This is a genomic window from Streptomyces mabaensis (assembly GCF_053763515.1).
The window spans coordinates 1-57671 of the sequence record NZ_JBSOPZ010000038.1 but is presented as its reverse complement, the minus strand read 5'-3'; the positions used below and the strand labels follow the sequence as shown (position 1 = coordinate 57671).

Genomic DNA, 57671 nt, shown 5'->3' with positions numbered 1-57671 from the left:
CATGTGGAAGATCGCGCTCAACGTGGTCATCTTCCTGGGCGTCCCGCTGTTGGCCGGCTTCCTCACCCGCCGCATCGGCGAGAGGAAGCTGGGGCGCCAGTCGTACGACACCGGCTTCCTGCCCCGCATCGGCCCCTGGGCGCTGTACGGGCTTCTGTTCACGATCGTCATCCTCTTCGCCCTCCAGGGGAAGACGATCACCTCGCAGCCGCTGGACGTGGTCCGCATCGCGCTGCCGCTGCTGGTCTACTTCGCCGTCATGTGGTTCGGGACGTTCGCCCTCGGCAAGGCCATCGGCCTGGCATACGACCGGACGGCGACCCTCGCGTTCACCGCGGCCGGCAACAACTTCGAGCTCGCCATCGCGGTCGCCATCGCCACCTTCGGCGTCACCTCCGGCCAGGCGCTGTCGGGTGTCGTCGGCCCGCTGATCGAGGTGCCGGTGCTGGTCGGGCTCGTGTACGTCTCCCTGGTCTGGCGCAGGAAGTTCACCGCGCGGTAGACCATCGGCAGGCCACGGGTTCACGACAGGGTCGGGATGACCTCACGGACCTTGGCGGCGATGCCGGCGGGCAGCGGGGCGTAGTGGATCTCGGGCAGGGCCTGCTGGCCCTCCTCGCCGGCGGTGTAGCTGAGGAAGGATTTCAGGGCCGGCAGGGTCTCGGGGTTGTTCCCGCGGTTGCAGACGATTTCGTACGTGACCATGACGATCGGGTAGGCCCCCTCGGCCTTCGTCGCGTAGTCGAGCTTCAGGGTCAGGTCCCCGTCGGTGCCGACGATCTCGGCCGAGCCGATACCGGCCGACGCGGTCTGCACGGTCGCGGCCACCGGTTCGGCCGCGCCCGTGTCGATCCGGACCGTACTGATGTCGCGCGCGGCGGCGAAGGACAGCTCGAAGTAGCCGATGGCGCCGTCGTTGCCCTCCACTTCGGACGCCACTCCGTCCGAACCGCTCGCCGCCTGGCCGCCCTTGCCCTGCCAGGTCTTCTCCTTCGGATACGGCCACTGCTCCGGCGCCGCACCCGCCAGATAGGCGTTGAGGTTCTGGGTGGTCCCGGAGTCGTCCGACCGGTGCACGGCCTGGATGGGCAGGGCGGGCAGCTCGGCGTCCGGGTTGAGCTGCCGGATCGCCGGGTCGTCCCATCGGGTGATCTCCGAGTCGAAGATCCTGGCGAGCGTCGGGGCGTCGAGGACCAGGCCGTCCACACCGGAGAGGTGGTAGCCGATCGCGATGGTGCCTCCGAGCATGGGCAGGTCGATGGCGCGGCCGCCCGGGCAGACCCGCTTGGACTGGTCGGCCTGGCCCGGCTTCAGCGCGCTGTCGGAACCGCCGAACGCCGTTTCACCCAGCAGGAACTGGGCCACGCCCGCCCCGGAGCCCTCGCCCCAGTACGCGACTTGGACGCCCTTGCATGCCTGCTGATAGTTCTTGATCCACTGCTTCATCGCGTTCTGCTGGGCGGTGGAACCCGTACCGAGGACCTTGCCCTGGGTGGCGCAGTCGATGGTGGAGGCGGCGGGCTGCCGGCCGGACGCCTCGTCCGCCGCCGGTCCTTCGCCGTCGGACAGCCCGCACGAGGTGAGGAGCAGCATCCCCGCCGTCGCGATCACACCCGGCACACCCGGGACCGGCACGCGGGATCTGTTACTGCGTCGAAGCTGCACCGTCGAGTCTTCCTTCTGAGCTGAGCACATGCGGAATCCGGCCGGGTGGCAACACCACCCGGCCTGGGTCTAGGTCCTGTCTGGATCTGGACCTAGATACTTGCGGATGTCCGGCGCGGACTCGGCAAACTGCAGGCGAACAACAGGCGTCGCCCTGGTCCGTCTGGGCCCACGGTCCTCCGCGGCCCGCCACCCCGCGAACGGGGGCGGCGGGCCGCGGACTTGCTCAGTGGGCCGCGGCTGCGCTCAGCGGCCGTACCGGATCAGGGCACGGACCATCGCACAGGTGAGGTCGGACGGCGGGTGGATCCCGATCCGGGCCGCCGTGCTGCGGATCTTGCGGTTCGGGGCCATGTCCGGGTGGTAGACGCCGGTGTCGAGCAGGGCTATCGCGAGCCGCATGGCCTTCAGACGGCGGTTGTGGTTCACGTACCACTCGCGCGGCCGGCCGGCCGGCAGTGGCTTCTTCCGCAGGTGGTTCGGGGCGTCGGTGCCGTACGGGGGCTGGTGCTGGGGTTTCGTCGCGAGTGCGGCAGTGGCCATCGGCAGCCTCCTGGGAGCGGCGTCGGACTCTGTCGAACTGCCTCAATTCTACTGCCGGGCACTGACAAAAGCCGCTGGCCAGGGGGTACTTCAGCACCTGTTGAGCGGCCCTCGGGCGGTACCGTGCGGTCATGGAGATCTGGATCAATCCCGCGTGTTCCAAGTGCCGCAGCGCGGTTCAGCTGCTCGACGCGGAGGGGGCCGAGTACACCGTCCGCCGCTACCTCGAGGACGTACCGTCCGAGGACGAGATCCGTGCGGTGCTCGACCGGCTCGGGCTCGAACCCTGGGACATCACCCGCACCCAGGAGCCGGCCGCGAAGGAGCTCGGGCTCAAGGACTGGCCGCGCGAGGAGGACGCGCGCGACCGCTGGATCGCGGCACTCTCGGCGCACCCGAAGCTGATCCAGCGTCCGATCATCACGGCGGACGACGGCAGCGCGGTGGTGGGCCGTACGGAGGACGCGGTGAGGGACGCGCTCAACCGCGGCCAGTGATAACGAAGTTATTTCAGTGACGGTTGAGACGAACGGGATTCCTACTCGTACGTAACGGCACACGGATCGAAGCCGGCCGCGGTTCATCGGGCCGGGGACAGGGAGTCACGCGTGTCGCGCAAGAAGACCCTCAGCCGCAAGAAGAAGACCGTCCTGCTGATCAGCGCCATGGCGCTGGCCGGCGGTACTGCGATTGTCATGACCGGGACAAGCCAGGCCTCGGTGGCCTGCGACGGACTGGTCACGGCGCTCGGCAACAACGAGAAGTTCATCGCCGGACAGCGAGCCAACCCCGACGCCTTGTCGGACGCGAGGATCGCCAACCGTCAGGCCGTGATCGAGGAGATCAAGCGCAAGCAGGCCGCTTCCGGCTGTGAGGTCGGCGAGGGCGCGGAGGGCGCCGAAGGCGCCGCGGGCGGCGGGCAGGCGGCACCGGAGCAGCCCCCGGCTCAGCAGCAGCCCGAGCAGCCGGGCGGCGAGGCACCCCCGGCCGAGGAGCCGCCTGCCGAGGAGGCCCCGGGCGAGGAGGCGGGCGAGGCCGCGCCGCCCGTCGGTGGGAACGAGGGCGGAGCGGCCGGCGAGGTCGTCTGCGCGGGATCGACCGTCACGCTCTCCGGCGAGGGCGGTGCGCCGGCCGCGTCCAGCAACCAGTTCCCCCTGGGCACCCAGCTGAAGGTCACCAACCTGGACAACAACAAGTCCACCACGGTGGAGGTCGCTTCGGTCTCCGGAAGCTGCGCGCTGCTGAACAACGCGGCGTTCGAGCAGGTCCGCGAGCCGGGCAAGTTCCTGATCCGCAACGCTCGGATCGAGAAGGTCGGCTAAGGCCTGAAGGGGCCGGAGAGGAAACCTGACGGCCGGTCACGAGCAGTCGAAGCGGTACGCGCTCGGCGCCCCGGGACAGTGCGGGCACACGAATATGTAGATCCCGCCCATGTCCCCGAGCATCAGGCCGGGCGCGCACTGCACGCTCATCCGCTCCTCGTACGGAAGGTCGAGGACCGTCCCGGACGCGGGCCGGTCCTCCTCCGGCAGCCAGGTCCGCCAGCCCGCCCCGTCGAACTCGACGCTGCCCACGGTCAGCAGATGGTCCGTGCGCCGCCCGCACTCCGCGCAGTCCGGCCAGTCCGGTCCCTGGGTCCAGCTCGGATAGCCACCCGCCTTGATGCCGTCGGCCACGGCGAGATGGGAGTGGTACTCCAGCCCCGTCTGCCGCTCCAGCTCGTCGAAGCGCTCGCGCAGCGCCTCGCACAGGGTCTGTGGCAGGTCCCAGCTCGGATACTCCGCGATCCGCTCGGGGTGCAGCACGCACGGGTCGGGCACATGGTCGTCGGGCGCCCCGGCGGGCCGGGGCGGATCGGCCAGCACCGGCCCGTCGTACGACGAGTGGCGCCAGTGCAGCCGGGGTTCGGGCGCGTAGTGCGGCTCGTGCTCGAAGGGGCACCACAGGAGTTGCAGCACGTCACTGCCCGGCGGGTACGGCAGGTCCGGTATGTCCGCCGCATACACCTGCAGTACCGGAACCAGCGGTACGGGGCCGTCCGCCGGGACGTCGAAGGCGACCGGCAGATGCTCCGACGCGCAGTACGGCCAGGGCTCCGCGGCCGGCCACAGCAGCGGTCCGCCCACCGAACTGTCCCGCACGCCCGGCGAACCGGCCCTCGGATGAAGCCGTATCGCCTCGCGGCGGTACGGAACAACCTCGGGAAAGAGCGCTTCCACGTCGACCGGACGTGGTGGTGTGGTGCGCGTCATCAAGGGCCTCCGGCGGGTCTTGCTGCTGTGATCGAAGAGTAACGGCGGCCGCTGACAACGCTCCTGGCCCGGCCGCCCCTCTCCCGCCGGTCCTAGGTCCCCGGCTGCGCCTCCACCTGCGCCTCCGCCCGTGCCAGGATCTCCGTGACCCGCCGTCCGAAGCGCAGGTCACAGGCGTGCGGCACGCCGGTGCGGGCGGATTCCAGCAGGGCGTCGACGGCCCGGCCGAAGGCGCCGGGGACGTCCCTCCACTCCGGGAGCACCGCCACGCCCCGTTCGCCGCGCAACTCGATCCCGACCCCCGCCGCCTCCGCCGGCGCGCTCAGCCCCAGCGTCGCGGTGCTGGACGCCCCCGAGGCGTGCCGCAGGACGAGGTGGGTGGTGTCGGCGGGCCCGCCCATGGCCGTCATGCCCGTCACGTCGCCGAGTACCGGCAGCAGTACGGACAGCACGTGCGGGCCGACATCCCACAGGCCGCCCTTCTCCCGGCGCCAGGGCGAATCAGCGTACGGGCTGCGCGTGCTGCCCGTACTGCCCGTGCTACTCGTACCCGGCCGGAAGAGCGCGCCCAGCCACTGTGCCCGGGCCGTGAACCAGCCGTCCAGCGCCGCCTGTTCGGTGACCCAGGCGGCCGTGGGCAGGGCGAAGCGCAACGTGAAGAAGACGACGGAGGCCACGCCGGCCCGCTCCGCCGCCTCGGCAGCCTCGCGGGCCCCCGCCACCGTGGTCGCGACCGGCTTGTCCAGCAGCAGATGGCATCCCGCGGCGGCCGCCGGTACGGCCAGCGCCGCCTGCACGTCCGGCGGCAGCGCGAAGGCCACGGCGTCGCAGTCGGCGAAGAGCGCGCCGGTCGTTTCGTACGCCTTCACGCCGTACGAACGGGCCAGCGCGCCCGCCGCCTCGGGCCGGCGGCCCCAGACGCCCGCGAAGTCGACGCCCGGGTGCGCGGCGAGGGCCGGGGCGTGGGTGCGGGCGGCCCAGGGCCCGGTGCCGAGGAGCCCGATACGCGGGCGGTTTCTACCGTACGAAGTCATCACGCACCCCAGTCTGCCTCGCCCGAACCGCCTCGCCCGAACCTCGGTAACACGGGGTTCACATCCGGGCAACGGTCGGGAAATCGCATGTTGGCACGCTGCATGGCATCACCGCAGCACCCGCAATGACTGCGCCGTAGCGACGCACAAAGGATGAAGCCCGTGACCTTCAAGGCTGAGTACATCTGGATCGACGGCACCGAGCCGACGGCGAAGCTTCGCTCGAAGACGAAGATTCTTGCCGATGGCGCCGAGCTGCCCATCTGGGGCTTCGACGGGTCCAGCACGAACCAGGCCGAGGGCCACGCTTCCGACCGCGTGCTGAAGCCGGTCTTCTCCTGTCCGGACCCGATCCGCGGCGGTGACGACGTCCTCGTGCTGTGCGAGGTCCTGAACATCGACATGACGCCGCACGAGTCCAACACGCGTGCCCTGCTGCGTCCGGTCGCCGAGCAGTTCGCGGCCCAGGAGCCGATCTTCGGCATCGAGCAGGAGTACACCTTCTTCGACGGCGCCCGTCCGCTGGGCTTCCCGGTGAACGGCTTCCCCGCCGCCCAGGGCGGCTACTACTGCGGTGTCGGCTCCGACGAGATCTTCGGCCGCGACATCGTCGAGAAGCACCTCGACCACTGCCTCGCCGCGGGCCTGGGCATCTCCGGCATCAACGCCGAGGTCATGCCGGGCCAGTGGGAGTTCCAGGTCGGCCCGCTGGCGCCGCTGGAGGTCGCGGACCAGCTGTGGATCGCGCGCTGGCTGCTCTACCGCACCGCCGAGGACTTCAACGTGTCGGCGACGCTGGACCCGAAGCCGGCGAAGGGCGACTGGAACGGCGCGGGCGCGCACACCAACTTCTCCACCAAGGCGATGCGCGAGGGTTACGACGCGATCATCACCGCGTGCGAGTCGCTGGGCGAGGGCTCGAAGCCGATGGACCACGTCAAGAACTACGGCGCGGGCATCGACGACCGGCTGACGGGTCTGCACGAGACCGCCCCGTGGAACGAGTACAGCTACGGCGTCTCGGACCGCGGCGCCTCGGTCCGTATCCCGTGGCAGGTCGAGCAGGACGGCAAGGGCTACATCGAGGACCGTCGCCCGAACGCCAACGTCGACCCGTACGTGGTGACGCGGCTGATCGTCGACACCTGCTGCACCAGCCTGGAGAAGGCCGGCCAGGTCTGACCCGCACACATCCAAGCAGCTCGGGCGGGCGCCCACCGACCACCGGTGGGCGCCCGCCCCGTTGTTGTCGTATGCCACCGCAACCGCCCTCCGCAACCGCCCTCCGTATCGGTACGTGAAAGGGCTCTGCTGCGGCAGCGTGACATCTGCTTCAATGGGGCCATGGCCAGCCACCAGCACACCGCGACGGGTCGCAGCGACCTCGAACCGTTCTGGCCGTCCCGTCAGCATCACGACTTCGACCGGGTGTGTTGCCGCGCGACGAGCGCGCCGGCCCTCTGACACCTCACCGGTCTTCGGCCGCGCGCGCACGACGTACGTCTCCTGTCGACGACTCTCCGCGTGAAAGAGCTGACCTCTCATGGCGAACACCCGTTCCTTCCCTGCTGCGACCGCCCCTGCCCCTGCCGTCGCCACTCCCCTGCCGGCCCTCCCCCACCGCCACCGGCTGCGGGCCGTCGACCGCGACGAGGTGGTTCATGTCGCGGACTTCCTGCCGCCCGGCGCCACCTGGCTGCCCGCGCCCCAGCACTCCCTGCCCAGCCTCCCGGGCCGGCCGCCGATGATCGGGTACCTGGTGCTCGTACCGGCCGATCAGCAGCCGGCTCCGGCCGCCGAGCCGGTGCCGGAAGCCGGGGACGAGCGGGTACGGATCGACTCCGGCCGGCGCACCGCCGAGGTGGACGGGCGGCCGCTGGACCTGACATACCTGGAGTTCGAGCTGCTCGCCCATCTGGTCGCGCACCCTCACCGGGTGCACACCCGCGACCAGTTGGTGACCACCGTGTGGGGTTACGGGCACGTGGGCGACGGGCGCACCGTCGACGTCCATGTCGCCCGGCTGCGCCGCAAGCTGGGCGCCGAGCACCGGGACACGATCCAGACGGTGCGGCGAGTCGGCTACAAGTACACGCCGTGACCAGGCCGCCGCTCAGCGAACCTGGGCGGCGGCGGTCGTCATGAAGGCGCTGATCGCGTCCAGGCACCGGGTTTCGTGCGCTCTCAGTTCCGGCCTGTCCGCCGCATTCCGGATCGCACCGGCGGTGGCGAACGCCGCGTCCGCGAGCACGCAGAGGTCGGGGGCCTCCGCGACCAACTGCACCCGGAAGCGGGCGTGTTCCGCTGCCGCACCCAGGCGGTCGCATTCGGCCAGGGCCGTCGCGTACGCGGTGCCGTGGGGGTCTTCCCGGCGGCGGAGCCACAGGGTGACCAGCCCTCGCTTGAGCTCCGTGACGGCCCCGGCGTACGCGCTGTAGGCCGCCAGGCGCTCCTGGCGCAGCCTCTCCTCGCGTGCGAACCCCTCGGCGCGCTGTGCACTGCGGCGCTGGAACACAAAGGTGCTGACCGAACCCAGCAGGGTTCCGGTGACGGCGATCAGACTCGCGAGCAGACCTTCCACACGGCGGATCCCACCACGTTTCGCGTCGCTCGGCCATGGGCCCCCGGGACGGAGTTCGCGCGGAGTTCGCGTCCCGGGGGCCCGTAGCCGTCACCGCGGTCCAGCGGACCAGCGGTCAGGCGGTCAGGCCGCCTCGCTGCCGGTGCGGTCGGCGCGGCCGCGGGTGGCCAGGCCCAGCAGCACGTCCAGGACCAGGAAGGCCAGCAGGCTGATCCCGAGCAGCGGGATGAACCAGCCGGTCAGCGCGGTCGCCGCGACCAGTGGCAGCAGGACCGGCAGCGGGACCCGGCGCCAGGCGCCGCGCGGCATCGGCCGGCCCACGCTCAGCCTGCGCTCCTTCGTCGGCCGGCGCAGCCACCACATCCGGTAGCCCCAGACGATGAGCATGATCAGCGCGATCATGAGGACGGCCAGCGCGAGCTGGTTGGCCATGCCCAGGAAGACGCCCATATGGGCGTCGATCCCGAAGCGGGTCAGCTTGGCCAGCACGGGGTAGTCACCGAAGCGCAGTTCGTCCATGACCGTCCCGTCGGCCGGGTGGACCGCCACCGAGTCCAGTTGGACCGGGAACTGCTTGTCCGTCTCCTTGACGACGTATCCGTTGCCCTCGCTCGGCAGGATCACCGAGATCTCGCGGCTCTCGATACCGCTCGCGCGGGCCGCTTCGACGGCCTTGTCGACGCCGATGTCCTTGCCCTGGTGGCCGCCGGTCCCCGAGCCGCTACCGCCGCCGTGGCCCTCGTGGCCACCGCCTCCGGCGCCGGTGCCGTCGAGCGCCGCGGAGACCACCGGGCTGGCGCCGCCGAGCTGGTCCTGGACCTTGCCGATGTTCTCGCCGGCGTACCGGGACCAGGTCAGACCGGTGGCGGAGAGCAGCACGAGCCCGATGACCGCCCACAGGCCGACCGAGCCGTGCCAGGACAGCGTCCTGCGCCGGCCGGTGGCCCCTCGCTCGGGCACGATCAGCGCGCGCCGGCCGGCCCGCTTGCGGCCGATCCACAGCAGCAGCCCGCCGAGGGCGACCACCCACAGCCAGCTGGCGGCCAGTTCGCTGTAGTAGCGGCCGGTCTCACCGAGCCGCAGATCGCGGTGCAGCTCGTCGAGCCAGGTGCGCAGCGGGAGGGCACCCGAGCTGCCGAAGCTGGGCAGTTCGCCCCGTACCTCGGCGGTGTACGGATTGACGAAGACGGCGAGGGACTTGTCCTCCTCGACCTCGGGGGTGGTCATCAGTACGCGGGTGGTCGCGCCCTCCTCGGCGGGCGGCCACACGGCGGTGACCGTGCCCTCGGGGTGGGCGGCGCGGGCGGCCGCGACCTGGGCGTCGAGCGGCTTGGCCGCGTCGCCGACGGGCACCTCCAGCTCGTGGCTGTAGATGATCTTCTCCGCCTGGAAGGAGAGGGCGTACAGCAGCCCGCTCACGGCGGCGACGAGGAGCAGCGGAGCGATGAGGAGCCCCGCGTAGAAATGGATCCGCAGCACGAGGGGGCGCAGGGCGCTCCACGTCGACGGGGCCGACGGACGCGCGCCCGCCGGGACCGCGGACTCGGCGGTTTCTTCTGTCCCCTTGATGGGGTCGTCAATGGCCATGGGTGTCCTAGGAGTTGGCGTTGACATGGGGAAATCGGCCCCAGGTCACGCCGCGTCGCTAGCCGATGGCGACGGCGGTACGGCCGGGGGCCGTGGCGCGGGTGAGCACCCGGGCCGGCGGACCGCGGCGGGAGAGCGCGTGCGCGAGCAGTACGCCGTGGATACGGCGCGGTGTCCGGGCCTGGGCGCGTACGGGGCGTGGCGCCGCCGGTACGCGGGTCCGCAGCCGGGCGTACGAGAACAGGAGCCGCAGCGGGGCGAACGCGAGCGCGCCGAGGGTACGGGCCAGCCGGAACGCGGCGGCCTCGCCGCGGGCGAGCCACAGCGCGCAGACGAGGGCGGCCAGGAGGTGGGCGCCGAGCATACCGGCGGTGGTGTGGCCGGTGGCGCCCGTGCTGAGCGTCTCGGCGGCCGTACCGGCGTGGTGGTGCGGCATCGCCTGCGTCGTGGCATGCGTGGCGGGGTGGGGCTGTGCGGTGCCGAAGATCAGGTGCAGCGCGCCTTGGACCGCGAGCAGTCCGGCACCGATGGAGGGGGCGCCGCGGCGCCGCCCTCCGCCGAGCCAGGCGACGGCGCCGGTCACGGCGAATGCGGCCAGAAGCGCACTGACCGGTACGTCGTGCGCGGACATGTACGAATGCCCCGCGGCGGCCAGAGCGACGCAGACCGCCGCGAATACCGCGGCCCGCGTGGCGCGCATCGGCGACCGGGCATCCGTCATGGTGCGCACATGGTGCCATCCCCGCAGGGGCGGTGGGGAGTGGGGGGCAGGCATTTCCTGGTCCACCGGTACGCGGTACATACGCCCGGTTTGCGGATGGAGATTGATACGAACTCCGAATTCCCTTGAACAGGTGGTGACTCGGGTCCGTATGGAACGTCGCGCTTCTCCCCTGCCGGGCGTCCCCCTACCCCGGCACCGAAGCAGAGGAGTTCCATGGGACACGCATCGCGCAAACGATCAAAATTGGCAAACCGGGCGATAGCCGCCTCAGCTGCATTGGTACTGGGCGGAGGTGGGCTGGTCGCGGCCAATGTCTATGCCTCCGCAGGAGAGGGCAGGTGGGGCGCCGGCAACCGCACCCTCCAGGGCGAGAACGCGGGGCAGCAGGTTTCCACCATCGACTGTCCGGAGGTTGCGAATGGGCTGCCTGACGTGCCGCAACAGGCTCGTGGTGACGTCGACCGCGAACTGGCGGCGATCGACACTCAGATCACTGACGCCTACAAGCGGTTCGCGGACCAGAAGGAGGCGATCGAAAGGGATCCGAATTTCGGGAAGAACGCCATTCTCGATCCTCTGGAGGACAAGCGTCGCGCCTCCATCGATCGCATAGCCGGCTGGATCAGCCAGGCCGGTCAGCAGCCGGGCAATATCGAAGGGATGGCCCCCTGCACCCTGCTCGCCGATGACAACCAGGACCAGGGCAATGGCCAGGACCAGGGCGACGGCCAGGACAACAACAACGACGGCCAGGACAACGGAGACGGTCAGGACCAGGGCCAGGACAACGGTCAGGACCAGGGCCAGGACGGCGGAGACAACGGCAACGGCGATGGTAACGACGGTCAGGGTGATGGCCAGGACCAGGAAGGCAACGGACCGAGCCCGGACGACTTTGTCGACATCACGACCGTCGAGCCCAATGTCAAGGCCCCCCGCAAGCAGCGCAACGCCTCCAGGGGCACCTTCACCACTGATTGCGGGGTAAACGAGAACGGCAAGTTCAACCCGGACAACGTCATCGTCGCCCCCGGCGTGAGCAATGGCGCGCACCACATGCACGACTACGTCGGCAACCAGGCCAATGACGCTTTCGCGAGCGACGACGACCTGGCCCAGGGTGACACCACCTGCCGGAACCAGGGCGACAAGTCCACGTACTACTGGCCCGTCCTCCGGCTTCAGAACGGCCAGGACGAGTTCGACGTCAACGACGACGGTGGCGGCAACGACCAGAACATCGGCGAAATCCAGACGCCGGACCAGGTCACTTTGAAGTTCGTCGGCAGCCCGGCCTCGAAGGTCGTCGCCATGCCGCGCTTTCTCCGGATCATCACCGGGGATGCCAAGGCATTCACCAACGGTGACGCGAACGCGAATGCGTCGTGGAGTTGTACCGGGTTCGAGGACCGGCAGCTGAAGGACAAGTATCCGATCTGCCCCGAAGGCAGCAAGGTGGTGCGGACCTTCAACTTCCAGAGCTGCTGGGACGGCCAGAACACCGACAGCGCCAATCACCGTACGCACGTGGCATTCGCGGACGGAAACGGCCGGTGCCAGAACGGCTTCCAGGCGATTCCGCAGCTTCAGCAGCGCATCGTCTACGACGTACCGCCCGGCCCGGGATTCGCGGTCGACTCCTTCCCGGAGCAGCTGCACAAGCCCGCCACCGACCACGGTGACTTCATCAACGTCTTCGACGAGAACCTGATGAACCAGGTGGTCGCCTGCATCAACGGCGGCCGCAAGTGCACCTGAGCCCCTGACCGGCGGAGGGCGGCGGTGGTCGCCGCCCTCCGCCTTCGGCCTGCGCGGTCAGCTCCCGTGGTGACCGGAGTGCCCGGACTCGTTCCCCCCACTGCCACTGCTCCCCGAGTGGTCGGAGCCGGACTCCAGCGTCCCGCCGAGCCGGCCGCGCAGCGTCTTGACCACCTCCGGGTCGCCGACCGCGACCCACTTGCGCCCGACCAGGTACGCACCGCCGTAGTCCTTGGCGGAGTTCAGCCACTCCCGCTGACCCCGGTCCGTACTGAACGTGGCGAGCACCCAACTGCCGCTCTTGGTCTTGCAGTTGGCCTGCCGCAGTTCCGCCGCATCCGTCTGGATGTTCGGCTTGCAGTCCGTCTTCGCCGCCAGCTGCTCCAGGCTGCCCGTGGCGGTCTTCGGAGCTTCCTTCTTGCTGTCGCCGCCGCTCTTGCCGTCCGACGTGCCGTCCGAGCTGCAGCCCGTCACCACCGTGAGGGCCAGCACTGCCGCGGCAGCTGCTATGTGGGGGTACTTGCGCATCTGGCCATCGTGCCTCCTGCGCCTCACCCGTGGGGCGCGAATTGAAGGATCGCGCGCCCCTGGGACACCGGCCTGGGATGCTGGCCGGGATACCCGCCTGGGATACCCCGCCTCCGAGGTGACCATCCGACGATTCGCTCGTTGTGATGACCGTGCCCCCACAGGATGCCGTCAGCCGCACCGCGCCCGCCCCCATCGACGTCGAGCAGGCCGAGGCCGCACTCGTCGAGCACTATCCGCGGCTGGTACGGCTCGCCTATCTGGTGCTGCCTCCCACCCTCGGCCGCAACCGGCGGGTCCTGACCGCGCACTCCGTCGCCCAGCGGGCGCTGCCCCGCAACCGCTCGGCGGGCGGCGCGGCCGACATCCCGGTCCCGCGGCCGTCGTCGGACGGGGCCGCTACCGACCCCGGCTATGCGTACGTACGCCAGCGGGTGCTGCGGAGCGCGCTGGAAGCCGGGCTGCCGCTCAGGCGGTTCGCGCGGCCCAAGCGGGCGCAGCTGCCTCCGCTGCTGCCGCAGGTGTGGGGGCTGCGGCTGTTCCCGCGCTCCGGCGGCGCCGACGAACTCGCCCTGGACCAGCGGCTGTCCACCCTGTCCGGGCCGGGGCGCGCCGCGTTCGTGCTGCGGGGTCTGGAGCACCTTCAGGACGCGGACATCGGGCGGGTGCTGGCCGCCGTCGGTGTGGCCGACCCGCAGCAGGCCCTGGCCGAGGCTGACCGCGTCGAATCCCCGGCGGGGCGGCCGGCGGCGGGCGAGCCCCCGGCCGGCCGGGCCGCCGCCGCGCTGCTGGACTCCCCCGAGTTCGACCCCTGTTCGCTCCAGGCCCGGCCCACCGACCTGATGCGGCGCCGGCAGCACGCGAAGGCGGCGCTGGCGGCCACCGCCGCGGTGCTGGTGTGCGGCGCGCTGCTGGGGCTGCCCGGCGACGGGTGGGGGCCGGACGGAGCCGCCGCGCCGCCGTACGCCCGTAACCCCGCCGCCCAGCAGGCCCTCGACCCCGGCCGCCTCACCCGGGTCGCCCCGGCCGCGTGGCGCTCCTCCGCGCGTACCGACTTCTCCGTCTGGCCGGCCCGCGGGGACCGCACCACCGACCGCCCGCTGCTGCGCCGCGCACTCGCCGTCTGGGCCCGTCCCGGCGCCTCGGTCCAGGTCTCGGCCACCCCCGGCACCCCGGCGGGACCCCCGCCCGGCGCGCCGCAGCTGCTGTTCGCCGGGGCGGTCGACCAGGCCGTGGTGGTGCTGCTGTACGACGGGCTGCGCGTGGTGCGCTACGCCGAGCCGCAGGACGGCACGGGCGGCGCGGGCGGCGCGGCGCTCGACTTCGCCCGCGCCGACGGGGCGGACGCCGGTACGGCCAACGCCCTGGTGGTGGGCCGTACCGATGGCAACGTCCGCTATCTGACCGCTCCCTGGGTGACCGGAGCGGCAGTACGGGATCTGCTGCGGCCCGCCGACGCCCCCACTCCGCTCAGGCGCACGGCGGACGGGGTGACGGCCCCCGTGGCCAGCCCCGCCCAGGCCCGTACCTGTACCGGCTGGACCGCCCTTGAACTGACCACCGGCCCGGACACCCGCCTCGTGACGGACCTCGGCGAACTCACCCCGGCCCGGCTCACCTCGGGTCCGCCGTCCGCCCCGCGCGACGTGGCGGGCCGTACCGCGCTCGCCGGCTGGGCGCGCACCGCCTGTCTGCTGCCCGCGGTGCGCTCGCACGGCGTACGCAGCGTGAACACGTGGCAGTACGCGAAGCAGCGGCTGCCCGAGTCCAACGGCACCGCGGCCTGGCTCTGCACCCGCGCCGAGACCTGGCGGGGTCCGGGCAGCCGGGTGCTGGCGCAGTTCCACGCGCCGTCGGCCCAGGCGTCGGCGCCCGGGGCGATCGCCGCCCGCGCCGAGGACTCACCGGCGTGCGGGGAGCGCGAGCCGCGGGTCCTGGCGGGCGTGCTGTGGAAGTCGCGGGGCGGGCAGTGGTACGTCCTGGCGGCGGGCAGCGCGCAGTTCGCGTCGATCGCCACCTCGGGCGGGGTGAAGGGCAGCGGCCCGGGCAACCGGCTGGCCGTACGGGCGGCGGAAGGCGCGCGGGCGGAGCTGAACGGCCGGCTGGAGGACGGCACACAGGTCGGCGCCCTGCGCTAGCAGCGAGTCACTCGGGCGGTTGCCGGGTCTGCGCCGACCGGTTCGGATGCCACTGGCATCGACGTGCCGGCGGCAACCGGCAGCCGGCGGCTCCCCGCAGGGTATTACTGATCAGTCCGTCGGTAGGCTGGACGGTATGACTACCGGGGTGCGGCGCAGGATGGGCGTGGCGGAGCGGCGGCAGCAGCTGATCGGTGTGGCGCTGGAGTTGTTCAGCCACCGGTCCCCCGACGAGGTCTCCATCGACGAGATCGCGGCCGCCGCCGGAATCTCCCGGCCCCTGGTGTACCACTACTTCCCCGGCAAGCTCAGCCTGTACGAGGCCGCCCTGCGGCGGGCCGCCGACGAGCTGGCGAGCCGCTTCGAGGAGCCGCGCGAGGGGCCGCTAGGGGCGCGCCTGCTGCGGGTCATGGGGCGGTTCTTCGACTTCGTCGACGACCACGGGCCGGGCTTCTCCGCGCTGATGCGCGGCGGCCCGGCGGTGGGATCGTCCACGACGAACGCGATGATCGACGAGGTGCGGCAGGCCGCGTACGAGCAGATCCTCACCCACCTGGGGGTGGCGGACCCGCCCGCCCGGCTCGAACTGGTCGTACGGTCCTGGGTCTCGCTCGCCGAGTCGACCGCCCTGATCTGGCTGGACGGACGCCGGATACCGCGCGCCGAGCTGGAGTTGCAGCTCGTGCACGACTTCGCGGCGCTGGCCGCGGTGAGTGCGGCGTACGACGCGGAAATGGCGGGCGTCCTGCTGGGCATCCTCTCGGACGAGCCGGCCGACGGCCCGTTCGGCGATCTCGTCGGCCGGCTGGCCGCGCTGGCGCCCTCGATCCCCGCGGTCGACTCGGTGTCGTCGGCGTCCTCGGTCCCGGTTCAGCGCGCGCCGTAGGTCACCGTCACCCGCTCGAAGCCGAGCGACTGCAGCAGCCCCTGGAGCATGCTGGTGGTGTTCTTCTCGGCGCGGGCGGCGAGTTCGCTCTCCTTGGCCGCCGCACCGATGTGCTGGGCGGCCAGGCGGTGGACGGCTCGTTCGTCGGCCGGATTGTCGGAGAAGAAGTCGCCGAGCCGGTCCAGCAGGCCCCGCTGCTTGGACACGGCGTACGAACGGTCGGCGTCCAGGGCCGGTTTGCCGAGCTGGGCGTGCGGCAGGCGGATCGTGGCCGCGGTCCGCTCCTCGTTGACGGTGACGGCGTTCTTGCCGATCCGGCCCAGATCGACGTACGCGCCGACGGTGCCGGCTCCCACGTACAGCGTCCGGCTGCCGCGGATCGCGTCCGGCAGGAACTTGGCGTCCTTCTCGAGGTCGACGACGACCTGGAAGTTGCCGGAGACCGCCTCGTAACGGCTCATGTCCTGGATGGACTTCAGCAGCGCCGGGCCCGAGCGGTCGTGGGTCTCCTCGCCGAACACGTCGTCGAGGCCGGGCAGCAGGCTGAGCCGGGTGCCCAGCAGGAGCAGCACCACCATCACGGCCAGCGCGGCGGGTACCTTCACCCGCCACGGCATCCGGCGGCGGGGCGGCCGGGGACTCGGTTCGGGGGTCACGTCGGTGCGGCCCGTTCCGGTGTGGCTGGGCGTCGGCATCGCGGCGGTCCTTCCGGAGGAGGCTTTCCCCTGTACGCGTACCCTCCGGATCCCGCCGCAATAAGCTCCTTCCATGATCGATTCGCCGAAGACCACGCTCCGCCGCCCGGCGGATTCCGATGCCGGCACGCTGGTCGCACTGTACGACCAGGCCGCCCGCTGGATGCTGGCCCACTCCATCGACCAGTGGCGGCCCGGCGACAAGGACGCCGAGCACTTCCGGGAGCGGATGAGAACCGGTGAGGTGTGGCTCGCCGAAGCCGACGGGCAGCCCTGTGCGGCGTACGAGCTGTGGTGGTCGGACGAGGCCGCGTGGGGGGTGCAGCCGCCCGTCGCCGGCTATGTGCACCGGCTGATGACCGACCGTACGACCGCTCCGGCGGGCCTCGGCCGCACGGTGCTCGGCCACGCCGAGCTGCGGATCGCCCGGACCGGCCGGGAGTTCGCCCGCCTGGACTGCCTCTCCTCCAACGCCCGGCTGCGTACGTACTACGAAGCCGCCGGCTACCGGGTGGCGGGTGAGCACCCGTCCAAGGAGGCGGCCGACGGCAGTACGTACGCGGTGGTGCTGATGGAGAAGCGGCTCGCGCCGCGGTGACACGCTGCCGCGGTGCCGTCCGGCGACGGCACCGCGGCAGCGGCAGGCTCAGCCCCGCTCGAACACGGCGACCGTGCGCCCGGGGACGGTGAAGGTGCCCGAACTCCTCTCGTACGAGGCCTCCTTGGCGGTGGCGTCCGCGCCCGCCGACTGCACCGGGTGCAGCGCGTACGACCGGCCCGCGAGCGTACCGACGCGCTGGGTCTGCGCGGCCGGGGTCGCGTTGAAGACCACCACCAGGTCACCGAGGGCCATGGTGATCACGCCGGGGGTCTCGTCCTTGCCGGAGAGCGGGAAGGACAGCGCGGACTGCACCTCGGACGTGGAGGACAGGCTGAAGACGGGCTCGGTGGTGCGGATCTTCAGCAGGTCCCGGTACGCGGCCGAGGCACCGGTGATCTCCGGGCAGCCGGCGGTGACCGTGGGAGCGGTCAGCAGCGGCCTGGCGAAGGGCCACTTGGACTTGTTGTCCGCGGCGGGCGGCAGACCCCGGCCGAAGCCGTTGCCGGCGCGGCAGTCCCAGTGGATCGCGTTGAACCAGTCCCCGCTGTCGTAGGAGTTGCGGTCCAGGGACTTGGAGCGCAGCAGGTCCGTCCCGGCCTGGGAGAGCGCCGGGCCCTGCGAGAGCGCGGCGGTCGCCATCGCCAGAACCTGCATTCTGGCCCGGTCGGCGGCCTTCACCGAGTGCGGCAGTTTGAAGGCGAGCGCGTCGTACAGGCTCTCGTTGTCGTGCGCGTCGGCGTACGCGAGAGCGTCACCGGGGGCGGCGGCGTAGCCGGCCGGGGCGCCGTTGTAGTCCACCTCGGAGCCCTTGACCGTGCGGCCGGCGGTGTCGGTGAAGGTGTACGCGGCCAGGTTGCCGCTCAGGCCCACCTTGATCAGGTCCTGGTAGTGCAGCAGCCGCGCCTTCTGGGCGGCCGGACTGCCATTGACGGAGGAGGAGTTGGGCTCGGTGAACAGTCCCGAGCCGAAGCCCTGGACCCCGGGGTCCTCGTCGAACGGCCCGCCGCCGCGCACCGCGTCCCGGGCCCGGTCGGAGAAGGTGGCGATGCCGGTTCCGGCCATGTTCTTCTGGGTGGCCTGGACGAAGCGGGCGTCGTCGGCGATCTCGCCGAAGTTCCAGCCCTCGCCGTAGAGGATGATCTTCTTGCCGTCCACGCCGTCCTTGGCGAGGGTCAGGGAGTCGAGGGCCTTGCGCACCGCCAGGATGTTGGCCTTGGGGTGGTGGCCCATGAGGTCGAAGCGGAAGCCGTCGACCTTGTACTCCCGCGCCCAGGTGACGACGGAGTCGACGACGAGCTTGCCCATCATGGCGTTCTCGGGCGCGGTGTTGGCGCAGCAGGTGGAGGTCGCGACCGTGCCGTCGGCGAGCAGCCGCTGGTAGTAGCCGGGAACGATCTTGTCGAGGACGGACTTGTCGGCCTGGCCGCTCGCCACGGTGTGGTTGTAGACGACGTCCATGACGGTCCGCAGACCGTTCGCGTTCAGCCCCTGCACCATCCGCCGGAACTCGACGGTGCGCCGGGTGCCCTCGGGGTCACTGGCGTACGAACCCTCGGGCACGGTGTAGTGCAGCGGGTCGTAGCCCCAGTTGTAGGCGTCCTTTGCCGCGGTCTTCGCCACGCACTCCTGCTGCCGGTCGGAGTCGGGGGCATGGGAGGCGAGGTCGCAGTCGGGCTCGGCCTGGTCGGACTTCTTCTCCGGGATGGTGCCGATGTCGAAGGCGGGCAGCAGGTGGACGTACGAGGTGCCGGCCGCGGCGAGCTTCCGGAGGTGCTTGACGCCGTCGGAGTCCTGGTCGGTGAAGGCCAGGTACTGGCCGGGGTGCCGGGAGGTGCGGTCGGCGACCGAGAAGTCGCGGACGTGCAGCTCCTGGATCTGCGCGTCACGCAGCGGGGTGGCCGCCGGCTTCTTCAGCCCCTGCCATCCCTTCGGCGCGAGCTTCGGGTCGGCCAGGTCGACGACCAGGCTGTGCTTGGAGTCGGTGGTCAGCGCGGTGGAGTAGGGGTCGGTGACGTGGTTGGTGACGACCTTCTGGACGCTGGGCGCCCACACCGTGACGGCGTACCGGTACTGCTTTCCGGTCCAGCTCCGGGGGCCGGTGACGGACCAGACGCCGCTGCCGCCGTCCCGCTTCATCGGGACGGTCTTCCCGTCGAGTTCCAGGGCGACCCGCTGGGCGGTCGGCGCCCAGACGGACAGAGTGGGACGTCCCTTGCCGAACACCGGTCCGAGCTCCGCCCCGGTCGCGGCGCCGGAGTAGAGGTCGTCGAGGACGCCGGGCGTCTGGACGCCGGTGGCGGCGAGCAGCGCCCCGTTGGCGGCCCGCTGGGTCGCGATCAGCTGCCCCTTGAGGGCGTCACGCACCCGGTCGCGGTCGCGCGGGTCGACGGTGAACGCCGGATAGCCCTTCAGATGCGGGTACTTGGCCTGCTGTGCGTCGGTCAGGGCGCCCGGGTTGAGCCGGAGCCACTGCCCCTCGTGGGAGAGTGCGCCGTCCTTGACCGTGATGCCGCCGCCCGGCGCGTAGACGAGCTGCTGGCTGGTGGCGTCGGTCGCCTTCACCTTCCAGGCAACGGTGGTTCCGTCGATCCACTGCGCCTCGGCCTTGGTCAGGTCCAGGGAGGGCGCGCCGCCGACGGTCGGCAGCAGGTACTTCGGCTTGCCGGCCAGCAGCCACACCTCGTGCCCGAAGGTGGCGAGGTCGAGCGACTGGTCGCTGGGGAGGTCCTTCTCGTCCCCCTTGTGCAGGATGTAGCTGAGCGAGGTCGCGCCGGCGGCGAGCGGCACCTCGAAGGTGACGCCGTACGCGTCCTTCTTCACCGGCTGCAGCGGCTTGGACCAGTCGGTCGGGTTCGCGGCGCCGGTCCAGGTGTGCAGGCCCCAGCCGTCGTAGTCGCCGCCGGCCCGCTGGTAGTGGAGTACGGCCTTGGTCTTGTCCTGCGGCGGGTACGTGCCGTCGGGGGCCTTCTCCGCCTGCCCGTCCTTGCCCTGCTCGATCCAGACCTCGCCGGTCCGGCCCAGGGTGACCGTGCGCGCGGGCCCGTCCGGCGTACCGCCCTTCTCGACGGTGTACGAGAGCGTGGACGCGCCGTCGGGGACCTTGACCCAGGCGAACGCGCCGTACGCGTCGCGGCCGGTGAAACTCCCGCTCAGGTCACCGGACCTGAGCTGCCAGCCGTCGTAGTCGCCGTCGGCCCGCCGGTAGTGCACGACCGCGTACTCGCGCTCGACGGCCGTCGGCTTCTCGGGCGCCGGGGCCTGCCCCGCCGTCGTCGAGGCGAGGGCGCTCGCGGTGCGGCCCGCGCTGTCCACCACGACCGCCTTGTACCGCAGCGGGGTCCCGGCGGCGACCGTGTCGTCGATGTACTGGGTGATCCGGTACGGGGCGTGGTCGACCGAGCCGAGGGTCTTCCACCTGCCGTTGCCGGTCTGGGCGGCGAAGACCACCCGGTTCAGCTGTCCGCCGTCCACGTCCGCCGCGATCTCGACGGTGCCGGTGGCGCCGGCCGCCGGGGCCTTCAGGGTGACGGAGGGCTTGGTGGCGGGCTCGGCCAGCGGCTTCGCCGCCCGGAGTACGACGGAGGAGAGGGCGGGTACGGTGACGGTCACCTTCTTGTCGGAGCCGCTGCTGACGGTGCCCGAACCGCCGTACAGGGTATGGAAATCGGTGCTCGCGGAGCCGGTGGCCAGTTCCACGGTCCTCGGCGTGGCCGCGTTGTTCACGGCGACCAGGTACTCGGTCTGCCGCTTCGCGTCCGTGCGTGAGAAGGCGTACACGGAGCCGGCCGCGAGGCGCTCCGTCTGGACGCCGTCGCGCAGCGCCGGGTGGTCCTTGGTGAGCTTCGACAGTGCGGCGATCGACCGGTACACCGGGTGCGCCGGGTCGTACGCGTCCGTGGCGTGCGTCCGGTCCGTACCGAGCTGGTCGTCGTCCAGGTAGTCGGCCGTCTTCGACGCGAAGAGCGTCTGGCGGGCGTCCTTGTCGCCGCCGGCTCCGGTGAAGCCCTGCTCGTCGCCGTAGTAGACGACCGGGTTGCCCCGGCCGAGGAACATCAGCTCGTTGGCGAGCCGGGCCCGCTTCACCAGCTCGGCGTCGTCGGCCCCGGGGTTGTCCTGGCGCAGGAAGGTGCCGATGCGGCCCATGTCGTGGTTGCCGAGGAAGGTGACCTGCTCATAGGCGTTGGCCTTGTCGGTGGCGTAGCGGTAGTCGTCCGCGAAGACCTTGGCGAGCCGGTCGGCGGGGGCGCCCTGGGAGGCGTACGCGCGGGCCGCGTCCTGGAAGGGGAAGTCGAGGGTCGAGTCGAGCCGGCCGCGCGTCACATAGGGCGAGGTGATGGCGGTGTCCGCCGAGTACACCTCGCCGAACATGAAGAAGTCGTCGCGGCCGCGCTTGGCGGCGTACGCGTCCAGGGCCGTCGCCCACTGGGTCCAGAAGTCCAGGTCGACGTGCTTGACGGTGTCGACGCGGAAACCGTCGATGTCGAAGTCGCGGACCCACTTCTGGTAGATCCGCTCCATGCCCCGCACGACCTCGGGCCGCTCGGTCCACAGGTCGTCGAGGCCGGAGAAGTCGCCGTACTCGCTGCTCTCGCCCGCGAAGGTCGAGTCACCGCGGTTGTGGTACATGGCCGGGTCGTTGAGCCAGGCCGGGACCTTGGTCTCGCCGGTGCGCGGCTGCGGGGTGTACGGGAAGGAGCCGGTGTCCACCTTCGCGGTGACGGAGGGCCGGTCGTCGAAGGGGCGGCCGTCCCGGTCGAGGTACGGGTAGGCGCCCTTGGGGCGGTAGCCGTACTTCTTCTCCGCGTAGTCGACGGTGTCGGCGGTGTGGTTGGTGATGACGTCGAAGAAGACCTTCATGCCCTTGGCGTGGGCCTTGTCGATCAGCTTCTCCAGCTCGGCGTTGGTGCCGAAGTGGGGGTCGACCTGGGTGAAGTCGGTGATCCAGTAGCCGTGGTAGCCGGCCGACGCGTCCTTGCCCGTGCCCTGGACGGGCTTGTTCTTGAAGATCGGGGCCATCCAGATGGCGGTGGTGCCCAGGCCCTTGATGTAGTCGAGCTTCTCGGTCAGGCCCTTGAGGTCACCGCCCTGGTAGAAGCCCTTGTCGGCAGGGTCGTGACCGGTCTCCAGCCGCGAACCGGTCAGTCCGCCGCGGTCGTTCGCGGTGGAGCCGTTGGCGAACCGGTCCGGCAGGACGAAGTAGAACTGCTCGCGGGTCAGATCGTGCCGGGCGGGTTCGGCGGCGAGCTTCGCGTCCGAGGGCGGAGCGGGAGGTTCGGCCGACGCCGCCGGTACGGCGGGTGCGAGCGTCGCGCACAACGCGGCGACGGCGACGCCTGCGGTTCTGCGCAGGGCAGGGCGTATCAAGGGGATCTCCTCGTTCGTACGAGAGGGAGGGTGCCGCCCGGCACAGCGGGGAGGGTGCCGGGCAGCCGTAACAGGGGCCTGTCGGGAACCGTCAGGCGCGCCAGGTGTCCGTCAGCGTGACCTTGCCGGTCGCCGGCACGGTGGCGGTGCGGTTGGCCCCGCTCTCCCAGGTGACGTTTCCGCCGGCGTCCTTGCGGATGTACTTGTACTCGAACGCCGTCCCCGCGGGCAGGGCCACGTCCAGCTTCCAGACCGGGTAGCCCGCCGGGTCCAGCTTGAGCGCACCGGCCGTGTTCCAGTTGCCGAGGGCGGCCTGGTTGCCGGTGACGTAGATGTTCTCGCCGGGCACGGTGGTGGCGTTGACGCCGAACGACGCTCCCGCCGCGCTGGAACCCCCGCCGCAGGTACGGGCGCCCACATGCAGCGCGACGGCCGTGTGCGCACCGAGGGTCCGGGTGAACTGGCCGGAGCCGTTCACCGTAACGCCCGTGCCGCTCTGGACGTCGCAGTAGTCACCGGCGGGCAGCGAGGTCTGGAAGGTGCGGGTCAGCGGGGACCCCTCGTGGTTGATGGCCACGTACGCCTTGCTGCCGCGCCCGAAGGCGATGCGGTCGCCGCCGTTGTCCCACCAGTTCGTGACGCCCTGGCCGCGCGCCGCGTTCCGGAAGGCCACCATCGACGCGATCTCGCGCCAGGCGTGCTGGCACTTCCAGCCGTCGCGGTAGCAGGCGGCCACCGTGCCGCCGTTCGGCGGTCCGGCGTCCTTGTCGGTCCACTCGTACCCGGAGTGCACATCGGGCGAGCCGTATGGCCAGGCGAGCATGAAGACGCTCGCGAGCGTGTACGTCGCGCCGTCCTTGTAGCTGAGGGTGTCGCCGCCGCGCTCGGTGTCGTGGTTGTCCACGAAGACGGCGGACTTGCCGCTCTCCATGAAGCCCCAGCCCTCGCCGTAGTTCTTCAGGTATGCGAGGTTCTCGTTGTTGAAGACCTGCTTGAGGCCGCGGGCGTAGCGGAACTCCTGGACGTCGCCCGAGCCGAGGTACTCGCTCGGCGAGACGGCCTCGCCGGCGCCGTGGATCGCCTCGTGCTTCCAGTACACCCCGGGGTTGCTCAGCCGGCTCTTGATGGCGGCGAGGTCCGTGGCGGGCATGTGCTTGGCGGCGTCGATCCGGAAGCCGTCGACGCCGAGCGACAGCAGGTCGTTCAGGTAGGCGGCGATCCGGCCGCGTACGTAGTCCTCGCCGGTGTCGAGGTCGGCGAGCCCGACCAGTTCGCAGTTCTGTACGTTGCCGCGGTCGCCGTAGTTGGTGATGTGCGACCGGCAGTCGTCCAGGTCGGCCCCCGAATAGACGCCGGGGTAGTCGTACTTCGTGTACGACGAGCCTCCGGTGCCGGTGCCGGTCGCCGAGGCCATGTGGTTGATCACGGAGTCGGCGACCACCTTGACGCCGGCCGCGTGGCAGGTGTCGACCATCCGCTTGAAGGCCGTCCGGTCACCGAGGCGTCCGGCGATCCTGTAGCTGACGGGCTGGTACGAGGTCCACCACTGGGCGCCCTGGATGTGCTCCTGGGGCGGGGAGACCTGGACATGGCCGTAGCCGGCCGGGCCCAGGGTGTCGGTGCACGCCTGCGCGACCGAATCGAACTTCCACTCAAAAAGGACGGCCGTGACGTCCTTGTCTCCGGGCGGCGCCGCCTGAGCGGCGTCCGCCGGTGCGACCACCGCGACCGCGGCGCCCGCCACAAGGGCGAGGGCGGCGGCGAGGAATCTGGCCATGTTTCCTCCTGCACGAGCATGGGGGGGAGGGTGCGGGTGACGGTGCAGCCTCGAGACAACGCGCCATGCCCGGAAGGCTTTTGGTGGTTCTTGCTGCAAGACGGCAGAAAGTTATTGCGGTCGAGACCGTACGAGCCGCCGAGTTCCGGGTCAACCCTTTGGACGCACTCGCGTCACGCAGGGGAAATCTTGCCGCCTCATCCCTGCAATCTCTTTCGCAAGCCTTGCAGGGGTGCTACTTTCAGCCATGACTCCGGGCCGGCCGGCCGAGGGTCCGGCCGGCCCGGGTCCACGCGCCCGGCCGGCCGGTCCGGGCCCTACCGGCGCGCCTGGGCGGTGGAGCCGCGTACCACCAGTTCCGGCTGCAGCACGTACTCCGTGCTCTCCACCGGACTCCCCTGGAGCTCCTCCAGCAGCGCGCCGACCGCCGCGGTCGCCATCGCGTTCACCGGCTGCCGGACCGTGGTCAGCGGCGGGTCGGTGAACGCCACCAGCCGCGAGTCGTCGAAGCCGACCACCGAGAGGTCGTACGGCACGTCGAGACCGCGCTCCCGGGCCGCCCGGACCACGCCGAGGGCCATCATGTCGCTGCCGCAGACGATGCCGGTGCAGCCCTTGTCCAGCAGCGAGCCGGCCGCCGCGTGGCCTCCCTCGACACTGAACAGGGTGCGCTGGACGAGCTGTTCGGCAGCGGCGGCGGTGTACCCGAGGATGCTGCCGAGCGCGTCCGTGAACCCCTCGATCTTGCGCCGGGCGGGCACGTAACGGATGGGGCCGATCGCCAGGCCGATCCGTTCGTGCCCCTGCTCGGCCAGATGGTTCACGGCCATCCGCATCGCCGCCCTGTCGTCGGCCGAGACACAGGGCGCTTTGATGTGCTCGCTGTACCCGTTGATGAGGACGAACGGGACCCCGCGGCTCGCGAGTTCGGCGTACCGCGTGTGATCGGCCGCGGTGTCGGCATGCAGTCCGGACAGGAACACGATGCCGTTGACGCCGCGTTCCTGGAGCTGCTCCACCAGCTCGTCCTCGGTCGCACCGCCGGGCAGCTGTGTGCAGAGCACCGGGGTGTAGCCGTGGCCGGCCAGGACCTGCTCGACCGCCTGGGCGAAGGCCGGGAAGATCGGGTTGGTGAGCTCCGGGGTCAGCAGGCCGATGAGGCCCGCGCTGCGCTGCCGCAGCCGTACGGGCCGTTCGTAACCGAGCACGTCGAGAGCCGCGAGCACCCGCTGACGGGTACCGCTGGCGACCCCCGGCCTGCCGTTCATCACGCGGCTGGCGGTCGCCTCGCTGACGGAGGCCTGTGCGGCGATGTCCGCGAGCCGCGGGGCGCCGCCGGTCTGGACGGCGGCGCCCCGCGACGGGGGAATCGTCACACCGCCCACCACACAGCGGTGTCCGCGGGCAGTTCGGCCTCGTCGCCGGCCGGGGCGACGGCCGCGCTGGCCAGCAGGACGCGGCCGGGGGCCGGGATCCGTACCGGCGCGCCCGTCGTGTTGACCGTGCAGACGAAGCCGTCCTCGCGGGCGAAGGCGAGCACGCCCTCGGGTGCGTCGAGCCACTGGACGGCCTCGCCCGCGCCGAGTCCGGGGTGCTCGCGGCGCACCGCGAGCGCGCCGCGGTACAGCTCCAGCGTCGAGTCCGGGTCACCGGTCTGCACCTCGACGCTGAGCCCGGCCCAGCTGTCGGGCTGCGGCAGCCAGCTGCCGCCGGCGCCGAACCCGTACGACGGACCGCCGGCGGTCCAGGGAATCGGCACCCGGCAGCCGTCGCGGAAGCCGTCCTGCCCCTCGGTGCGGCCGAAGGCCGGGTCCTGACGGACCTCGTCGGGCAGGTCGGTGACATCGGGGAGGCCGAGCTCCTCGCCCTGGTAGAGGTACGCGGACCCGGGCAGCGCCAGCATCAGCAGCGTGGCGGCACGGGCCCGGCGCAGGCCCAGCTCGCGGTCGCCCGCCTCCCGTATCTGCGTGCCGGCCGGCGGGCCCGCGAAACGGGTGGCGTGCCGCGTCACATCGTGGTTGGAGAGCACCCAGGTGGCCGGGGCGCCGACGGGCCGCATCGCGTCCAGCGAGGCGTCGATGACCTCGCGCAGTTCTGCGGCGTCCCAATGGGTGCCCAGGTACTGGAAGTTGAAGGCCTGGTGCAGCTCGTCGGGGCGTACGTAGTGGGCGGTGCGCTCGACGGTCGGAGTCCAGGCCTCGGCCACGGCGATGCGGTCGCCGGGGTACTCGTCGAGGATCCTGCGCCAGGCGCGGTAGATCTCGTGGACGCCGTCCTGGTCGAAGAAGGGCATGACGTCGTTGCCGAGCAGCTTCAGCTGTTCGGTTCCGCCGATGTCGGGCAGGCCGTCGGCCTTGACCAGGCCGTGGGCGACATCGATCCGGAAGCCGTCGACGCCCATGTCCAGCCAGAAGCGGAGGATCGACCGGAACTCGTCCGCGACGGCCGGGTGGTCCCAGTTGAAGTCGGGCTGCTCGGGTGCGAAGAGGTGCAGGTACCAGTCGCCGGGGGTGCCGTCGGGGTTCGTGGTGCGGGTCCAGGCCGGGCCGCCGAAGATGGACTCCCAGTCGTTGGGCGGGAGTTCGCCGGCCACGCCCTTGCCGGGGCGGAAGTGGTAGCGCTCCCGCAGCGGGCTCGCCGGGCCGTCGCCGAGGGCGCGCCGGAACCACTCATGGGCGTCGGAGGAGTGGTTGGGCACCAGGTCGACGATGATGCGCAGGCCGAGTTCGTGTGCGTCACGGATGAGCGCGTCGGCGTCGAGCAGCGTGCCGAACATCGGGTCGATGGCCCGGTAGTCGGCGACGTCGTAGCCGGCGTCGGCCTGCGGGGAGGCGTAGAAGGGGGAGAGCCAGACAGCGTCGACGCCGAGTTCGCGGAGGTACGGCAGCCGGCTGCGGATGCCCGGGAGGTCGCCCATGCCGTCGCCGTTCCCGTCGGCGAAGCTGCGCGGGTACACCTGGTAGATGACGGCGCTTCTCCACCAGTCCGCGCGGGGCGCGGACCGGTCGGCGGTGCGGTGGGCGTCAGCCAGGTACTGGGTCATTCTCGGTCCCTTTGGATGCTCGGGAGCTGGGTGCGGCGTTCGGGCGGGGCGTACGTCAGGACTTCGCGGCGCCGGCGGTGAGGCCGGTGACCAGGTGCCGCTGCACGAGGTAGAAGACGAGCGCGGCGGGGAGGGCGATGAGCACGGAGGTGGCGGCCATCAGGTCCCACTGGGTGTCGTACTGGCTGACGAAGGTGGTCAGACCGATGGCCAGGGTGTACTTGTCCTCGCTCAGCATGAACACCGAGGCGTACGCGACCTCGGCCCAGGCGGTGAGGAAGGTGTAGAAGGCGGCGACCGCGAGACCGGGCCGCGCGAGCGGCAGGATCAGCCGGTAGAAGGTGCCGAACGGGGTGAGCCCGTCGACCCGGCCCGCCTCGTCGATCTCGTGCGGGATGGTGTCGAAGTAACCCTTGAGCAGCCAGGCGCAGTACGGGATGGCGGTGGTGCAGTACACGAGGATGAGCGCCCCGTAGGTGTCCAGCAGGCCGAAGTTCGCCACGATGTTGTAGAGCGGCACCATCAGGATGGCGACCGGGAACATCTGGGTGACCAGGAAGGTCCACATCAGCTGGCGGTGGCCGGGGAAGCGCATGCGCGAGACGGCGTAACCGGCGCTGGCGGCGATGAACACGCCGAGCACACAGGTGCCGAGGGCCACGATCATCGAGTTGGCGAACCACTGGAGGAACTGGGTGTCGCCCAGGACCGCCGAGTAGTTCTCGAAGCTGATCTTCCCGGCGATGCTCTCCGGGTGCAGGAAGTCGGTCTTGTCCGGGCCGAGCGAGATCCAGGCGATCCAGGCGACCGGGAAGAAGGCGATGAAGCTCGCCACGAGCAGCGTGGCGTGGATGGCGAGCGAGGCACCGCGGCCGCGCTCGCCGCGGCGGCGGGCGGTGGCACGCTTGCCGGGGCCGGCGGGCGGGGCGGCGTCGGCCGCCGTGGCACGTTCGATGGTGGTGCTCATGTCAGTGGCGTCCTTTCGTGATTCAGACTGCGGACTGCTCGTTGCGAGCGAGCCAGCGCCGGTAGAAGGAGGCGAAGACGATGAGCATCGACAGGATGATCACGCCGTACGCGGCCGATCCCGCGTAGTCGCGCGGGTCCTGGCCGAAGCCGAGGCGGTACGCCCAGGTGACGAGGATCTGCGCCTCGGGGGCGCCGGTCCCGCCGAACAGCAGGAAGATCACGACGAACTGGTTGAAGGTCCAGATGACGCCGAGCAGGATCACGGTGGAGCTGACCGAGCGCAGGCCGGGCAGCGTGACGTGGCGGAAGCGCTGCCAGGGGGTCGTGCCGTCCATCTCGGCGGCCTCGTACAGGTCCCCGTTGATCGACTGCAGTCCGCCGAGCAGCGAGACCATCATGAAGGGCACGCCGACCCACACGTTGACCATGATCGCTGCGACGCGCTGCCAGAGGACCTCGCTGAGCCAGGCGGGCTGGGGCAGGTGCAGCCAGCCCAGCGCGGTGTTCAGGATGCCGCCCTCGTCGGCGAGGATCAGCCGCCAGGAGAAGACGGTGACGAAGGTGGGCACGGCCCACGGCAGGATCAGCACCAGGCGGTAGAAGGTGCGGCCGCGCAGCTTGCGGTTGAGCAGCAGCGCGAGGCTCAGTCCGATGCCGTAGTGGAAGGCGACGCAGATGATGGTCCAGGCGATCGTCCAGAGGAAGTGCGGCCAGAACCGGCCGTCGGCGCCGGACAGGATCTCCGTGTAGTTCTCCAGGCCGACCCAGGAGAAGGAGTCCGGGATCTTGTTGACGCCGATGGTCCGGCCGATGTTCTGGCTGTTGGCGTCGGTCAGCGACAGGTAGATGCCGCGGGCGAGCGGGTAGAGCACGAGGGCGCCGAGGACGACGACGACCGGGGCCACCATGGCCCAGGCGTACCAGTGCTTCTCGTAGGACAGCTTCATACGGGCGAAGAGCCCGGGGCGCGGGGCGTCACCACGCCCGCCCTTGGGGGCAGCGCCCTCGACGGCGACGGTCATCTTCGGCACCTTCTCGGCAGATCTCTGCGGGGGGGTCGGTTCATCGATGCGGCAGTTCATCGACGCGGCAGTACGGCCGGCCCGCCCCCGTCAGGAGGGGCGGGCCGGCCGAGGCCTCAGGAGTAGTCCGGGAGCAGCTTCTTGTAGGACTTGGCGGTGTCGTCCAGACCCTGCTGCGTGTTCACCTTGCCCTGGAGGACCTTCGTGACGTTGGTCTCGAAGTCGGTGTAGAGCGAGCTGTAGCTCGGGTCGGAGCCGCGCGCCTTGCCGGACTCGGCGAGCACCGTCTGCATGTCGGCGAAGCCGGGCAGCGCCTTGACCTCGGCGGTGTAGGCGGAGGTGCGGGTCGGCAGGGTGCTGTTCTTCACCGCGATCTTGGCCTGGGTCTCACCCGAGGTCATGAAGCCGACAAACTTCTGCGCGGCCGCCTGGTGCGCGGCGTCGGCACCGGCGTACACGGAGAGGTTGTGGCCGCCGATCGGGGCGCCCTTGCCGGCGGAGCCGGCCGGGACGGAGGAGATGCCCAGGTTGGCCTTGTCCGTGAAGGCGGCGCCCTTGTAGATGTTGGTGAGCTCCCACGGGCCCTGGACGATCATCGCGACCTTGCCGCTGGTGAAGGCGTCCTGCATGTGGGCGTAGGAGTCGGCGGAGACATCGAGCTTGGCGACACCGTCGGCGGCCAGAAGGCTCTTGCTGGTGTCGATGGCCTTGACGGCCTGGGCCGAGTTGACGGTGATCTTCTTGCCGTCGGAGTCGATCAGGTCGACGCCCTCGCCGTAGAGGAACGGCATCTGGTAGTAGCCGGCCTTGTTGAGCCAGAAGCCCTCGGCGTCGGTCTTCGCCGCGACTGCCTTGGAGACGGCCTTCAGCTCGTCCCAGGTGGCGGGCGCCTTGTCGAAGCCGGCCTTCTTCAGCAGGTCCTTGTTCCACATCAGCGCGAGGGTGTCGGTGACGATCGGCGCGCCGTACGTCTTGCCCTCGTACTGGGCCTGCTTGAGCAGCGCCGGGGTGATGTCCTCGGAGTTCTTCAGCGCGTCGGTGCCGTCCAGGGGGCTGAGGAACTGCGACTTCGCCCAGGAGCCGGTCCAGCCGACGTCGGCGCGGATGATGTCGGGAGCGCCCTTGCTGCCGGCCGCGGTCTGGAACTTGTTCTGCGCCTGGTCGAACGGGACGTTGACGTAGTTGACCTTGATCGTGGGGTTCGCCTTCTCGAACTCCGCGATCATCGCCTTGTACGTCGGCGCCTCGTTCGTCGCGTTCGAGGTGTCCCACCAGGTCAGGGTGACCGGGCCGTCGGCCTTGCCGCTCTTGTCGCCATCGCCACCGCACGCCGTCGCCGCCAGTGCGAGGGCCGCAACCAGCGCGGTGGCCGCTATGCCACGCCGCATGTGAACTCCTTCAGAGATGCCCGAGATGGCGGGGGCGGCCTGCGCCCCCCTGCCGACCGCTCCCTCGCGGCGCCGGGTTCGGGCAGGAACGTAACAAGGATGCAAGACCGCCGAAAGACCTTGCGGCAACTTTCTGCAAGAGCAGGGGATCGTTACATCCGCGTGTCCTGACAGTTGCCTCCGCATCACTTGACAGGGGCACTTTCCGCCACCCGAGGCACGTTCGGCCAGGAGTCGCAATATCTTTCACAAGGCCTTGCAGGGCTGTTACTTTCCTCGTCAGAGCACCGTCACCGCAGCCGCATCACCGCGTTGACCTGGATGGTTGTACGTCTCCCCCGACCCAGGACCGTACGAGAGGGAACATCCCATGGCCCAAGAGCTCGCTCCCGCCGTCGGCCTTCCGGTCCCCGCGGCCCCCGCGGTGCAGCATCCTGCAAGCTCTTCCAACGACGGCCGCGGCTGGTGGCGTGATGCGGTCATCTACCAGGTGTACGTGCGCTCCTTCGCCGACAGCGACGGTGACGGCGTCGGCGATCTGCGCGGAGCCACCCACCGGCTGCCCCATCTCGCCGGGCTGGGCGTCGACGCCGTCTGGCTCACGCCCTTCTACGCCTCGCCGCAGGCCGACGGCGGCTACGACGTCGCCGACTACCGCGCGGTCGACCCGCTCTTCGGGGATCTCGGCGACATCGACGACTTCGTACGCACCGCCCACGAGCTGGGGCTGCGGGTCATCGTCGACATCGTCCCCAACCACACCTCGGAGCGGCATCGCTGGTTCCGCGAGGCGCTGGCCGCCGCTCCCAGGAGCGCGGCCCGCGACCGGTATCACTTCCACCCGGGCAAGGGCATGGCGGGCGAGCTGCCGCCCAACGACTGGGAGTCCGTATTCGGCGGCCCCGCCTGGACCCGCACCGCGGACGGCGCGTGGTACCTCCATCTGTTCGCGCCCGAGCAGCCCGACCTCAACTGGGAGAACCAGGAAGTACGCGAGGAGTTCGACGCGGTCCTCCGCTTCTGGCTGGACCTCGGGGTCGACGGTTTCCGCATCGACGTCGCGCACGGCATGGTCAAGGCGCCCGGCCTGCCGGACATCGGCCACCGGGAACAGGCGAAGCTGATCGGGGCGCAGACGCTGCCGTTCTTCGACCAGGACGGGGTGCACGAGATCCACCGCTCCTGGCGCAGGCTGCTCGACTCCTACCCGGGCGAGCGGATCGGAGTCGCGGAGGCCTGGGCGCCCGGTCCCGACCGGCTCGCGCTGTACGTACGCCCCGACGAACTGCACCAGGCGTTCAACTTCCAGTTCCTGAAGTGCCCTTGGGATCCCGACGCGATGCGGCGCGTGATCGACGAGTCACTGTCGGCGACCGCCTCCGTGGGTGCGCCGACCACCTGGGTCCTGTCCAACCACGATGTCGTCCGTCATGTCACCCGCTACGGGGGCGGGGAGCAGGGCCGGCGCCGGGCCCGGGCGGCCGCGCTGCTGATGCTGGCGCTGCCCGGATCTGCGTACATCTACCAGGGCGAGGAGCTCGGGCTGCCCGAGGTACTCGACCTGCCGGACGAGGTGCGCCAGGACCCGGCCTTCTTCCGGGCGGCGGGCCAGGACGGCTTCCGGGACGGCTGCCGGGTCCCCCTCCCCTGGACCGCCGAGGGCCCGTCGCACGGCTTCGGACCGGCAGCCGGCTGGCTGCCGCAGCCCGCGGACTGGCGGGACCTCTGCGTCGAGGCCCAGACCGGCGATCCGGACTCGACCCTGGAGCTCTACCGCTCGGCACTGGCCCTGCGGCGCCGGCTGGGCGGTGGCGCCGACGGCAGCGCCGCCCTGCGGTGGCTTCCGGCGCCCGACGGGCTGCTCGCGCTGGCCCGTCCGGGGCTGGTGTGCACGCTCAACGCCGCCGCCCACCCGATCACCGTCCCCGTGCCCGGGAGGCTGCTCCTCTCCTCGGACCTGGTGGCGCCGGCCGGCGGCACGGTCCGCATTCCGGCCGATTCCGCTGCGTGGTGGGCAATCTGACATGCGACCGGTACAGTCCAACCCTGTGACCGCACGGCTTGCCGACATCGCAACCCAGGCGGGGGTCAGCGAAGCCACAGTCAGCCGCGTGCTCAACGGCAAGCCCGGCGTGGCCGCGGCCACCCGCGAATCCGTTCTCGCCGCTCTCGACGTGCTCGGCTACGAACGGCCGATGCGGCTGCGGCAGCGCAGCGCCGGCCTGGTGGGGCTGATAACGCCGGAGCTCGACAACCCGATCTTCCCGGCACTCGCCCAGGTCATCGGCCAGGCCCTGACCCGGCAGGGCTACACGCCGGTGCTCGCCACCCAGACGCCGGGCGGCTCCACCGAGGACGAGCTCACCGAGATGCTGGTGGACCGCGGGGTCTCCGGGATCATCTTCGTCTCGGGCCTGCACGCCGACACCACCGCCGACATGCAGCGCTACGACCAACTGCGCGGCCAGGGAGTCCCGTACGTCCTGCTCGGCGGCTTCTCCTCCAAGGTCAAGGCGCCGTTCGTCTCGCCCGACGACCGGGCCGCGATGCACCTGGCCGTGACGCATCTCGTCTCGCTCGGCCACACCCGGATCGGCCTGGCGGTCGGCCCGAAGCGCTTCGTCCCCGTGCTGCGGAAGATCGAGGGGTTCCAGCAGGCGCTGCAGGAACAACTCGCCCTCGCTCCCGAGGAGTCCGAGGAACTCATCCAGCACTCCCTCTACACCCTCGAAGGCGGCCAGGCCGCCGCCGCCTCGCTGATCGAGCGGGGCTGCACCGCCGTGGTGTGCGCCAGCGACATGATGGCGCTCGGCGCGATCCGGGCCGCGCGGGGCCGGGGTCTCGGCGTACCGCGCGACGTGTCCGTCGTGGGCTTCGACGACTCCCCCCTCATAGCGTTCACCGACCCGCCGCTGACGACGATCCGGCAGCCGGTCCAGGCCATGGGGCAGGCGGCGGTCCGCACGCTGCTGGAGGAGATCAGCGGGACCCCCGCTCCGCACAGCGAGTTCGTCTTCATGCCGGAGCTGGTGGTACGCGGTTCAACGGCCTCGGGGCCCGGTGCGGCGGCTCGTTCGTAAGGCGGAGGGAATGCCCCGAATACCAGTCCGAGGGATGATCGTGCGAGGGATGCGCATCTGGCAGACTCTCCCCCCATGGGTGAAGCGACTGTGAAGACACTGGAAGGCCGGACGGCCGCCACGCCACCCATCGTGGACGAGGACCGCCCGGCTTCGCGGCGGGCACGTGCTCTCGTCGCCCGGGTCAGGTCGCCGCGGCGTCCCCGCATCTGGTTCGAGATCCTGCTGATCGCGGTCAGTTACTGGACGTACTCGCTCATCCGCAACGCGGTACCCGAGCAGCAGGCCGCCGCCCTGCGCAACGCGGACTGGATCTGGGCCGCCGAGAAGTCACTCGGCCTCGCCTTCGAGCAGACGGTCAACCACGCCGCGAACTCCGTGACATGGCTGATCATCACGATGAACTACTACTACGCGACCCTGCACTTCATCGTGACCATCGGCGTACTGGTCTGGCTCTACCGCTGGCATCCCGGCCGCTACGCGGCGACCCGGCTCGTGCTCTTCGCGACCACGGCGGTGGCCCTGGTCGGCTACTACCTGTATCCGCTCGCGCCGCCCCGGCTGATGAACGGGCAGAACTTCATCGACACGGTGCTCGTGCACCACACCTGGGGTTCGATGGCCTCGGGCAACTTCAAGAACATGTCGAACCAGTACGCCGCCATGCCGTCCATGCACATCGGCTGGTCGCTCTGGAGCGGACTCACCATCTTCGCGCTGGCCTCGGCCCCCTGGGCGAAGATCCTCGGCGTGCTCTACCCGACGCTGACCCTGGTGGTGATCGTGGCCACCGCAAACCACTTCTGGCTGGACGCGGTCGGCGGCCTGCTGTGCCTCGTCTTCGGTTACCTCCTCTCGTACGGCTGGTACGGCGCGCTCCCGCAGCGGCTGCCGAAGCGGGTCGAGGACCTGCCCCGGCAGCAGCAGCGGAACGACGGCCCGGTACCGGACCGGGTCGGTGCTCAGGCGCGGTAGGTGACGTGCCCGCCGGTCATGGCCAGCCGCACCGGCGCCTCGGCCAGTTCGTCGGCTGGTGCCTCGACCGGGTCCAGGCCGAGCGCCGTGAGGTCGGCCCGGTAGCCCGGAGCGATCCGGCCGGCCACCTCCTGCTCCCCCGCCGCCACCGCGGCGTGCGAGGTGCAGCCCTCCAGTGCCATCAGCCCGGTCAACGCGCGGCCGGGGGCGGCGGCGCCCCTCGGCGCCAGTGCCGTCGCCAGTACCTGGCGTACGTCGTAGTGGGCGATCGGCCAGTCGGAGCCGAGTGCCAGCACCACGCCCGCGTCGCGCAGGTCCCGGCAGCGCCAGGCGCGGCCCGCCCGCTCGCCGCCGAGCCGCTTGGACCACTCGTCGGTGTGGTCGGTGCGGGTGTACGCGGTGTGTGGCGGCTGCATCGAGGCGATGACGCCCAGCGCGGCGAAGCGCGCGATCTCCCGGTCGGGCACGGTCTCGATGTGCTCGATCCGGTGCCGGAGCCGGCCGCTCTCGCCCAGTGATTCCACGGTGTCCAGGACATGACGGACGGCGGCGTCACCGATGGCGTGCGTGGCGGTCCGTACGCCCGCCTCGTGGAACCGGCGTACGGCCTTGGTGTACGCGGCCGGGTCGGGCCAGAACGCGTCGGTGCCCTGGCCGTGGCAGTCGGCATGTTCGAGCCAGGCGGTCCCGCCCTCGACCGTGCCGTCCATGAAGAACTTCACGCCGCCGACCTGCCAGTGCCGGCCGCCCCGGAGCTGGAGGTCGATCAGCTCCTCCAGGCCGTCCTCGTCCACGCCGGGCATGCACCAGGGCGCGAGGCGCAGCCGTACCGGCAGGTGCGACTCCACCTCCAGCGAGGCGAGCAGCTCCGGTACGTCCCCGTCACCGAGGTCCATCACATGGGCGCCGGTCAGTCCGGTGGCCGCCATGCCGTTCAGCAGGTCGAGCAGCCGGGCCCGGCGCTCGGCGGGTGCCGGCTTGGGCACCAGGGCGGAGACCAGGTCCATGGCGGCGTGCTCGATCAGGTGCCCGGTGGGGCGGCCCCCGGCGTCGCAGACCACGGTGGCGCGCTGGGCGAAGGCCTGCGGACCGGTGACCCCGGCGGCGGCCAGGGCGGCCCCGCTGACCAGGGCGGAGTGCCCGTCGTAGAGGCGGATGAAGGCGGGCGCGCCGTCGAGGACGTCCTCGATGAGCGCCCGGTCGACGGGCCGGCCGCCGAAGACGTTGTGGTCGAGGCCCCAGGCGACCAGCCAGCCGTCGGTCCGGGGAGCCGCGCGCAGGGCCTCCCGCAGCTGCTCCAGGCCGGCGACGCCGGACAGGTCGAGGCCGGTGGCCATCTCGACGCCCCACACGGGGTGGCTGTGGCCGTCGGTCAGGCCGGGGGTGAGGGTCGCCCCGGCGAGGTCGACGGTCTCGGTACCGGGTCCGCGCCAGTCACGTACGTCCGCGTCGTCGCCGACCGCGACGATCTCGCCGGCGCGGACGGCCACCGCGCCGGCCAGCGGCCGGGCCGGATCGAGGGTACGGACGCGGGCTCCGGTCAGGACGATGTCGGCAGCGGGCACGGCGGCTCTCCTTGGAGGTTCTGGTCGCTCGGGTCGTTCGGGTCGCTCCCGGCGTTCGGGTCGCCCTGGTCGCTCGGGTGCGGGGGCTCGGCGGCGAAGTTCGCGTACACCTCGGGCCTGCGGCGGCGCAGCCGGAAGGCGAGGGCGAGGCCGAGCAGGAAGACGGCGGGGACGAGGGCGACGAGGACGGTGTTGACGGTGGTGGAGGCGCCGGTGAACAGGCCGACCTTCGAGACGACCAGGACGATCGCGGCGGCGAGCAGCACGGCCGCAGCGACGGGTGCGACCACGGTGCGCAGGACGCCTTCCTGGTGGCGGATCCGGCGGAAGTAGAACGGGATGGCGATTGCGGCGAGCAGCTGGAGGGCCATCAGGCCGATGCCACCGGGGGTGTTCACCCAGAGGAGCAGCTGGGTGTACGGGTCGGCGCCGGCCGCGGCGAAGCCGAGGACGACGGCCAGGCCGAGGACGGTCTGGGCGAGGCCCGCGACGTACGGCGAGCGGTGGCGCGGGTGGACCTTTCCGAGGACCGGCGGCAGGACCCCTTCCTCGGCGAGGGCGAGTCCGTAGCGGTTGATGGCGTTGTGGAAGGCGAGGAGGGAGGCGAGGACGCTGGTGACGATGAAGATGTGCATCAGGTCCGCGGCCCAGCCGCCGACGTAGGTGGTGATGGCGGCGAAGAACAGGCCGCCGGGGTCGTCGCCCGCGGCCTTGACGACGGCGTCGTTCCCGAACGCCTGGATCACGGTCCAGACGATGAAGGCGTAGAAGAGGCCGAGGAAGCAGACGGCGATATAGGTGGCGCGGGGAATGGTCCGGCCCGGGTCGCGGGCCTCACGCCGGTAGATGACGGTGGACTCGAAGCCGGTGAACGCCGTGAACGCGAAGGCGAGGACGGCGGCGGTGCCCGGGACCAGGACGTTGCCGGGCGTGAAGGAGCCGAGGGAGAGCCCGTCCGCGCCGCCCTCGATCAGCACTCCGCCCGCGAGCAGGACGAGAATGCCGGTCTCGGCGAGCAGCAGGACGCCCAGGACCTTGGCGCCGAAGTCGATGGAGCGGAAGCCGCCGTACCAGATGAGCAGCAGCCCGGCGAGGGACACCGGCAGCCACGGGATGTCGATTCCCCACAGAGCGTGGGCGGTGTCGGCGGTGGCGGTGCCCAGCAGGCCGTACACGCCGATCTCCATGCCGTTGTAGCCGAGCATGGCCAGCAGGGCGGCCGCGATGCCGACGGGCTTGCCGAGACCCTGGGTGATGTACGCGTAGAAGGCGCCGCCGCTGCGGACGTGCCGGCTCATGGCGGTGAACCCGACGGCGAAGATCGCCAGGGTGATGCCGGCGAGGAGATAGCCGGCGGGTGCGCCGATGCCGCCGAGCACGATGGCGATGGGGGCGACGCCCGCCATCACGGTGAGCGGGGCGGCGGCCGAGACGACGAAGAACGAGATGTCGGCGGTGGAGAGGGTGCCACGGCGGAGTGTGGCGGGTCTTTCCGGGGAGGTCCCGGGTGACTTCTCGGGGGAGGTCCCGGGTGACTTCTCGGGCATGGCGGGGGAAGCCCTTCTGCAGCGGCGGGGACAGAACGGGGAGGCAGAAACCTAAAGGCTTTCGGTTGCGGCAATGTAGCCTCCATCCGGGCATACGGGAAGACCTCACGGAACGTGACGAAGGAGAGCGGGACCATGGGACGGCCGCGGACACCCCTGCTGGACCGGGAGCGCATCACCACGACGGCGCTCCAGCTCATCGACGAGCAGGGCGAGTTGAGCGTCCCGCAGATCGCCCGGAGCCTCGGGGTGCAGACCGGCTCGGTGTACCACCACGTGGACGGGCGCGGCGGGGTCGTGGAGCTGGTGCGGGAGCGGGTGTGTGACGCGATCGACGGCGCCACCCTGGATCTGGAGCCCTGGGACACCGCCATGGCGGCCTGGGCCCGCTCCTACCGGGCCGCCTTCGCCGCCCACCCCCGGGTGATCCCGCTGCTGATGACCTCCCCGGTCCGCGCGCCGAAGGTGCTCGCCCAGTACGAGCGGGCGGTGCGGCGGCTGCGCGACGCGGGCTTCGCCAACACCGACGTCATGACCGTCATCATCGCGCTGGAGAACCTGGTGCTGGGCTCGGCGCTGGACCTGGCCGCCCCGGAGACGATGTGGGAGCTCCCGGACGACACGAGCACCCCCGAGCTGGCGCGCGCCCTGTCGGCCGTGGGCCCAGAACGCGCGGAGGCGGCGTTCGACCTGGCCCTGAAGGCGTTTCTGACGTACTGCCGGGAGCTGCTGCTTCAGAGTGAATCCAAAACCGGCTCGGGTGCCGTGAATTGACACCTCATCACACGTAATGGTCGCATTCTGTGATGAAGAACTGGACCGTCCGAGCCGTCCTTGTCATCGCAGTGGCGTTCGGTCTGCTGGCTGCTGCCCATCCGGCGAACGGTGGGGCCGCCGGCGGGACGGTCAAAGCCAGGACTCCGGTCGAGAAGTACGGCAAGGTCCGCGTCTGCGGCGTCCACCTGTGCGCCGCGTCCGGCAGACCCGTCCAGCTCAGGGGCATGAGCACGCACGGCACCCAGTGGTATCCCCAGTGCGTGACCGACGCCGCGCTGGACGCGATCGCGTACGACTGGAAGGCGAGCGTGCTGCGCGTCGCCACGTATGCGAGAGAGGGCGGGTACGCCTCGAACCCGGCCAAATTCACCCGACTGGCGAATGAACTGATCGACAGGGCGAGCAGCCGCGGCATGTACGTCGTCGTGGACTGGCACATGCTCCACCCGGGCGACCCGAATATCGACATCGACAACGCGATGACGTTCTTCAAGGCGATTGCCAAGCGGCACAAGAACAAGCCCAATGTGCTCTACGAGATCGCCAACGAGCCCAACCGCGTGAGCTGGCCAAGAATCAGGACCTACGCGGAGAAGCTCATTCCGGTGATCCGTGCCGAGGACCCCGACAGCGTGATCCTCGTCGGCACCCGTGGCTGGTCCACGCTCGGCAAGGCCGTCGGCTCCAGCGAACAGGAGATCCTCGACGCTCCTGTGCGCGCCTCCAACATCATGTACACGTTCCACTACTACGCCGCGTGGAACCGGGACAGTTTCCGCAACGCCCTCGACCGCGCGTCCGGCCGGCTTCCCGTATTCGTCACGGAGTGGGGCACCCCGTCGTACACGGGGATCGGCAACGACTTCCCCATGGCTCAGAAGTTCGTCGACCTCATGGCCAGGAAGAAGATCAGCTGGACGAACTGGGCCCTGGCCGACAACGACAAGGAACTCTCGGTGTTCAAGAAGGGCGCCTGCGGCAGGGGCGAGTTCGCCGGCACCGGTGTCCTCAAGCCCGCCGGCGTCTGGGTCCGGGAGCGGATCCGAGGCTGAGCTCACTTGCCGCCGCGGCCGGCACTTCGGCAGCGCTGCGGGAGGGGACCAGGATGCGGCCCACGATCACCGCGTAGAACAGTCCGGAGCCCAGGACCAGGGCGAAATCCGGCGGATACAGGGTGAACATCCGCCAGAGGGCCACGCTCACCCAGATCAGGGCCGTACCGCCGCTCCAGACCCAGACACCAACCCACAGGCGCCGGCTCGTGCCCCTCTTCGCGGTCGCCGATCCGGTGGGCCGCCAGCTGAGGCGCCGGCCGCGCAGCGTGTCCCAGATGGCGAAGGCGTGCGCCCAGCCGTACAGCAGACGCGCCGCCCAGGCTTCCAGCCGGTAGGGGCACTTGTGCCAGGAGGGGAAGACCACGGTCATGTAGACCACGCTGGGAAGCACCAGCAAGGTGTACTCGACCTTGAGCCTGTCGGGCATGGCGATGAGCAGGGTGACCGGAATCAGCGGGGCCATGACGGTGAAGAGCGCCGTGTGGATGTAGTAGAGGAAACCGGAGAGGTAGCAGAGGCGACTGGAGAGCCTGAGCTTCGCACTCCAGAACTTGCCGCTGGCCAGCAGGCTCATGGAGCCCGAACACCAGCGGTACTGCTGGTGGAAGAACGCACTCACGTTGTCCGGGCAGACTCCGGTGGCGAGAGGCAGCGGCACATAGCGCAGGTCCCACCCCAGACGGCGCAGGTCGAAGCCGGTGTGCACGTCCTCCGAGTGGTCGATCAGGGTCGTGCCGCCGTTGGCGTCGAGCGCGGCGCGGCGGTAGACGGCGCAGCTGCCGACGCAGATGGCGCCGTCACGGCGCTGCCGGGAGACCTGGATCGCCCGGTAGAACAGCTCCTGGACGGCGCCGGCCCCGCGCTCGATCCACGTCTGCCGGCTGAGCACGCGGAAGTACTGGGGCGACTGGACGATTCCGGTCCTCGGCTCGTTCTCCAGGTACGGAAGGAGCTCGTCGAGCAGGTCCGCGCGGGGCGCGAAGTCGGCGTCGAGGACGAGGACGTACTCGTCGTCGGAGACGCTGAGTCCGTAGTGGAGGTTGCCGGCCTTCTTGTACCAGCCGCGGTTGGGCCGGCTGCCGTACACGAACCCGAACTCGGCGGCCACGGCGGCGAGCTCCGGATTGTCGGAGTCGTCGAGCACGTACGGGGTGGCGGAGCCCGGGTAACGGTCCGCGAGCCGGCGCACGTGCGTCCAGGTGTTCCTGAGGACGTCGACGGGCTCGCCGCACACCGGCAGGAGGATTCCGACCGTCGGATAGGTCTCCGGGCGCCAGTCCCGCACCAGCCGGTCGTGCGCCTTGAGGTCGAAGTCGGCGGTGAAGGCGTTCACCCGCAGGGAGACCAGGTAGTACAGAAGCGTGCAGACCAGGAACGGCAGCCAGAGGTTCAGCCAGGGGGAGGACTGGATCAGCCGGAACTGGCTGAAGGCGAGGCAGCCCATGCTGACGAGCGAGCTGATCGTCAGCACCCAGAGGCGGCGCCTGACGTAGGAGTACTTCTCCTGATCGGTCGGGGGCTGCGGCAGCACCCAGTTTCCCGACTCGGGGCAAGCGTCTTCGGCAGCAAGCATCGGCATGGATCGCTCCTTGAGCCCAGCGACGCCGGGAGTGGAGGAGACCGGTCCTGCAACCGCTCCGACGGCATCGGTCATCTCCACGACACCGGGCCCGAGCGGCGGCCGCACGTCCGGTTGGGCCGGTCGATGCAAAGATCACCACCGACGGCCGTTCGGCCGTTGCGGTGAGTCCGGTGGGCGGTGGGCGACGCGCCCCTACTCCCCCACGCCCTTACGCCCCGTAGAACAGCTCCTCGACGACCGCCCTGGCGCGCCGCGTCGTGCGCCGGTAGTCGTCGATCAGTTCGCCGGCGCGCCCCGGCCCGTACCCCAAGTACCGCCCCACCGCGGCTAGTTCACGGCCGGCCGAGGGGAACGTGTCACCCGCCCGGCCGCGTACCAGCATCACCGCGTTGCGTACGCGCGTCGCCAGGACCCATGCCTCGTCCAGGATCTGGGCGTCCTCGGTGGCGATCAGGCCGGCCGCGTGCGCCGCGGCGAGCGCCTCGCGGGTGCGCGTGGTGCGCAGGCCCGGCTCCGCCCAGCCGTGCCGCATCTGCACCAGCTGGACCGTCCACTCGACATCGCTCAGCCCGCCCCGGCCGAGCTTGGTGTGCAGCGTCGGGTCGGCGCCGCGCGGCAGCCGCTCCGACTCCATCCGGGCCTTCAGCCGGCGGATCTCGCGCACCGCGTCCTCGCCCAGCCCCTCCGCCGGATACCTCAGCGGATCGATCAGGTCGATGAAGCGGCGGCCCAGCTCGTCGTCGCCCGCCATCGGCGCGGCCCGCAGCAGTGCCTGGCTCTCCCAGACCAGCGACCAGCGCCGGTAGTACGCGGCGTACGACGGGAGCGTCCGTACCAGCGGGCCACTCTTGCCCTCCGGGCGCAGATCCGCGTCGATGAGCAGCGGCGGGTCGGCGGTGGGCAGTTGGAGCAGCCGGCGCATCTCCGTGACGACGGTCTGCGCGGCCCTGGCCGCCTCGTGCTCGGCGACCCCCTCGCGCGGTTCGTGGACGAACAGCACGTCCGCGTCCGAGCCGTACGCGAGCTCCTGGCCGCCGAAGCGGCCCATGCCGATGACCGCGAAGCGGGTGGGCAGCTCGTCGCCCCACTGCTCGCGCACCGCGGCCCGCAGCGCGCCGGCGACGGTCGCCGCGTTGAGGTCGGTGACGGCCCTGCCGACCAGGTCGACCAGCGCGCCGGCGTCCTCCTCCGCGGGGCTGTCCTCCGTCCCGTACGAGCCGACGATGTCCGCCGCGGCGGTACGGAACAGCTCCCGCCGCCGCACCCCGCGCGCCGCCGCGACCGCGGCCTCGGCGGTGCCCGCGCGGTTGACCGCCGCCATCACCTCCGGCTCCAGATGGTCACGGCCGCGCGGCTTCAGCCCGCCCGGGTCGCCGAGCAGGGCGACCGCCTCCGGCGCCCGCAGCAGCAGGTCGGGGGCGAAGCGCCCGGCGGACAGCACTCGGGCGAGGTTCTCGGCGGCCGCGCCCTCGTCGCGGAGCAGCCGCAGGTACCACGGGGTCTTGCCGAGTGCGTCGGAGACCTTGCGGAAGCCGAGCAGGCCCGCGTCGGGGTCGGCGGAGTCCGCGAACCAGCCGAGCAGGACGGGCAGCAGCGTGCGCTGGATCGCCGCCTTGCGGGTCACCCCGGAGGCGAGCGCCTCCAGATGCCGGAGCGCGGCGGCGGGGTCCGCGTAACCGAGGGCCTCCAGCCGCTGGCCCGCCGCCTTGGGGCTCAGCCGGGCCTCGCCGGGCGTGAGCTGGGCGACGGCGTCGAGCAGCGGCCGGTAGAAGAGCTTCTCGTGCAGCCGCCGCACCACCGAGGCGTGCCGCCGCCAGGCCTGGTTCAGCTCGGCCACCGGATCGGTGCGCAGCCCGAGCGAGCGCCCGAGCCGCCGCAGATCGGCCTCGTCCACGGGTACGAGATGGGTGCGGCGCAGCCGGTAGAGCTGGATCCGGTGTTCCATCGCCCGCAGGAAACGGTACGCCTCGTCGAGCTGTGCGGCGTCCGCCCGCCCGACGTAGCCGCCGGCCGCCAGCGCCTGGAGTGCGTCCAGGGTGGTCCCGCTGTGCAGCGTGGCGTCGCCGCGCCCGTGCACCAACTGCAGGAGCTGTACGGCGAATTCCACGTCCCGCAGCCCGCCCGGACCGAGCTTCAGCTCGCGCTCCACCTGAGCGACGGGGATGTTGTCGACCACGCGGCGGCGCATCTTCTGCACGTCGGGCACGAAGTTCTCGCGCTCGGCGGCCTGCCACACCAGCGGCGCCACCGCGGCCTCGTACTCGGCGCCCAGCGCGGAATCGCCCGCAACGGCGCGGGCCTTCAGCAGCGCCTGGAACTCCCAGGTCTTGGCCCAGCGCTGGTAGTAGGCCAGATGCGACGACAGGGTGCGCACCAGCGGGCCGTTCCGGCCCTCGGGCCGCAGATTGGCGTCGACCGGCCAGATCGTGCCCTCGACCGTCGTCTCGGAGCAGATCCGCATCAGATGCGAGGCGAGGCGTGTCGCGGCGCCCAGCGCCTTGGCCTCGGCCACGCCGTTCACGGGCTCGCCGACGAAGATGACGTCCACGTCGGAGACGTAGTTCAGCTCGTGTCCGCCGCACTTGCCCATCGCGATGACCGCGAGCCGGCACATCGCGGCGTCCTCGGGCGCGGCGGCGCGGGCGATGGCGAGAGCGGCCCGCAGGGTCGCCGTGGCGAGGTCGGCCAGCTCGGCCGCCGCCTGCGCGACATCGGTCGTACCGCAGACGTCACGTGCCGCTATCGACAGCAGGCAGCGGCGGTAGGCGATCCGCAGCGCCACGGGGTCGGTCGCCTCGGCCAGGCCGCGCTCGAACTCCTGGACACCCGGGTGCAGGTCGGCGGACTCGTACGTGACCAGCGCGTGCCAGTCGCGCGGGTGCCGGGCCAGGTGGTCGCCCAGCGCCTCGGAGGCGCCGAGCACCCCGAGCAGCCGGTCACGCAGCGGCTTGGCGGTGACCAGGGTGGACAGCAGGGCCCGCCGCTCCTCCGGGTCCTGGGCCTCGACCAGCCGTACGAGCCCGCGCAGCGCGAGGTCGGGGTCGGCGGTGATGCCGAGGGCGTCGAGCAGCACCGGGTCGGTGCGTACGGAGGTCAGCTCGGGGGCGTCGAGCAGCCGCCCGGCGGCGGACGGGTCAGTGAAGCCGTGCCGGAGCAGCCGCGTGAACGTACTGCTTCTGCGCCCGGGCACCGACGTCATCCCGCCGCCTCCGTCCGATCAAGGTCCGGTCCTGAGCCTAACCCGCGGGACGGCGGCCCGGCGGGCGTGTACCGATGAGTTCCGCGGGCGCATGCAGTCCACACTGAGAAGGCCCAGGCACTCCCCTGCGAGCGGAAGGACATCAGCCATGACGGCGACGCACCAGCCCCCCATCGGCCCGCTGACCGAACTGGACACCAAGTACAGCAGCTCGGACGCGGAGGCGACCCCGTGGTTCGAGGCGGTACGCCACCTGGAGACGGCCGAGATCTTCTGGTTGTCGACCGTACGACCGGACGGCCGCCCGCATGTCACCCCGCTGCTGGCGGTCTGGGTCGACGACGCGCTGTACTTCTGCACGGGCGCGGACGAGCGGAAGGCGAGGAACCTGGACGCGAACCCGAACGTCGTCCTCACCACCGGCGCCAATGCCCTGCGCGAGGGCTTCGACCTGGTGATCGAGGGCGAGGCGGTGGCGGAGACGGGCGAGAAGTCGCTGCAGCGCGCCGCCGACCGGTACGAGGCGAAGTACAGCAGCGAGTGGCACTTCGACGTGCGCGACGGAGCGTTCTGGGCCGAGGGCCACCGGGCGGAGGTCTTCAGGGTCGAGCCGAAGACGGCGTTCGGCTTCGGCAAGAACCCGTACAGCCAGACCCGCTGGCGCTTCGCGCAGGCGACTGCTCAGGGGGTGTCCGGCTAGGGCCTGTCCGGCGGACAGGCCCTCATACTCCAGCTGTAGATCGTGATCTTCATGTCTGGGATGCGGTCTGTCGCTGGTAGTGACTGGTGCGTGACCGCTACTGGTGGCGGCGTCGTCAGTCGGACTGCTCGCCGGCGAGTTCGGCGTTGGCGCGGGCCGTGACGACCGACAGGACGCGCCCGGCTGTGGCCAGCTCCTCGGGGGTGAAGCCGGCATAGACCCGGGCGGCGATCGCCGCACCGTATCCGCTGGTCTCCTCCTGCAGGGCCCTGCCCTGCTCCGTCAGGCGGACGACCGACCCGTCGGCCGCCTCGAGCAGCCCGGCCTCGAGCAGTTCCGCGACCGGAGCAAGGGCCGCCGCCTCCTCGATCTTCAGGGCCTCCTGCAGCCGGCCGGCGATGCTCTCCCGGGTCGCGGAACCGCCTTGCGCCGAAGTGAAGTTCAGCGACAGGGACTGCAGATAGGTGAGGCCCACCGGGGCGAGTTCCTGCTCCAGGACGGCTTTGGTGGCGTAGTGCGCCAGGGCGACAACCTGGCCGTTCACGCTGGGTGTGGTGGCAGTGGACATGATCACGACTCCTTCGGGGAGGGATCGGGGGGGTACGTCGAGCAGGGTCCGCAGTTCACGGGCGAAGGTTCCGGTCCGCCGGCCGTCGAGCCCGCCGAGCGGTGCGAGCAGTCGGTCCAGGAGCTCCTGGACCACGCCGATCGCCTCGCCGGTGGTCGCGCTGCCCCGCGGGGTGAGCGCGAGCTGGACCGCGCGGCTGTCGTCGGGGTCCTTGGTGCGCTCGAGCAGGTCCGAACTCTCCAGTGTGCGGACGAGTTTGGATACGTAGAGGGGTTCGAGGCCGGTGTGGTCCGCGAGCCGCCGCTGACTCGGTTTGCCGCCGCCGGCGGCCATGCCGTACAGGGAGGCGAGCAGTGAGTACTGGGCGTGGGTGAGGCCGAGCGGTGCGAGGGCCCGATCCACGGCGACCCGCCACTTCATCGAGAGCCGCCATACGAGGAATCCGGGGGACGGACCGGGTGGGCGGGCCGAGGCATGCGAGCGGGCCGAGTCGTCGTACGGGCCGTCTGGTGTCGGGCTCATGGAAAAGTACAGTACATGGCTATAGTAGCCATGGCTACTGAATGAGCTGCATCAACCCTCTTGGACGGAAGAGGAGTTGGCCTCACCGATGGCCGTCGACCACCGCACCGCCGTCACCCCACCTCCGGAACCACCCCGGCTCCGATGGTCCGACTGGCGACGCCGCCACCAGCAGCGATCACTACAGCTGGAGTACTAACCGCGTGCGGTTAATCCGCGTGCGGCCGGGCCACCCCGCGTGATAGGCCACAGTGCCATGGACGATCTTGTAACGGAGCGGCTGGTGCTCCACGCGCTGAACGCGGCCGAGGCGGCTCAGGTGGTGGCCGGGCAGCCGGCCGACGGCGCCCGCTGGGCACCCGGCTACCCGGCCGAGGGCGACGTGGCCGGAGCCCGGCGCTTCCTGGACACCTGCGCGGGCTCCGGCGACCCGCGGCCGTTCGGCGCGTACGAGATCCGCCGCCGCGAGGACGGCCGGGCGATAGGCGGCCTGGGCTTCCACGGCGCCCCGGACCAGGACGGCACCGTGACGATCGGCTACGGCCTGATCCCGTCGGCACGAGGCCGGGGCTACGCCACGGAGGCGCTCCGCGAACTGCTCCTGCTGGCCCGCGCCCGCGGCGTCAGGTGCGTGCGGGGCGACACCGCGCACGACAACATCGCATCGCAGCAGGTGATGACGGCGGCGGGCATGCGCCTGGTGGCGGACGACGGGGAACTGAAGCACTACCGAACCACCTGGCCGTAGGCTCAGCCCGAACCGGACCCCGGCTGCCGGCCCGCCTTCCACCTCAGCTCATCGGCGGCGGGCAAGCCCTGGAGGCAGTTCCAGCGGGCTCGCCACGTCTTCGGTGAGGTATCGGACGGCGAGATGTCTGACATGGCCGCAGCCGAGTCGCCGAGTGACCTGACCATCTGTTCCACGGCTGCCACTTCGCCCGCGCCGACGCGCACCAGCCCATGCCACGTTCACTCTAGGTAACGTATTGGTTATATTGAGTTACTGACTTCTGCGATCGAAAGCGGTTGAGCATGGCGGTAGTGCAGAGGCCCGGCATTCTGGCGGCGGCAGATGCCCCACCGGCCACGACTGCCGACGCTGCGGAACCTCTCGTTTCGCCGGTCAATTCACACAACGAGTGGGACCCGCTGGAGGAGATCATCGTCGGGCGTCTCGATGGCGCGACGATCCCCTCCAGCCATCCGGTCGTGGCCTGCAACATCCCACCATGGGCGGCGCGGTTGCAGGGGCTTGCCGCCGGCTTCAAGTATCCGCGCGTGCTGATCGAGCGGGCGCAGGATGAGCTCGATCAGTTCATCACGCTCCTGCAGTCCCTCGGCGTCACGGTCAGGCGCCCGGACGCGGTCGACCACAGGCAACGTTTCGGCACCCCCGACTGGACGTCGCGCGGTTTCTGCAACACCTGTCCCCGCGACAGCATGCTCGTGATCGGCGACGAGATCATCGAGACCCCGATGGCATGGCCGTGCCGATATTTCGAGACCCACTCCTATCGCCCGATTCTCAAGGACTACTTCCGGCGCGGCGCGCGCTGGACGGCGGCACCGAAGCCGCAGCTCACCGACGCACTGTTCGAGGCGGATTTCCGGATCCCCGAGGCAGGCGAGCCCATGCGCTACATCCTCACCGAGTTCGAGCCGGTGTTCGACGCGGCGGATTTCGTGCGCGCGGGACGCGACCTGTTCGTCACTCGGAGCAATGTCACCAACCAGATGGGCATCGACTGGTTGCGCCGCCATCTCGGACCCGGCTATCGCATCCACGAGATCGAGAGCCGCTGCCGCACGCCGATGCACATCGACACCACGTTCCTCTTGCTCTCGCCCGGCAAGGCACTGGTCAACCCTGAATACATCGACGTCGACCGCCTGCCCGACGTCCTGAGCTCATGGGACATTCTGGTCGCCCCCGAGCCCAACCCGATCGACGAGCGTCTACTCAAGATCACCTCGCTGTGCGGCAAATGGCTCAGCATGAACATTCTCATGATCGACGACAAACGGGTGATCGCGGAGCGGCACCACACCGACATGCTGCGCGCGCTCGAGAAATGGGGGTTCGAGCCGATCCCCTGCGACCTGCTGCACTACGCGCCGTTCGGCGGCTCGTTCCACTGCGCGACACTCGATGTCCGGCGTCGCGGCACGCTCGAATCGTATTTCGGTTGATCGACGGCGCGGCCTCGCCAGGCCTAGCGTTCGACCGGCCTGGGGACGAGGCCGTCCGCGACCAGGCCGGCGAGTACCGCCTGCCCCAGGGCGTGCACAGCGGACTGGGGGCGCACCATCACGGTGAACTCCTTGACCCGGCCCGTCTCGTCGAACTGGAGCAGGTCGATCCCGTGGATCTGCTTGCCGTCCACGGTGGCCCGGAAGAGCAGGATCTCCGACGGCGCTTCTTCACCGTCGGTACTGGTCTCGGCGCTGCCCTCGAAGTCTCCGATGTAGCGGAAGTCCTCGAACGTGCGCAGCAGAACCCCGAAGAGTCCCAGCACCATGGGCTTGCCCTCGAACGGGGTGAACTTCACCGGGCTGTAGAGGCGGATGTCCTCGGTGAACAGGTCGTCCAGTGCGGCGAGATCGCGCTTCTCCACGGCGGCGCGGAAGCGTTCAGCAGTCTCCATGACCCCTCCTGATACTGATCCTGATACACAGCGATAATCAAGGATGTGACTAGTCACTTTCTTGAGTATGATGCAGTGCCGGGCGAGGAAAGGGAAGGGGCTGCTTCGATGGCCTTGCGACATGCCGTACTGGCGGCGCTGCTGGACGGCGAGTACAGCGGATACCAACTGGCGAAGGCGTTCGACATCGGCGTCGCGAACTTCTGGCACGCCCTGCCCCAACAGCTGTACGCCGAGCTGACCAAGCTGGAGAAGGAAGGGCTGGTCGCCGGCCGTCAGGTGGTCCAGGAGACCCGGCCCAACAAGCGTCTGTTCCGGGTCACCGACGCCGGTCGCGCCGAGCTGGAGAAGTTCGCCGCAGCCGTGTCGAAGCCCTCGTTCATCCGCGATGATCTGCTCGTCAAGGTCCAGGCCGCCGACCGCATCGGCACCGAGCCGGTCATCGAACAGCTCGAAGAGCGCGCGTCCGCGGCCGAGGCCAAGATCGAGCTTCTCGGCAAGCTGCTGCGGCAGATGCGCGGCGATGTGGACGAGCAGGAGTTCCTCCGCCACGGCGAGCGGATCGGGCCGTATCTGACCTGCCTGCGCGGCCTGGCCTTCGAGCAGGAACACCGGGACTGGTGCCTGCGCATCGCGGCCGTTCTGCGGGAAAGGCGGACCACTCGTGCCGAGCGGTGAATACCTGCGCTACGTCGCCCTGGGTGACAGCCAGACCGAAGGGCTCGGCGACGGGGACGACACGGTGGGCCTACGGGGCTGGGCCGACCGGTTCGCCGAGCACCTCGCGGCCGTCAACCCCTCGCTCCAGTACGCCAATCTGGCCGTACGAGGACGGGTCGCCGGCCAGGTCCGCGCCGAGCAGCTCGGGCCCGCCCTGGCCCTGCGCCCCGACCTGGCCACCGTCGTGGCCGGGGTCAATGATCTGCTCCGGCCCCGCTTCGACGCCGCGGAGGTGGCCGGGCACCTGGAAGAGATGTTCGCCGCGCTCACGGCCGCCGGAGCCCACGTGGTCACCCTCACCTTCCCCGACGTCGGGAAGATCGCACCCCTGGCCCGGCCGGTCAGATCCCGCGTGTTCGACCTCAATACCCGTATCCGAGCCGCGGCCGCCCGTCACGGGGTCACGGTCGCCGAAACCGCCCGGCAGGCGGTCGCCACCGACCCCCGGCTGTGGACCGCGGACCGGCTCCACGCCGGCCCGCTCGGCCACGAGCGGATCGCCGCGGCCGTCGCCCACGCCATCCGCCTGCCCGGAAGCGACGACGCCTGGACGCTTCCCCTGCCGCCCCAGGCGGCGCCCACTCGCCGGCAAGCCGCAGGAGCCGAACTGCGCTGGGCGGCCGCGTTCCTCGGCCCCTGGCTGGGACGCCGCCTGCGCCGGCAGTCCTCCGGCGACGGCCGCACCGCAAAACGCCCGCAGCTCCGGCCCCTGATCGCCAGGCCGGCCTCGCCGCCGGACCCCGGGCAGCGGGTCACTTAACGATGGGACCAGAGCTGGATGGCGGGGTCCAGCCGCCGTAGTCGATGTCATCACGGGGGACGCCAGCACCACTGTCAGGAGGCGCAACGTCGCCACCGCGAGCAACGTCACCAGACCCATCAGGCGCCTCGGGAGGCGCAACATCGCCACCACGAGCATCGTCACCAGACCCATCAGGGTCCTCGGGAGGCGCAACGTCACCACCACGAGCATCGTCACCAGACCCATCAGGGTCCTCGGGAGGCGCAACATCGCCACCACGAGCAACGTCACCAGAGCCACCAGGCGCAGCAGGAGGGTCAGCACCCTGCCGGCCGTCGTCCATGATGATGTCCTCGCCCCTGGGGATCCTGGGGTGCTTGTAGGTGTTAACGGGGTCATCGACTTCGTCAACGGGGTCTTCGACTTCGGAGGCGACGCTCGGGGGCGGAGTGCTCGGGGCGGCGAACGCGGTGGACGACAGCGAGACGCCTCCGGCAGCGAAGGCGGTCGTTGCCATGAGGAGGACGAAGCGTCGGGTCCTTGTGACGGTCATGAGAGAGGCGTCCTTTCGCAGAGCAACGGGATCGGTACGCGGATGAGGCAAGCGGGCTGTCTGCCCGCCCCGTGCCGTCGTCCGTGACTCCCATTGCGCCCCAAGCAGGAACCCGGGTCACGACGCGGATAATCGGGCCTTGACAACGGTCCGGGCCGGCGGCATAGTGCCGCCGGCCCGGACCGTTGTTCTGGTGAGGTACCGCTCCTGACCTGCGGTTACAGCACCGGGAGGTTCTTGCGGAGTTCGAAGGCGGTGACCTCCGAGCGGTACTCCTCCCACTCCTGCTTCTTGTTGCGCAGGAAGAAGTCGAAGACGTGCTCGCCCAGCGTCTCGGCGACCAGTTCGCTCCGCTCCATCAGCGTGATCGCCTCGCCCAGGTTCTGCGGGAGCGGTTCGATGCCCATCGCCCGGCGCTCCGCGTCGGACAGGGCCCAGACGTCGTCGTCCGCGCCCGCCGGGAGTTCGTAGCCCTCCTCGATGCCCTTCAGGCCCGCCGCCAGGAGCACCGCGTACGTCAGGTACGGGTTCGCGCCGGAGTCGATCGAGCGGACCTCCACGCGCGAGGAGCCGGTCTTGCCGGGCTTGTACATCGGGACGCGGATCAGGGCCGAGCGGTTGTTGTGGCCCCAGCAGATGTACGAGGGGGCCTCGCCGCCGGAGCCGGCCGTGCGGGCCGAGCCGCCCCAGATGCGCTTGTAGGAGTTGACCCACTGGTTGGTGACCGCCGAGATCTCGGCGGCGTGCCTGAGCAGGCCCGCGATGAAGGAGCGGCCGACCTTGGAGAGCTGGTACTCCGCACCCGACTCGTAGAACGCGTTGCGGTCGCCCTCGAAGAGCGAGAGGTGCGTGTGCATGCCGGAGCCCGGGTACTCCGAGAACGGCTTCGGCATGAACGTCGCCTGCACGCCCTGCTCCAGCGCCACCTGCTTCATGACCAGGCGGAAGGTCATGATGTTGTCGGCCGTGGAGAGCGCGTCGGCGTAGCGGAGGTCGATCTCCTGCTGGCCGGGGGCGCCCTCGTGGTGGCTGAACTCGACCGAGATGCCCATGGATTCGAGCATGGTGATCGCCTGCCGGCGGAAGTCCATGCCGACGTTCTGCGGGGTGTGGTCGAAGTACCCGGAGTTGTCGGCGGGCGTGGGCACCGAGCCGTCGAGCGGCTTGTTCTTCAGCAGGAAGAACTCGATCTCCGGGTGGGTGTAGAAGGTGAAGCCCAGGTCGGAGGTCTTGGCCAGGATGCGCTTCAGTACGTACCGCGGGTCCGCGAAGGACGGCGAACCGTCCGGCATCAGGATGTCGCAGAACATCCGGGCGGTCCCAGGGGCCTCGGCCCGCCACGGCAGGATCTGGAAGGTGCCGGGGTCCGGCTTGGCGATCATGTCCGATTCGTACACCCGCGCGAAGCCCTCGATCGCGGAGCCGTCGAAGCCAATGCCTTCGTCGAAGGCCTGCTCCAGCTCCGCAGGAGCCACCGCGACCGACTTGAGGAAGCCGAGCACATCGGTGAACCACAGGCGCACGAAGCGGATGTCGCGCTCCTCGAGCGTACGGAGCACGAATTCCTGCTGCTTGTCCATAGCTACATCCTTGCAGTTCAGACGGCCTGTGCACCACCGCCCGGGCAGAGGGGAGAAGTCCCAGTATCCCGACCCGTAGTTTCGGCCACATTACGCAACCCGTATGACATGCGGCACGCCCGTGCCCACTACCATCTGGCCCCATGGGGGGATCCCGGCACAGACGGCGCGAGCGCATCAGGCGCCCCGCGGCGCTGCTGTGCGCCGCGGTGACGCTGCTGGCCGGGCTTTTCCTCTGTCTGAGCGCCGGTGACCCCCACCGCGGCGGCGATCCGGGCACGGGTGCGGCCGCGGGTACGGGCACGCCGCACGCCGCGTCGAGTACGACTGCCCGTGCCAGTGCCGAGTACACCTGCCCGTTCGACCGCTCGGACTGCGGCACCTTCTCGCATCTGGCCCCGGCGGTACTGACGGTCCCGCCGCCCGCCGCCCCGGTCACCGTGGCCGACGTACAGTACGGCGGGCTGCTCCGGGACGCCGCCGCCGTACGCGCCACGGGGGCTCAGGCCCGGGCCCCCGACCTCCATGTCCTTCAAGTGCTGCGGACGTGAGCCGGGACTCGCACCACGGTTGTCGTCCCCCTGTTTCCCTCCCCGCCGAAGGACACCTCCCATGGCTTCCACCAAGAACCAGCACCAGAACAGCTCACGCAAGGCCCGAATAGAGGAGATGCGGCGCGCCGAGAAGGCGCGTGACCGCCGCAACCGCATCATCGCCATCACCGTCAGCGTGGCCGTCGTCGGCGGGCTCGTCGGCCTCGGCGCGTACGTCCTGAACAAGGAGTCGGAGAAGAAGGCGAAGCAGGAGGCGGCCGTCAAGGCGCCGGTGACCGGCGAGAAGAGCTGGGACGCCAAGAAGCTCGGCCGCAACCACGTCACCACGGCCGTGACGTACCCGATGAAGCCCCCGGTCGGCGGCGACCACCACCAGGCCTGGATGAACTGCGACCGTGACGTGTACAAGCAGCCGATCCCGGAGGTGAACGCCGTGCACTCGCTGGAGCACGGCGCGGTCTGGGTGACGTACAACGACAAGGCGTCGGATGCGGACGTCAAGAAGCTCGCCGACAAGGTCGGCAAGACCTCGTACTCGCTGATGAGCCCGGTCAAGGAGCAGTCCGGTGCGATCATGCTGAGCGCGTGGGGCAAGCAGGTGACGGTGGACGGCGCCGACGACCCCCGGGTGGACCAGTTCTTCACCAAGTACGTCCAGGGCCCCCAGACGCCTGAGCCGGGCGCGGCGTGCACCGGCGGACTGGGCGAGCAGTGACGCGGGCGTTGACCCGGACGCACTGGGCCGCCATCGCGGCCGTCGTCCTCGCGCTGCTCGTCGCGGCGGCGGCCACGGTCGCGACGGCGAGCGGCGGATCAGCGGCGCGGGCAGCCACCCCGGCCGAGGACTCGGCGGACGCCGGCTTCGCCCGGGACATGGCGGTCCACCACCAGCAGGCGGTGGAGATGTCGTTCATCGTGCGTGACCGTACGAAGGACGAGGAGGTACGGCGGCTGGCGTACGACATCGCCAATACGCAGGCCAACCAGCGGGGCATGCTGCTCGGCTGGCTGGACCTGTGGGAGCTGCCGAAGATCTCCATGGGCGAGCCGATGGCGTGGATGGCGTCCGGGACGAAGTCCGGTGAGCACGGCGGCACGCACGGTGGGCACGGCGGGCAGGGTGGTCGCGGTGGGCACGAGACGGGTGACGGCTCGCTCATGCCCGGCATGGCGACCAAGGCCGAGCTCGCCGCACTGGCCGAGGCGGAGGGCAAGGAGGCCGAGATCCTCTACCTCCAGCTGATGACCGACCACCACCAGGGCGGTGTGACCATGGCCCAGGGCTGCGCCGACCTCTGCGAGGTCGGTACGGAACGGAAGCTGGCCCAGGGCATGGTGGACGCGCAGGAGTCCGAAATGGCGCTGATGGCTGACCTGTTGAAACAGCGGGGCGCCAAGCCACGCGCCTGACGCGACACGCCTCACACGCGGGTACGCCCGCCCGCCCCGGAGTCTGTGGACACCGGGCCGGGCGGGCGGCCGAGCACCGCCCGGGCGACCGCCTGCGGCTGGTCCAGCATGACCAGGTGTCCGGACGGCTCCGCGACGTCGAAGCGCGCGCCGAGCCGGTCGGCCAGTGCGGCCTGCCGCTCCAGCCACCGCAGCGAGCGCCGGCCGCTGCTCCCGTCGTGGGCGGCGAGCACCGTCACCGGCACGTCGGGGAGCGGGTACCGCGCGCGCAGCGCGAGCAGTTCCGCGGCGACGTCGCGGTAGCGCGCGTTCTCCAGCAGTGCGCCGCGCAGCACGCGCCCGGTGCGGTAGCAGCGGCGTACGAGTGCGTCGGGCGCCGGATCACCGCCGCTCGGGCGCGAGACCCGTACGACCGCCCGGCGGGTGAGCGGACCGAGCGCGGCGGGGGCGCCGACGGCGGTGAGCGCCGATCCGAGGGCTCGGGCGGCGGCCGTACGCAGGGCGGGGGCGGCTTGGGTCCGGGCGTCCTCCTCGACGCTGCCGTCGACCAGGACGACACCGGCGGTACGGACGGGCTGGAGGCGGGCGAACGCCTCCACGTGGAAACCGGCGATGGAGTGCCCGACGACCGTGGCCGGACCGGGCAGCCCGAGCGCGTCCAGCAGCCCCGCGATGCGGTGCGCCTCGCCGGCGGCGGTGGGCGGTACGGCGGCGGGGGCGCTCAGTCCGTGCCCGGGCCGGTCGAAGCGGACGACGGTACGGGAGGGGGTCAGCAGCGGGACCACCGGGTCCCAGTCGTACCAGCTCATCGCGAGCCCGGCGCTCAGCACGCACACCGGTCCGCTGCCCTCGACGACCACATGCAGCGGCACACCACCGACCCGCACGAACATCATGTACGCCCCTCCTGGCCGGCCCACCACCAACGCGCCCCGCCCGCCACCCCGCCTGCAGGCGGACCGCAGGACCGACCGGCCGCAGGCCCCGGGCTGACCGCCGGACGGAGGGACCGCACGCCCGACGAACGCCGTGTCGTTCGTCGCCGAACCGCGACGAACAGTACCGCCGCCCCCGCCCGCCCGGCCGGCCGGCACCGTGCAGCGCCGCGCAGCCGATGGGAGACAAGCCGCTCAGCCGCCGCAGCCGATCCCACGCACGTAGCGCGTACCACCGCTCCACGCGCCGCCGCGGAACCCGCGCTACCGTGCCCCCGCCGACTGACCGGGACCGCCGCGGCGCCGCCGAACCCGCACGCGTGCCGCGCCGGGCCAGGGGCACCGCGCGCACCGCCGCCCGGCCGGCACACGGCACCCGGCGTTCCGCGCACCGCCGCCCGGCTGGCGCCGGGCACGGATGCGCGCCCGGTACCGCCGCCCGCCAGGGCATCGCGTCAGAGCGACGATTACACTGGGCCGCGTGCCTCAACTACGCCTCGCTCTGAATCAGATCGACTCGACCGTCGGCAGCCTCGCCGCCAACGCCGAATCGATCGTCCAATGGACCCGGCACTCCGCCGAGCAGGGCGCCCATCTGGTGGCGTTCCCCGAGATGGTGCTGACCGGCTACCCCGTCGAGGACCTCGCCCTGCGCTCGACCTTCGTCCAGGCCTCGCGCGACGCACTCCGCGCGCTCGCCCGGCGCCTCGCCGACGAGGGATTCGGCGAGCTGCCGGTCGTCGTCGGGTACCTGGACCGGTCCGAGAAGGCCCAGCCGCGGTACGGCCAGCCGGCCGGCGCCCCGCAGAACGCCGCCGCGGTACTGCACCGGGGCGCGGTCGCGCTGACCTTCGCCAAGCACCACCTGCCGAACTACGGCGTCTTCGACGAGTTCCGGTACTTCGTGCCGGGCGACTCGATGCCCGTGATCCGGGTGCGCGGCGTCGACGTCGCGCTCGCCATCTGCGAGGACCTCTGGCAGGAGGGCGGCCGCGTGCCGGCCACCCGGGCCGCCGGGGCTGGGCTGCTGGTCTCCATCAACGCCTCCCCTTACGAGCAGAACAAGGACGACACCCGGCTCGAACTGGTCCGCAAGCGCGCGCAGGAGGCCGGCTGCACCACCGCCTACCTGGCGATGATCGGCGGCCAGGACGAGCTGGTGTTCGACGGCGACTCGATCGTCGTCGGCAAGGACGGCGAAGTCATCGCGCGCGCCCCGCAGTTCGCCGAGGGCTGCGTGCTCGTGGACCTCGATCTGCCGGCCGCGCCGGCCGAGGCGCCGGCGGGCGTCGTCGACGACGGGCTGCGCATCGAGCACGTCGTCCTGTCGGAGGAGCCCGTACCGGCGTACGAGGCCGAGGTCGACGGCGGTTACGCCGACCGCCTCGACGACGACGAGGAGGTCTACTCGGCGCTGGTCGTGGGCCTGCGCGCGTACGTCGCCAAGAACGGCTTCCGGTCCGTGCTGATCGGCCTGTCCGGCGGTATCGACTCGGCCCTGGTCGCGGCGATCGCCTGCGACGCCGTCGGCGCGCAGCACGTGTACGGCATCTCGATGCCCTCGCGGTACTCCTCGGACCACTCCAGGGACGACGCCGCCGAGCTGGCCCGCCGGACCGGGCTCAACTTCCGGACCGTACCGATCGCCCCGATGTTCGACGCGTACATGGAATCGCTGGGGCTGACCGGCCTCGCCGAGGAGAACCTCCAGTCGCGGCTGCGCGGCACCATGCTGATGGCCGTCTCCAACCAGGAGGGCCACCTCGTGCTCGCGCCGGGCAACAAGTCCGAGCTCGCGGTGGGGTATTCGACGCTCTACGGTGACTCCGTCGGCGCGTACGGCCCGATCAAGGACGTCTACAAGACGTCCGTCTTCCGCCTCGCGCGGTGGCGGAACCGGGCGGCGGAGGAGCGCGGCCAGACCCCGCCGATCCCGGAGAACTCCCTCTCCAAGCCGCCGAGCGCGGAACTGCGGCCGGGCCAGGTCGACACCGACTCGCTGCCCGACTATCCGGTGCTCGACGCGATCCTCTCCCTGTACGTGGACCGCGACCAGGGCTTCGAGTCGATCGTCGCGGCGGGCTTCGACCGGGAGCTGGTGGCGAAGACGCTGCGCATGGTGGATCTGGCGGAGTACAAGCGCCGTCAGTACCCGCCGGGCACGAAGATCTCCGCGAAGGGGTTCGGCAAGGACCGCCGGCTGCCGATCACCAACGGCTGGCGCGAGCACGCCTGACGGAGTGTGGGATACGTGGACCGGGGGGGGGGGGGGGGGGGGGGGGAGGGGGGGGGAGAACCCCCCCCCCCCCCCCCCCCCCCCCCCCCCCCCCCCACCACCCCCACCCCCCCCCCCCCCCCCCCCCCCCCCCCCCCCCCCCCCACCCCACCCCCCCCCCCCCCCCCC

At 70.9% G+C, this 57671-nt stretch carries 46 protein-coding genes and 1 pseudogene (1 of these 47 running past the window's edge); 23 read left to right on the top strand and 24 right to left on the bottom strand.

Features of this window, described 5'->3' with window-relative positions:
* Positions 1-502: the 3' end of an ACR3 family arsenite efflux transporter gene (gene arsB, locus ACWV17_RS28090; RefSeq protein WP_455361881.1), read on the top strand. It extends 578 nt beyond the left edge of the window; 502 of the gene's 1080 nt are visible here — the last part of the coding sequence; the start codon falls outside the window, past its left edge; the stop codon is at positions 500-502.
* 20 nt (positions 503-522) lie between these two features.
* Here arsB and pstS read toward each other — a convergent pair whose 3' ends face one another.
* On the bottom strand, positions 523-1665 hold the full coding sequence (gene pstS / locus ACWV17_RS28085) for a phosphate ABC transporter substrate-binding protein PstS (RefSeq protein ID WP_455356342.1): 1143 nt from the start codon (positions 1663-1665) through the stop codon (positions 523-525).
* A 246-nt stretch (positions 1666-1911) separates the two neighbouring features.
* Entirely contained in the window at positions 1912-2208 is a 297-nt protein-coding gene (locus ACWV17_RS28080) for a hypothetical protein (RefSeq protein WP_455356341.1), read from the bottom strand.
* A gap of 131 nt (positions 2209-2339) precedes the next feature.
* Between ACWV17_RS28080 and ACWV17_RS28075 the strand changes: the two genes are divergently transcribed.
* The gene (locus tag ACWV17_RS28075) at positions 2340-2705 is read left to right on the top strand and encodes an arsenate reductase family protein (protein ID WP_455356340.1); all 366 of its coding nucleotides are present in this window, start codon (positions 2340-2342) and stop codon (positions 2703-2705) included.
* A gap of 111 nt (positions 2706-2816) precedes the next feature.
* Positions 2817-3530, top strand: a complete 714-nt coding sequence (locus ACWV17_RS28070; protein WP_455361880.1) for a hypothetical protein — start codon at positions 2817-2819, stop codon at positions 3528-3530.
* Between the two features lie 36 nt (positions 3531-3566).
* Here the strand turns inward: ACWV17_RS28070 and ACWV17_RS28065 are convergent, their stop codons facing one another.
* A complete protein-coding gene (locus ACWV17_RS28065; protein ID WP_455361879.1) occupies positions 3567-4460 on the bottom strand; it encodes a DUF1963 domain-containing protein in 894 nt (297 codons plus the stop codon).
* Between the two features lie 92 nt (positions 4461-4552).
* Entirely contained in the window at positions 4553-5494 is a 942-nt protein-coding gene (locus tag ACWV17_RS28060; RefSeq protein ID WP_455361892.1) for a Gfo/Idh/MocA family protein, read from the bottom strand.
* A gap of 162 nt (positions 5495-5656) precedes the next feature.
* Here ACWV17_RS28060 and glnII point away from each other — a divergent pair, with 162 nt between their 5' ends.
* A complete protein-coding gene (gene glnII, locus ACWV17_RS28055) occupies positions 5657-6676 on the top strand; it encodes a glutamine synthetase (protein WP_455361878.1) in 1020 nt (339 codons plus the stop codon).
* Between the two features lie 361 nt (positions 6677-7037).
* Positions 7038-7595 carry a winged helix-turn-helix domain-containing protein gene (locus tag ACWV17_RS28050; RefSeq protein WP_455356335.1) on the top strand — a complete coding sequence of 186 codons (558 nt, stop codon included), beginning with the start codon at positions 7038-7040 and terminating at the stop codon, positions 7593-7595.
* Positions 7596-7607: 12 nt separating this feature from the next.
* On the opposite strand, the gene ACWV17_RS28045 is transcribed toward ACWV17_RS28050, so the two are convergent.
* From ACWV17_RS28045 to ACWV17_RS28035, 3 genes are all read right to left on the bottom strand, one after another.
* Entirely contained in the window at positions 7608-8075 is a 468-nt protein-coding gene (locus ACWV17_RS28045) for a hypothetical protein (protein ID WP_455356334.1), read from the bottom strand.
* A gap of 123 nt (positions 8076-8198) precedes the next feature.
* Complete coding sequence (locus tag ACWV17_RS28040) at positions 8199-9662, bottom strand: PepSY-associated TM helix domain-containing protein (protein WP_455361877.1); 1464 nt, start codon at positions 9660-9662, stop codon at positions 8199-8201.
* Between the two features lie 58 nt (positions 9663-9720).
* Entirely contained in the window at positions 9721-10383 is a 663-nt protein-coding gene (locus ACWV17_RS28035; RefSeq protein WP_455361876.1) for a hypothetical protein, read from the bottom strand.
* Positions 10384-10599: 216 nt separating this feature from the next.
* Here ACWV17_RS28035 and ACWV17_RS28030 point away from each other — a divergent pair, with 216 nt between their 5' ends.
* Positions 10600-12144, top strand: coding sequence for a DUF1996 domain-containing protein (locus ACWV17_RS28030; protein WP_455361875.1), 1545 nt, complete (start codon positions 10600-10602; stop codon positions 12142-12144).
* 57 nt (positions 12145-12201) lie between these two features.
* Here the strand turns inward: ACWV17_RS28030 and ACWV17_RS28025 are convergent, their stop codons facing one another.
* Positions 12202-12672 (bottom strand): hypothetical protein, encoded by a 471-nt coding sequence (locus ACWV17_RS28025; protein ID WP_455356330.1) that lies wholly within the window; start codon positions 12670-12672, stop codon positions 12202-12204.
* 146 nt (positions 12673-12818) lie between these two features.
* Here ACWV17_RS28025 and ACWV17_RS28020 point away from each other — a divergent pair, with 146 nt between their 5' ends.
* Together ACWV17_RS28020 and ACWV17_RS28015 are read left to right on the top strand one after the other, a co-directional pair.
* Complete coding sequence (locus tag ACWV17_RS28020) at positions 12819-14810, top strand: hypothetical protein (RefSeq protein ID WP_455361874.1); 1992 nt, start codon at positions 12819-12821, stop codon at positions 14808-14810.
* Between the two features lie 136 nt (positions 14811-14946).
* Positions 14947-15696, top strand: coding sequence for a TetR/AcrR family transcriptional regulator (locus tag ACWV17_RS28015; RefSeq protein WP_455361873.1), 750 nt, complete (start codon positions 14947-14949; stop codon positions 15694-15696).
* Here the strand turns inward: ACWV17_RS28015 and ACWV17_RS28010 are convergent.
* Positions 15681-16391 carry a DUF4230 domain-containing protein gene (locus tag ACWV17_RS28010; RefSeq protein ID WP_455361872.1) on the bottom strand — a complete coding sequence of 237 codons (711 nt, stop codon included), beginning with the start codon at positions 16389-16391 and terminating at the stop codon, positions 15681-15683. The two genes, ACWV17_RS28015 and ACWV17_RS28010, sit on opposite strands and share 16 nt — an antisense overlap.
* A gap of 73 nt (positions 16392-16464) precedes the next feature.
* On the opposite strand from ACWV17_RS28010, the gene ACWV17_RS28005 reads away from it, so the two are divergent.
* Complete coding sequence (locus ACWV17_RS28005) at positions 16465-16989, top strand: N-acetyltransferase family protein (RefSeq protein ID WP_455361871.1); 525 nt, start codon at positions 16465-16467, stop codon at positions 16987-16989.
* Positions 16990-17037: 48 nt separating this feature from the next.
* Here the strand turns inward: ACWV17_RS28005 and pulA are convergent, their stop codons facing one another.
* The 7 genes from pulA to ACWV17_RS27970 all read right to left on the bottom strand — a co-directional run bounded on the left by pulA (position 17038) and on the right by ACWV17_RS27970 (position 30555).
* The gene (pulA, locus tag ACWV17_RS28000; protein ID WP_455361870.1) at positions 17038-22356 is read right to left on the bottom strand and encodes a pullulanase-type alpha-1,6-glucosidase; all 5319 of its coding nucleotides are present in this window, start codon (positions 22354-22356) and stop codon (positions 17038-17040) included.
* A 91-nt stretch (positions 22357-22447) separates the two neighbouring features.
* Complete coding sequence (locus ACWV17_RS27995; RefSeq protein ID WP_455361869.1) at positions 22448-24133, bottom strand: carbohydrate-binding module family 20 domain-containing protein; 1686 nt, start codon at positions 24131-24133, stop codon at positions 22448-22450.
* A 317-nt stretch (positions 24134-24450) separates the two neighbouring features.
* Positions 24451-25518, bottom strand: a complete 1068-nt coding sequence (locus ACWV17_RS27990; RefSeq protein WP_455356323.1) for a LacI family DNA-binding transcriptional regulator — start codon at positions 25516-25518, stop codon at positions 24451-24453.
* Positions 25506-27176, bottom strand: a complete 1671-nt coding sequence (locus tag ACWV17_RS27985; protein ID WP_455361868.1) for a glycoside hydrolase family 13 protein — start codon at positions 27174-27176, stop codon at positions 25506-25508. The genes ACWV17_RS27990 and ACWV17_RS27985 overlap by 13 nt, the downstream gene beginning before the upstream one ends.
* A gap of 55 nt (positions 27177-27231) precedes the next feature.
* A complete protein-coding gene (locus tag ACWV17_RS27980) occupies positions 27232-28143 on the bottom strand; it encodes a sugar ABC transporter permease (protein WP_455356321.1) in 912 nt (303 codons plus the stop codon).
* Positions 28144-28165: 22 nt separating this feature from the next.
* Positions 28166-29167, bottom strand: a complete 1002-nt coding sequence (locus ACWV17_RS27975; RefSeq protein WP_455361867.1) for a carbohydrate ABC transporter permease — start codon at positions 29165-29167, stop codon at positions 28166-28168.
* Between the two features lie 116 nt (positions 29168-29283).
* The gene (locus ACWV17_RS27970) at positions 29284-30555 is read right to left on the bottom strand and encodes an extracellular solute-binding protein (protein WP_455361866.1); all 1272 of its coding nucleotides are present in this window, start codon (positions 30553-30555) and stop codon (positions 29284-29286) included.
* A 370-nt stretch (positions 30556-30925) separates the two neighbouring features.
* Here ACWV17_RS27970 and ACWV17_RS27965 point away from each other — a divergent pair, with 370 nt between their 5' ends.
* The 3 genes from ACWV17_RS27965 (at position 30926) to ACWV17_RS27955 (ending at position 34613) form a co-directional block, all read left to right on the top strand.
* Positions 30926-32578 (top strand): glycoside hydrolase family 13 protein, encoded by a 1653-nt coding sequence (locus ACWV17_RS27965; RefSeq protein WP_455361865.1) that lies wholly within the window; start codon positions 30926-30928, stop codon positions 32576-32578.
* A 25-nt stretch (positions 32579-32603) separates the two neighbouring features.
* The gene (locus tag ACWV17_RS27960) at positions 32604-33635 is read left to right on the top strand and encodes a LacI family DNA-binding transcriptional regulator (protein WP_455361864.1); all 1032 of its coding nucleotides are present in this window, start codon (positions 32604-32606) and stop codon (positions 33633-33635) included.
* Positions 33636-33710: 75 nt separating this feature from the next.
* Complete coding sequence (locus ACWV17_RS27955; protein WP_455361863.1) at positions 33711-34613, top strand: phosphatase PAP2 family protein; 903 nt, start codon at positions 33711-33713, stop codon at positions 34611-34613.
* Here ACWV17_RS27955 and ACWV17_RS27950 read toward each other — a convergent pair.
* Both ACWV17_RS27950 and ACWV17_RS27945 read right to left on the bottom strand, forming a co-directional pair.
* Positions 34601-36178 (bottom strand): amidohydrolase, encoded by a 1578-nt coding sequence (locus tag ACWV17_RS27950; protein WP_455361862.1) that lies wholly within the window; start codon positions 36176-36178, stop codon positions 34601-34603. The genes ACWV17_RS27955 and ACWV17_RS27950 overlap by 13 nt on opposite strands.
* Positions 36154-37725 carry an APC family permease gene (locus ACWV17_RS27945; protein WP_455361861.1) on the bottom strand — a complete coding sequence of 524 codons (1572 nt, stop codon included), beginning with the start codon at positions 37723-37725 and terminating at the stop codon, positions 36154-36156. The genes ACWV17_RS27950 and ACWV17_RS27945 overlap by 25 nt, the downstream gene beginning before the upstream one ends.
* A 135-nt stretch (positions 37726-37860) precedes the next feature.
* Between ACWV17_RS27945 and ACWV17_RS27940 the strand changes: the two genes are divergently transcribed.
* Positions 37861-38499, top strand: coding sequence for a TetR/AcrR family transcriptional regulator (locus ACWV17_RS27940; protein WP_455361860.1), 639 nt, complete (start codon positions 37861-37863; stop codon positions 38497-38499).
* Between the two features lie 32 nt (positions 38500-38531).
* A complete protein-coding gene (locus tag ACWV17_RS27935; protein WP_455361859.1) occupies positions 38532-39554 on the top strand; it encodes a glycoside hydrolase family 5 protein in 1023 nt (340 codons plus the stop codon).
* Here the strand turns inward: ACWV17_RS27935 and ACWV17_RS27930 are convergent.
* Positions 39511-41136 carry a glycosyltransferase family 2 protein gene (locus ACWV17_RS27930; RefSeq protein WP_455361858.1) on the bottom strand — a complete coding sequence of 542 codons (1626 nt, stop codon included), beginning with the start codon at positions 41134-41136 and terminating at the stop codon, positions 39511-39513. The genes ACWV17_RS27935 and ACWV17_RS27930 overlap by 44 nt on opposite strands.
* Positions 41137-41347: 211 nt before the next feature.
* Entirely contained in the window at positions 41348-44338 is a 2991-nt protein-coding gene (locus ACWV17_RS27925; RefSeq protein WP_455361857.1) for a bifunctional [glutamine synthetase] adenylyltransferase/[glutamine synthetase]-adenylyl-L-tyrosine phosphorylase, read from the bottom strand.
* Positions 44339-44486: 148 nt separating this feature from the next.
* Here ACWV17_RS27925 and ACWV17_RS27920 point away from each other — a divergent pair, with 148 nt between their 5' ends.
* Positions 44487-45038, top strand: a complete 552-nt coding sequence (locus ACWV17_RS27920; protein WP_455361856.1) for a pyridoxamine 5'-phosphate oxidase family protein — start codon at positions 44487-44489, stop codon at positions 45036-45038.
* A gap of 598 nt (positions 45039-45636) precedes the next feature.
* Here ACWV17_RS27920 and ACWV17_RS27915 read toward each other — a convergent pair.
* Positions 45637-46026: pseudogene (locus ACWV17_RS27915) on the bottom strand (MarR family winged helix-turn-helix transcriptional regulator); the annotation flags it as partial.
* Positions 46027-46384: 358 nt separating this feature from the next.
* On the opposite strand from ACWV17_RS27915, the gene ACWV17_RS27910 reads away from it, so the two are divergent.
* Positions 46385-46876, top strand: coding sequence for a GNAT family N-acetyltransferase (locus tag ACWV17_RS27910; RefSeq protein WP_455361855.1), 492 nt, complete (start codon positions 46385-46387; stop codon positions 46874-46876).
* 284 nt (positions 46877-47160) lie between these two features.
* The gene (locus tag ACWV17_RS27905; RefSeq protein ID WP_455361854.1) at positions 47161-48318 is read left to right on the top strand and encodes an amidinotransferase; all 1158 of its coding nucleotides are present in this window, start codon (positions 47161-47163) and stop codon (positions 48316-48318) included.
* 23 nt (positions 48319-48341) lie between these two features.
* Here ACWV17_RS27905 and ACWV17_RS27900 read toward each other — a convergent pair whose 3' ends face one another.
* Positions 48342-48773 carry a nuclear transport factor 2 family protein gene (locus ACWV17_RS27900; RefSeq protein WP_455361853.1) on the bottom strand — a complete coding sequence of 144 codons (432 nt, stop codon included), beginning with the start codon at positions 48771-48773 and terminating at the stop codon, positions 48342-48344.
* A gap of 108 nt (positions 48774-48881) precedes the next feature.
* Between ACWV17_RS27900 and ACWV17_RS27895 the strand changes: the two genes are divergently transcribed.
* A complete protein-coding gene (locus ACWV17_RS27895; protein ID WP_455361852.1) occupies positions 48882-49451 on the top strand; it encodes a PadR family transcriptional regulator in 570 nt (189 codons plus the stop codon).
* Positions 49438-50253, top strand: coding sequence for an SGNH/GDSL hydrolase family protein (locus ACWV17_RS27890; protein ID WP_455361851.1), 816 nt, complete (start codon positions 49438-49440; stop codon positions 50251-50253). Before ACWV17_RS27895 ends, ACWV17_RS27890 begins: the two co-directional genes overlap by 14 nt.
* A gap of 753 nt (positions 50254-51006) precedes the next feature.
* Here the strand turns inward: ACWV17_RS27890 and glnA are convergent.
* Positions 51007-52368, bottom strand: a complete 1362-nt coding sequence (gene glnA / locus ACWV17_RS27885) for a type I glutamate--ammonia ligase (RefSeq protein WP_455356297.1) — start codon at positions 52366-52368, stop codon at positions 51007-51009.
* Between the two features lie 143 nt (positions 52369-52511).
* On the opposite strand from glnA, the gene ACWV17_RS27880 reads away from it, so the two are divergent.
* From ACWV17_RS27880 to ACWV17_RS27870, 3 genes are all read left to right on the top strand, one after another.
* Positions 52512-52919, top strand: a complete 408-nt coding sequence (locus ACWV17_RS27880; protein ID WP_455361850.1) for a hypothetical protein — start codon at positions 52512-52514, stop codon at positions 52917-52919.
* A 61-nt stretch (positions 52920-52980) separates the two neighbouring features.
* A complete protein-coding gene (locus ACWV17_RS27875) occupies positions 52981-53637 on the top strand; it encodes a DUF3105 domain-containing protein (RefSeq protein ID WP_455361849.1) in 657 nt (218 codons plus the stop codon).
* Positions 53638-53645: 8 nt separating this feature from the next.
* Entirely contained in the window at positions 53646-54332 is a 687-nt protein-coding gene (locus ACWV17_RS27870) for a DUF305 domain-containing protein (protein WP_455361848.1), read from the top strand.
* An 11-nt stretch (positions 54333-54343) separates the two neighbouring features.
* Here ACWV17_RS27870 and ACWV17_RS27865 read toward each other — a convergent pair whose 3' ends face one another.
* Positions 54344-55228, bottom strand: coding sequence for an alpha/beta fold hydrolase (locus ACWV17_RS27865; RefSeq protein WP_455361847.1), 885 nt, complete (start codon positions 55226-55228; stop codon positions 54344-54346).
* Positions 55229-55748: 520 nt separating this feature from the next.
* On the opposite strand from ACWV17_RS27865, the gene ACWV17_RS27860 reads away from it, so the two are divergent.
* Positions 55749-57503, top strand: a complete 1755-nt coding sequence (locus ACWV17_RS27860) for an NAD+ synthase (RefSeq protein ID WP_455356292.1) — start codon at positions 55749-55751, stop codon at positions 57501-57503.
* Positions 57504-57671 lie beyond the last annotated feature (168 nt).

Coding starts and splice junctions, on each gene's coding strand:
- ACWV17_RS28080 (WP_455356341.1), bottom strand. CDS start 2,208: ATGGCCACTGCCGCACTCGCGACGAAACCCCAGCACCAGCCCCCGTAC.
- ACWV17_RS28075 (WP_455356340.1), top strand. CDS start 2,340: ATGGAGATCTGGATCAATCCCGCGTGTTCCAAGTGCCGCAGCGCGGTT.
- ACWV17_RS28065 (WP_455361879.1), bottom strand. CDS start 4,460: ATGACGCGCACCACACCACCACGTCCGGTCGACGTGGAAGCGCTCTTT.
- ACWV17_RS28060 (WP_455361892.1), bottom strand. CDS start 5,494: ATGACTTCGTACGGTAGAAACCGCCCGCGTATCGGGCTCCTCGGCACC.
- ACWV17_RS28050 (WP_455356335.1), top strand. CDS start 7,038: ATGGCGAACACCCGTTCCTTCCCTGCTGCGACCGCCCCTGCCCCTGCC.
- ACWV17_RS28040 (WP_455361877.1), bottom strand. CDS start 9,662: ATGGCCATTGACGACCCCATCAAGGGGACAGAAGAAACCGCCGAGTCC.
- ACWV17_RS28035 (WP_455361876.1), bottom strand. CDS start 10,383: ATGACGGATGCCCGGTCGCCGATGCGCGCCACGCGGGCCGCGGTATTC.
- ACWV17_RS28030 (WP_455361875.1), top strand. CDS start 10,600: ATGGGACACGCATCGCGCAAACGATCAAAATTGGCAAACCGGGCGATA.
- ACWV17_RS28025 (WP_455356330.1), bottom strand. CDS start 12,672: ATGCGCAAGTACCCCCACATAGCAGCTGCCGCGGCAGTGCTGGCCCTC.
- ACWV17_RS28020 (WP_455361874.1), top strand. CDS start 12,819: ATGACCGTGCCCCCACAGGATGCCGTCAGCCGCACCGCGCCCGCCCCC.
- ACWV17_RS28015 (WP_455361873.1), top strand. CDS start 14,947: ATGACTACCGGGGTGCGGCGCAGGATGGGCGTGGCGGAGCGGCGGCAG.
- ACWV17_RS28010 (WP_455361872.1), bottom strand. CDS start 16,391: ATGCCGACGCCCAGCCACACCGGAACGGGCCGCACCGACGTGACCCCC.
- ACWV17_RS28005 (WP_455361871.1), top strand. CDS start 16,465: ATGATCGATTCGCCGAAGACCACGCTCCGCCGCCCGGCGGATTCCGAT.
- ACWV17_RS27995 (WP_455361869.1), bottom strand. CDS start 24,133: ATGGCCAGATTCCTCGCCGCCGCCCTCGCCCTTGTGGCGGGCGCCGCG.
- ACWV17_RS27985 (WP_455361868.1), bottom strand. CDS start 27,176: ATGACCCAGTACCTGGCTGACGCCCACCGCACCGCCGACCGGTCCGCG.
- ACWV17_RS27980 (WP_455356321.1), bottom strand. CDS start 28,143: ATGAGCACCACCATCGAACGTGCCACGGCGGCCGACGCCGCCCCGCCC.
- ACWV17_RS27975 (WP_455361867.1), bottom strand. CDS start 29,167: ATGACCGTCGCCGTCGAGGGCGCTGCCCCCAAGGGCGGGCGTGGTGAC.
- ACWV17_RS27970 (WP_455361866.1), bottom strand. CDS start 30,555: ATGCGGCGTGGCATAGCGGCCACCGCGCTGGTTGCGGCCCTCGCACTG.
- ACWV17_RS27965 (WP_455361865.1), top strand. CDS start 30,926: ATGGCCCAAGAGCTCGCTCCCGCCGTCGGCCTTCCGGTCCCCGCGGCC.
- ACWV17_RS27955 (WP_455361863.1), top strand. CDS start 33,711: ATGGGTGAAGCGACTGTGAAGACACTGGAAGGCCGGACGGCCGCCACG.
- ACWV17_RS27945 (WP_455361861.1), bottom strand. CDS start 37,725: ATGCCCGAGAAGTCACCCGGGACCTCCCCCGAGAAGTCACCCGGGACC.
- ACWV17_RS27940 (WP_455361860.1), top strand. CDS start 37,861: ATGGGACGGCCGCGGACACCCCTGCTGGACCGGGAGCGCATCACCACG.
- ACWV17_RS27935 (WP_455361859.1), top strand. CDS start 38,532: ATGAAGAACTGGACCGTCCGAGCCGTCCTTGTCATCGCAGTGGCGTTC.
- ACWV17_RS27930 (WP_455361858.1), bottom strand. CDS start 41,136: ATGCCGATGCTTGCTGCCGAAGACGCTTGCCCCGAGTCGGGAAACTGG.
- ACWV17_RS27925 (WP_455361857.1), bottom strand. CDS start 44,338: ATGACGTCGGTGCCCGGGCGCAGAAGCAGTACGTTCACGCGGCTGCTC.
- ACWV17_RS27920 (WP_455361856.1), top strand. CDS start 44,487: ATGACGGCGACGCACCAGCCCCCCATCGGCCCGCTGACCGAACTGGAC.
- ACWV17_RS27910 (WP_455361855.1), top strand. CDS start 46,385: ATGGACGATCTTGTAACGGAGCGGCTGGTGCTCCACGCGCTGAACGCG.
- ACWV17_RS27905 (WP_455361854.1), top strand. CDS start 47,161: ATGGCGGTAGTGCAGAGGCCCGGCATTCTGGCGGCGGCAGATGCCCCA.
- ACWV17_RS27900 (WP_455361853.1), bottom strand. CDS start 48,773: ATGGAGACTGCTGAACGCTTCCGCGCCGCCGTGGAGAAGCGCGATCTC.
- ACWV17_RS27895 (WP_455361852.1), top strand. CDS start 48,882: ATGGCCTTGCGACATGCCGTACTGGCGGCGCTGCTGGACGGCGAGTAC.
- glnA (WP_455356297.1), bottom strand. CDS start 52,368: ATGGACAAGCAGCAGGAATTCGTGCTCCGTACGCTCGAGGAGCGCGAC.
- ACWV17_RS27880 (WP_455361850.1), top strand. CDS start 52,512: ATGGGGGGATCCCGGCACAGACGGCGCGAGCGCATCAGGCGCCCCGCG.
- ACWV17_RS27875 (WP_455361849.1), top strand. CDS start 52,981: ATGGCTTCCACCAAGAACCAGCACCAGAACAGCTCACGCAAGGCCCGA.
- ACWV17_RS27865 (WP_455361847.1), bottom strand. CDS start 55,228: ATGATGTTCGTGCGGGTCGGTGGTGTGCCGCTGCATGTGGTCGTCGAG.